The 55,533-nt window shown below is 72.2% G+C and carries 52 protein-coding genes, 1 tRNA gene and 2 pseudogenes (2 of these 55 only partly in view); 26 read left to right on the top strand and 29 right to left on the bottom strand.

Going from position 1 to position 55,533, the window contains the following annotated elements:
- Positions 1-131, bottom strand: partial view of a histidine phosphatase family protein gene (locus ACFPIH_RS39540; protein ID WP_381180331.1) — the 5' end (the start) only. The gene continues 556 nt to the left of window position 1, outside the view; the window shows 131 of its 687 coding nt (coding positions 1-131); the start codon lies at positions 129-131; its stop codon lies beyond the left edge, outside the window.
- Between the two features lie 173 nt (positions 132-304).
- Here ACFPIH_RS39540 and corA point away from each other — a divergent pair, with 173 nt between their 5' ends.
- On the top strand, positions 305-1,300 hold the full coding sequence (gene corA / locus ACFPIH_RS39535) for a magnesium/cobalt transporter CorA (RefSeq protein WP_381180329.1): 996 nt from the start codon (positions 305-307) through the stop codon (positions 1,298-1,300).
- 24 nt (positions 1,301-1,324) lie between these two features.
- On the opposite strand, the gene ACFPIH_RS39530 is transcribed toward corA, so the two are convergent.
- Together ACFPIH_RS39530 and ACFPIH_RS39525 are read right to left on the bottom strand one after the other, a co-directional pair.
- Positions 1,325-2,113 carry a ferritin-like domain-containing protein gene (locus tag ACFPIH_RS39530; protein ID WP_381180327.1) on the bottom strand — a complete coding sequence of 263 codons (789 nt, stop codon included), beginning with the start codon at positions 2,111-2,113 and terminating at the stop codon, positions 1,325-1,327.
- 204 nt (positions 2,114-2,317) lie between these two features.
- Positions 2,318-3,373: an LLM class F420-dependent oxidoreductase gene (locus tag ACFPIH_RS39525; RefSeq protein WP_381180325.1), complete on the bottom strand. Its 1,056-nt coding sequence runs from the start codon at positions 3,371-3,373 to the stop codon at positions 2,318-2,320.
- 197 nt (positions 3,374-3,570) lie between these two features.
- Between ACFPIH_RS39525 and ACFPIH_RS39520 the strand changes: the two genes are divergently transcribed.
- Both ACFPIH_RS39520 and ACFPIH_RS39515 read left to right on the top strand, forming a co-directional pair.
- The gene (locus tag ACFPIH_RS39520) at positions 3,571-4,557 is read left to right on the top strand and encodes an aldo/keto reductase (protein ID WP_381180323.1); all 987 of its coding nucleotides are present in this window, start codon (positions 3,571-3,573) and stop codon (positions 4,555-4,557) included.
- A complete protein-coding gene (locus ACFPIH_RS39515; RefSeq protein ID WP_381180321.1) occupies positions 4,554-6,800 on the top strand; it encodes a helix-hairpin-helix domain-containing protein in 2,247 nt (748 codons plus the stop codon). Before ACFPIH_RS39520 ends, ACFPIH_RS39515 begins: the two co-directional genes overlap by 4 nt.
- Before the next feature lie 70 nt (positions 6,801-6,870).
- Here the strand turns inward: ACFPIH_RS39515 and ACFPIH_RS39510 are convergent, their stop codons facing one another.
- Positions 6,871-7,620, bottom strand: a complete 750-nt coding sequence (locus ACFPIH_RS39510; protein WP_381180319.1) for a hypothetical protein — start codon at positions 7,618-7,620, stop codon at positions 6,871-6,873.
- Between the two features lie 47 nt (positions 7,621-7,667).
- Between ACFPIH_RS39510 and ACFPIH_RS39505 the strand changes: the two genes are divergently transcribed.
- Complete coding sequence (locus ACFPIH_RS39505) at positions 7,668-7,856, top strand: DUF5703 family protein (RefSeq protein ID WP_356689815.1); 189 nt, start codon at positions 7,668-7,670, stop codon at positions 7,854-7,856.
- 72 nt (positions 7,857-7,928) lie between these two features.
- On the opposite strand, the gene ACFPIH_RS39500 is transcribed toward ACFPIH_RS39505, so the two are convergent.
- The 3 genes from ACFPIH_RS39500 to ACFPIH_RS39490 form a co-directional block, all read right to left on the bottom strand.
- Complete coding sequence (locus tag ACFPIH_RS39500; RefSeq protein WP_381180317.1) at positions 7,929-8,876, bottom strand: chaplin; 948 nt, start codon at positions 8,874-8,876, stop codon at positions 7,929-7,931.
- 181 nt (positions 8,877-9,057) lie between these two features.
- Positions 9,058-9,291, bottom strand: coding sequence for a chaplin ChpH (gene chpH / locus ACFPIH_RS39495; RefSeq protein WP_381180315.1), 234 nt, complete (start codon positions 9,289-9,291; stop codon positions 9,058-9,060).
- Between the two features lie 155 nt (positions 9,292-9,446).
- Positions 9,447-10,787: a M20/M25/M40 family metallo-hydrolase gene (locus tag ACFPIH_RS39490; RefSeq protein ID WP_381180313.1), complete on the bottom strand. Its 1,341-nt coding sequence runs from the start codon at positions 10,785-10,787 to the stop codon at positions 9,447-9,449.
- Positions 10,788-10,987: 200 nt separating this feature from the next.
- Between ACFPIH_RS39490 and ACFPIH_RS39485 the strand changes: the two genes are divergently transcribed.
- From ACFPIH_RS39485 to ACFPIH_RS39470, 4 genes are all read left to right on the top strand, one after another.
- Positions 10,988-11,072: transfer RNA gene (locus ACFPIH_RS39485), tRNA-Leu, on the top strand.
- A gap of 268 nt (positions 11,073-11,340) precedes the next feature.
- Positions 11,341-15,204 (top strand): Pls/PosA family non-ribosomal peptide synthetase, encoded by a 3,864-nt coding sequence (locus ACFPIH_RS39480; RefSeq protein WP_381180311.1) that lies wholly within the window; start codon positions 11,341-11,343, stop codon positions 15,202-15,204.
- 185 nt (positions 15,205-15,389) lie between these two features.
- A complete protein-coding gene (locus tag ACFPIH_RS39475; protein WP_381180308.1) occupies positions 15,390-16,733 on the top strand; it encodes a M1 family metallopeptidase in 1,344 nt (447 codons plus the stop codon).
- A 21-nt stretch (positions 16,734-16,754) separates the two neighbouring features.
- Positions 16,755-17,129, top strand: coding sequence for a YchJ family protein (locus tag ACFPIH_RS39470; RefSeq protein ID WP_381180306.1), 375 nt, complete (start codon positions 16,755-16,757; stop codon positions 17,127-17,129).
- A gap of 1 nt (position 17,130) precedes the next feature.
- Here ACFPIH_RS39470 and ACFPIH_RS39465 read toward each other — a convergent pair whose 3' ends face one another.
- A complete protein-coding gene (locus ACFPIH_RS39465; protein ID WP_381180304.1) occupies positions 17,131-17,832 on the bottom strand; it encodes a FadR/GntR family transcriptional regulator in 702 nt (233 codons plus the stop codon).
- A 180-nt stretch (positions 17,833-18,012) separates the two neighbouring features.
- On the opposite strand from ACFPIH_RS39465, the gene ACFPIH_RS39460 reads away from it, so the two are divergent.
- Together ACFPIH_RS39460 and ACFPIH_RS39455 are read left to right on the top strand one after the other, a co-directional pair.
- Complete coding sequence (locus ACFPIH_RS39460) at positions 18,013-18,534, top strand: gluconokinase (RefSeq protein ID WP_381180302.1); 522 nt, start codon at positions 18,013-18,015, stop codon at positions 18,532-18,534.
- Between the two features lie 35 nt (positions 18,535-18,569).
- On the top strand, positions 18,570-19,967 hold the full coding sequence (locus ACFPIH_RS39455) for a GntP family permease (protein WP_381180300.1): 1,398 nt from the start codon (positions 18,570-18,572) through the stop codon (positions 19,965-19,967).
- Positions 19,968-19,971: 4 nt separating this feature from the next.
- Here the strand turns inward: ACFPIH_RS39455 and ACFPIH_RS39450 are convergent, their stop codons facing one another.
- From ACFPIH_RS39450 to ACFPIH_RS39440, 3 genes are all read right to left on the bottom strand, one after another.
- Positions 19,972-20,598 carry a cytochrome b/b6 domain-containing protein gene (locus tag ACFPIH_RS39450; RefSeq protein ID WP_381180298.1) on the bottom strand — a complete coding sequence of 209 codons (627 nt, stop codon included), beginning with the start codon at positions 20,596-20,598 and terminating at the stop codon, positions 19,972-19,974.
- On the bottom strand, positions 20,582-21,319 hold the full coding sequence (locus tag ACFPIH_RS39445; protein ID WP_381180296.1) for a molybdopterin-dependent oxidoreductase: 738 nt from the start codon (positions 21,317-21,319) through the stop codon (positions 20,582-20,584). Before ACFPIH_RS39445 ends, ACFPIH_RS39450 begins: the two co-directional genes overlap by 17 nt.
- Positions 21,320-21,403: 84 nt before the next feature.
- Positions 21,404-22,354 (bottom strand): hypothetical protein, encoded by a 951-nt coding sequence (locus ACFPIH_RS39440; RefSeq protein ID WP_381180294.1) that lies wholly within the window; start codon positions 22,352-22,354, stop codon positions 21,404-21,406.
- Positions 22,355-22,828: 474 nt separating this feature from the next.
- Here ACFPIH_RS39440 and ACFPIH_RS39435 point away from each other — a divergent pair, with 474 nt between their 5' ends.
- The 4 genes from ACFPIH_RS39435 to ACFPIH_RS39420 are packed head-to-tail and all read left to right on the top strand — an operon-like array spanning position 22,829 to position 25,006.
- On the top strand, positions 22,829-23,722 hold the full coding sequence (locus tag ACFPIH_RS39435; RefSeq protein ID WP_381180292.1) for a DMT family transporter: 894 nt from the start codon (positions 22,829-22,831) through the stop codon (positions 23,720-23,722).
- 48 nt (positions 23,723-23,770) lie between these two features.
- Positions 23,771-24,286 (top strand): NUDIX hydrolase, encoded by a 516-nt coding sequence (locus ACFPIH_RS39430; protein WP_381180290.1) that lies wholly within the window; start codon positions 23,771-23,773, stop codon positions 24,284-24,286.
- Positions 24,287-24,296: 10 nt separating this feature from the next.
- Positions 24,297-24,689, top strand: a complete 393-nt coding sequence (locus ACFPIH_RS39425; RefSeq protein WP_381180288.1) for a YidH family protein — start codon at positions 24,297-24,299, stop codon at positions 24,687-24,689.
- A complete protein-coding gene (locus ACFPIH_RS39420) occupies positions 24,686-25,006 on the top strand; it encodes a DUF202 domain-containing protein (protein ID WP_381180287.1) in 321 nt (106 codons plus the stop codon). The genes ACFPIH_RS39425 and ACFPIH_RS39420 overlap by 4 nt, the downstream gene beginning before the upstream one ends.
- A 7-nt stretch (positions 25,007-25,013) precedes the next feature.
- Here the strand turns inward: ACFPIH_RS39420 and ACFPIH_RS39415 are convergent, their stop codons facing one another.
- Positions 25,014-25,958, bottom strand: coding sequence for an NADP-dependent oxidoreductase (locus ACFPIH_RS39415; RefSeq protein WP_381180285.1), 945 nt, complete (start codon positions 25,956-25,958; stop codon positions 25,014-25,016).
- Between the two features lie 223 nt (positions 25,959-26,181).
- Here ACFPIH_RS39415 and ACFPIH_RS39410 point away from each other — a divergent pair, with 223 nt between their 5' ends.
- Entirely contained in the window at positions 26,182-27,210 is a 1,029-nt protein-coding gene (locus tag ACFPIH_RS39410; protein WP_381180282.1) for a phosphotransferase family protein, read from the top strand.
- A 6-nt stretch (positions 27,211-27,216) separates the two neighbouring features.
- Positions 27,217-28,431, top strand: a complete 1,215-nt coding sequence (locus ACFPIH_RS39405) for an acyl-CoA dehydrogenase family protein (protein WP_381180280.1) — start codon at positions 27,217-27,219, stop codon at positions 28,429-28,431.
- 6 nt (positions 28,432-28,437) lie between these two features.
- On the opposite strand, the gene ACFPIH_RS39400 is transcribed toward ACFPIH_RS39405, so the two are convergent.
- From ACFPIH_RS39400 to ACFPIH_RS39385, 4 genes and pseudogenes are all read right to left on the bottom strand, one after another.
- On the bottom strand, positions 28,438-29,031 hold the full coding sequence (locus tag ACFPIH_RS39400) for a TetR/AcrR family transcriptional regulator (protein WP_381180278.1): 594 nt from the start codon (positions 29,029-29,031) through the stop codon (positions 28,438-28,440).
- Between the two features lie 32 nt (positions 29,032-29,063).
- A pseudogene (locus tag ACFPIH_RS39395) lies at positions 29,064-29,405 on the bottom strand (AMP-binding enzyme); the annotation flags it as partial.
- Positions 29,406-29,424: 19 nt separating this feature from the next.
- A pseudogene (locus ACFPIH_RS39390) lies at positions 29,425-29,646 on the bottom strand (AMP-binding protein); the annotation flags it as partial.
- A gap of 76 nt (positions 29,647-29,722) precedes the next feature.
- On the bottom strand, positions 29,723-30,484 hold the full coding sequence (locus tag ACFPIH_RS39385) for an SDR family oxidoreductase (RefSeq protein ID WP_381180276.1): 762 nt from the start codon (positions 30,482-30,484) through the stop codon (positions 29,723-29,725).
- A gap of 170 nt (positions 30,485-30,654) precedes the next feature.
- Between ACFPIH_RS39385 and ACFPIH_RS39380 the strand changes: the two genes are divergently transcribed.
- A complete protein-coding gene (locus ACFPIH_RS39380; protein WP_381180274.1) occupies positions 30,655-31,899 on the top strand; it encodes a serine-threonine protein kinase in 1,245 nt (414 codons plus the stop codon).
- Between the two features lie 32 nt (positions 31,900-31,931).
- Here ACFPIH_RS39380 and ACFPIH_RS39375 read toward each other — a convergent pair whose 3' ends face one another.
- Positions 31,932-34,721 carry a penicillin acylase family protein gene (locus ACFPIH_RS39375; protein WP_381180271.1) on the bottom strand — a complete coding sequence of 930 codons (2,790 nt, stop codon included), beginning with the start codon at positions 34,719-34,721 and terminating at the stop codon, positions 31,932-31,934.
- A 208-nt stretch (positions 34,722-34,929) separates the two neighbouring features.
- Between ACFPIH_RS39375 and ACFPIH_RS39370 the strand changes: the two genes are divergently transcribed.
- Both ACFPIH_RS39370 and ACFPIH_RS39365 read left to right on the top strand, forming a co-directional pair.
- Positions 34,930-35,538 (top strand): hypothetical protein, encoded by a 609-nt coding sequence (locus ACFPIH_RS39370; RefSeq protein WP_381180268.1) that lies wholly within the window; start codon positions 34,930-34,932, stop codon positions 35,536-35,538.
- Between the two features lie 206 nt (positions 35,539-35,744).
- Entirely contained in the window at positions 35,745-36,812 is a 1,068-nt protein-coding gene (locus tag ACFPIH_RS39365; protein ID WP_381180266.1) for an RNA ligase (ATP), read from the top strand.
- Here the strand turns inward: ACFPIH_RS39365 and soxR are convergent, their stop codons facing one another.
- Positions 36,813-37,265: a redox-sensitive transcriptional activator SoxR gene (gene soxR, locus ACFPIH_RS39360; RefSeq protein WP_381180263.1), complete on the bottom strand. Its 453-nt coding sequence runs from the start codon at positions 37,263-37,265 to the stop codon at positions 36,813-36,815.
- A gap of 80 nt (positions 37,266-37,345) precedes the next feature.
- Between soxR and ACFPIH_RS39355 the strand changes: the two genes are divergently transcribed.
- Entirely contained in the window at positions 37,346-37,807 is a 462-nt protein-coding gene (locus tag ACFPIH_RS39355) for a MaoC family dehydratase (protein ID WP_381180260.1), read from the top strand.
- 3 nt (positions 37,808-37,810) lie between these two features.
- Here ACFPIH_RS39355 and ACFPIH_RS39350 read toward each other — a convergent pair whose 3' ends face one another.
- From ACFPIH_RS39350 to ACFPIH_RS39340, 3 genes are all read right to left on the bottom strand, one after another.
- Positions 37,811-38,437, bottom strand: a complete 627-nt coding sequence (locus ACFPIH_RS39350) for a TetR/AcrR family transcriptional regulator (protein WP_381180257.1) — start codon at positions 38,435-38,437, stop codon at positions 37,811-37,813.
- Positions 38,438-38,510: 73 nt separating this feature from the next.
- The gene (locus ACFPIH_RS39345) at positions 38,511-38,756 is read right to left on the bottom strand and encodes a YiaA/YiaB family inner membrane protein (RefSeq protein WP_381180254.1); all 246 of its coding nucleotides are present in this window, start codon (positions 38,754-38,756) and stop codon (positions 38,511-38,513) included.
- A gap of 59 nt (positions 38,757-38,815) precedes the next feature.
- Positions 38,816-39,967 (bottom strand): acyl-CoA dehydrogenase family protein, encoded by a 1,152-nt coding sequence (locus ACFPIH_RS39340; RefSeq protein WP_381180372.1) that lies wholly within the window; start codon positions 39,965-39,967, stop codon positions 38,816-38,818.
- An 85-nt stretch (positions 39,968-40,052) separates the two neighbouring features.
- Between ACFPIH_RS39340 and ACFPIH_RS39335 the strand changes: the two genes are divergently transcribed.
- From ACFPIH_RS39335 to ACFPIH_RS39325, 3 genes are all read left to right on the top strand, one after another.
- Positions 40,053-40,685 carry a TetR/AcrR family transcriptional regulator gene (locus ACFPIH_RS39335; protein ID WP_381180251.1) on the top strand — a complete coding sequence of 211 codons (633 nt, stop codon included), beginning with the start codon at positions 40,053-40,055 and terminating at the stop codon, positions 40,683-40,685.
- A gap of 45 nt (positions 40,686-40,730) precedes the next feature.
- Positions 40,731-41,723, top strand: a complete 993-nt coding sequence (locus ACFPIH_RS39330) for an ArsR/SmtB family transcription factor (RefSeq protein ID WP_381180248.1) — start codon at positions 40,731-40,733, stop codon at positions 41,721-41,723.
- A gap of 65 nt (positions 41,724-41,788) precedes the next feature.
- Positions 41,789-42,715 carry a DMT family transporter gene (locus tag ACFPIH_RS39325; RefSeq protein WP_381180370.1) on the top strand — a complete coding sequence of 309 codons (927 nt, stop codon included), beginning with the start codon at positions 41,789-41,791 and terminating at the stop codon, positions 42,713-42,715.
- On the opposite strand, the gene ACFPIH_RS39320 is transcribed toward ACFPIH_RS39325, so the two are convergent.
- From ACFPIH_RS39320 to ACFPIH_RS39285, 8 genes are all read right to left on the bottom strand, one after another.
- Complete coding sequence (locus tag ACFPIH_RS39320; RefSeq protein WP_381180245.1) at positions 42,712-43,791, bottom strand: Zn-dependent alcohol dehydrogenase; 1,080 nt, start codon at positions 43,789-43,791, stop codon at positions 42,712-42,714. The two genes, ACFPIH_RS39325 and ACFPIH_RS39320, sit on opposite strands and share 4 nt — an antisense overlap.
- 13 nt (positions 43,792-43,804) lie before the next feature.
- Positions 43,805-45,193 (bottom strand): aldehyde dehydrogenase family protein, encoded by a 1,389-nt coding sequence (locus tag ACFPIH_RS39315; protein WP_381180242.1) that lies wholly within the window; start codon positions 45,191-45,193, stop codon positions 43,805-43,807.
- Positions 45,194-45,275: 82 nt separating this feature from the next.
- Positions 45,276-46,610 carry an ABC transporter ATP-binding protein gene (locus tag ACFPIH_RS39310; protein ID WP_381180239.1) on the bottom strand — a complete coding sequence of 445 codons (1,335 nt, stop codon included), beginning with the start codon at positions 46,608-46,610 and terminating at the stop codon, positions 45,276-45,278.
- Positions 46,611-46,736: 126 nt separating this feature from the next.
- Positions 46,737-47,960, bottom strand: coding sequence for an MFS transporter (locus tag ACFPIH_RS39305; protein WP_381180368.1), 1,224 nt, complete (start codon positions 47,958-47,960; stop codon positions 46,737-46,739).
- Positions 47,961-47,979: 19 nt separating this feature from the next.
- Positions 47,980-49,374 (bottom strand): CitMHS family transporter, encoded by a 1,395-nt coding sequence (locus ACFPIH_RS39300; protein WP_381180236.1) that lies wholly within the window; start codon positions 49,372-49,374, stop codon positions 47,980-47,982.
- 124 nt (positions 49,375-49,498) lie between these two features.
- Positions 49,499-51,730: a molybdopterin oxidoreductase family protein gene (locus ACFPIH_RS39295; RefSeq protein ID WP_381180233.1), complete on the bottom strand. Its 2,232-nt coding sequence runs from the start codon at positions 51,728-51,730 to the stop codon at positions 49,499-49,501.
- 94 nt (positions 51,731-51,824) lie between these two features.
- Positions 51,825-52,442: a TetR/AcrR family transcriptional regulator gene (locus tag ACFPIH_RS39290; RefSeq protein ID WP_381180229.1), complete on the bottom strand. Its 618-nt coding sequence runs from the start codon at positions 52,440-52,442 to the stop codon at positions 51,825-51,827.
- Between the two features lie 79 nt (positions 52,443-52,521).
- The gene (locus ACFPIH_RS39285) at positions 52,522-53,028 is read right to left on the bottom strand and encodes a hypothetical protein (RefSeq protein ID WP_381180224.1); all 507 of its coding nucleotides are present in this window, start codon (positions 53,026-53,028) and stop codon (positions 52,522-52,524) included.
- A 171-nt stretch (positions 53,029-53,199) separates the two neighbouring features.
- Here ACFPIH_RS39285 and hmgA point away from each other — a divergent pair, with 171 nt between their 5' ends.
- The 3 genes in view from hmgA to ACFPIH_RS39270 are tightly spaced (at most 28 nt apart) and all read left to right on the top strand, a layout consistent with a single transcriptional unit that may run on beyond the window.
- A complete protein-coding gene (hmgA, locus tag ACFPIH_RS39280) occupies positions 53,200-54,525 on the top strand; it encodes a homogentisate 1,2-dioxygenase (RefSeq protein WP_381180221.1) in 1,326 nt (441 codons plus the stop codon).
- A 28-nt stretch (positions 54,526-54,553) separates the two neighbouring features.
- Complete coding sequence (locus tag ACFPIH_RS39275) at positions 54,554-55,303, top strand: GntR family transcriptional regulator (RefSeq protein WP_381180218.1); 750 nt, start codon at positions 54,554-54,556, stop codon at positions 55,301-55,303.
- Positions 55,304-55,315: 12 nt separating this feature from the next.
- A protein-coding gene (locus ACFPIH_RS39270) for a type ISP restriction/modification enzyme (RefSeq protein ID WP_381180215.1) crosses the window boundary here: on the top strand, positions 55,316-55,533 show its start. Its footprint extends 934 nt past the window's final position; only the first 218 of its 1,152 coding nucleotides appear in the window; it begins with the start codon at positions 55,316-55,318; its stop codon lies off the right edge, out of view.

Genomic DNA, 55,533 nt, shown 5'->3' with positions numbered 1-55,533 from the left:
AGCCTGCCGGGCAGGGTGGCGGCCTGTGCGGTCCCGCGCTCGTCGAGGGCGACGCCGGGTGTCCAGCCGGCGAGCACTGCGGAGGTGTTGGCGGTCGAACGTCCGTGCCGGACGAGGATCAGGGTGGGCATGCGGCCCAGAGTAGGCGTACGCGGCCCGCCGGAGGGGCGCGCCGGTGTCGGGAGCGCGAGCGCGCGGAGGGCCGAGGGGCTGAGCACGGTCGGGCTCCCGACACCGGCTGGAGCGCCCCGAGGGCAGAAGAGTCAGCGTGCGCTGTGGGGATCCGGAAAGGAGAATGCGCTCCGTGATCGTCGACTGCGGGATCTACCGCGACGGGCGCCGTGAGGACGGGCCGGAGGATCTCTCCGACGCCCTGGAGCAGGCACGCGCGTCGGGCGGTTTCGTCTGGATCGGGCTGTACGAGCCCACCGAGCAGGAGTTCGACCGTGTCACCCGGGAGTTCGGTCTGCACCCGCTGGCCGTGGAGGACGCCCTGAACGCCCACCAGCGGCCCAAGCTGGAGGTCTACAACGACTCGCTGTTCATGGTGTTCAAGCCGGTCGTGTACGAGGCCGAGAGCGACGCCGTCTCCTCCGGCGAGGTCATGGTCTTCCTCGGCGACGCCTTCGCGGTGACCGTCCGGCACGGCGAGGGCTCTCCGCTGGCTGCCGTACGGCGGCGGCTGGAGGACGAGCCGCAGTTGCTCGCCAAGGGGCCCACGGCGGTGCTGTACGCGATCGGCGACGCCATCGTCGACCACTACCTGGAGGTCGTGACCGAACTCGGCACCGACCTGGAGGAGCTGGAGGCGGAGGTGTTCTCGCCGTCGGGCGGCGGCTCCCGGAACACGGCCTCACGGATCTACACCTTCAAGCGGCAGATCCTGGAGTTCCGCCGGGCCACCTTCCCGCTGGCGCCGCCGCTGACCCGGCTGTCGGACAGCGGCGGGCTCGGCTCGCCCCTGCCCTTCGTGAACGAGAAGTCGCGGCCCTTCTTCCGGGACGTCAGCGACCACCTCACGCGCGTGAACGAGTCCGTCGAGGGCCTCGACCGGCTGGTCTCCGACGTGCTCTCCGCCCACCTCGCGCAGATGAGCGTCCGGCAGAACGACGACATGCGGAAGATCTCGGCGTGGGCGGCCATGGCCGCGGTCCCCACGATGATCGCGGGGGTCTACGGCATGAACTTCGACCACATGCCGGAGCTCCACTGGCTGTGGTCGTACCCGGCGGTGATCCTGGCCATGGCCGCGCTGGAGGTGCTGCTGTACCGGATGTTCAAGCGCCGCGGCTGGCTGTGAGGCAGGGGGCGGGCCGCTGTCGGCTCACGCGAACTCGTGGGCCGGGGCCGCGGGGCCGCCCAGGGCGTCACGGCGCTCGGGCATCTCCAGGGAGACCATGCGCCGCCAGCCGGCGAGGCGCTCCCAGGCGTACACGGCGTGGATGCCGGCCGCGAGGGCGGCCGACTTGGCCCTCGGCCAGCCGAGGATGCGTCCCACATGGGCCATGACGGCGAGGCTGACGTCCCGGTAGACGCGGATCTCGGCGAGCGCGCACGCGCGCAGGGTCCGCTGGATGGCGCGGCCGTGGCCGGCGTGGGCGAACCGCAGGAGTTCCTCGTGGCAGTAGGCGAGGTGGTTGTCCTCGTCGTGGGAGATCATCTTCACCGCGCGGCCGATGTCGGGGTGGTCGGCGAAGTGCCTGCACAGCAGTTCCATCTGCTCGGAGGCGCGCTGTTCGGTGACCCGGCTGTGGGCGAGGTAGACGACGATGTCCCGCACGCTCAGCGGCCGGTCGTCGTTGAGCCTGTCGTGCGCGAGGCCGATGCCGTGCCGTTCCAGGAGCATCGTGTAGTCGGTGTCGTACGGGACGGGAACGGGCTCGAGGCCGCGCTTCCTCATCAGGGCGTTGAAGATCCGGCCGTGCTTGTCCTCGTCGGCGCCGTGCCGGGTGATCTTGGGGGCCAGGTCGCGCTCCGCCGCCGGGACGAGCGCGGCGATGCGGGCGTTCTCCCAGCCGCCCTGCGACTCGCCGCCGGCGGCGATGGAGCAGAACAGCGCGAAGGACTCGTCGTTGTCGAGGATCTCCTGGAACAGACTCTTCGCCGAAAGCATGCATATGAGTCAAATGCGGCACGGCAGGCGCCGCAACAGATATGTCCGGCGGCTCCGCCAAAAGGAGGACGGCCGGAATCGCCATACGGGCGTAACCGCGCGCGTGCCGACGCGTTGTTCCCCGTGACGGCCGTGGCGGGGAAGACCCCCGAGCCCCCACCACGGCCGCTGAATCTTTCGGACGGACAGGTCCTCAAGGCCGCCCTAGGCCAGTCCGGCGAGCTCCAGGGCCTCGGCGCCGGCCCGCAGCGAGGCGAGACGCTCGTCGAGGGTGAAGCCGGCGGGGGCGAGGGTGAGCGTGGTGACACCGGCGGCGGCGTAGGCCTTCATCCGGTCGGCGATCCGCTCCACGGAGCCCAGCAGCGTGGTCCGGTCGATCAGGTCGTGCGGGATCGCCGCGGCGGCGCCCTGCTTGTCGCCCGCCAGGTACTTGTCCTGGACCTCGGCCGCCGCCTCCTCGTAGCCCATGCGCTGCGCGAGCTGGTTGTAGAAGTTCTGCTTGCGGCTGCCCATGCCGCCGACGTACAGGGCGGTGTAGGGGCGGAAGGTGTCGGCGAGCTTCTCGACGTCCTTGTCGTCGCCGACGGCGAGCGGCAGCGTCGGGCAGACGTCGAAGCCGCCGAGGGTCTTCCCGGCCTTCTCGCGGCCGGCCCGCAGGTGCTTGATCGCGGTGTCCTCGATGTGGTCGGCGGACGGGAAGATGAGCAGCGCGCCGTCGGCGATCTCGCCGGTCTGCTCCAGGTTCTTCGGCCCGATCGCGGCGATGTACAGCGGGATGTGCTCGCGCTCGGGGTGCACGGTCAGCTTGATCGGCTTGCCGGGGCCGCCGGGCAGCGGCAGCGTCCAGTGCTCGCCGTCGTACGACAGACGCTCGCGCGTCATCGCCTTCCGTACGATCTCCACGTACTCGCGGGTGCGGGACAGCGGCTTGTCGAACTTGACGCCGTACCAGCCCTCGGAGACCTGCGGTCCGGACACGCCGAGCCCGAGGCGGAAGCGCCCCCCGGAGAGCGAGTCGAGCGTTGCGGCGGTCATCGCGGTCATCGCGGGCTGCCGGGCCGGGATCTGGAAGATGGCCGAGCCGACGTCGATCCGCTCGGTCTGGGCGGCGACCCAGGTGAGCACGGTGGCGGCGTCCGACCCGTAGGCCTCGGCGGCCCAGCAGACGGCGTACCCGAGCCGGTCGGCCTCCTGGGCCACGGCCAGGTTGTCCCCGTCCATTCCGGCACCCCAGTAGCCGAGGTTGATCCCGAGCTGCATGGCCGATTCCCCTTACTGATCAGTAACGACGCTGTTCCGCAGACACTAGCGCGGGGGTGCCCGCAGAGGCAGGCCGCGGTCCCGGTGTGCGGGGCCCGTCACACCGGGGAAGGTGCCCCGAAGTCGGCGGTACCTCGGGGAATTCGGTTATCCACAGGCAACCCATTGCCCAGTTCTGGCCAGTAATCTCGGCGTTCATGGAGCAGAGGCATCTCGGCCGCACCGGCCTGCGTGTGTCCCGCATCGGGCTCGGCACCCTGACCTGGGGCCGCGACACCGACGAGCACGACGCCGCAGACCTCATGAAGACGTTCTGGGAAGCGGGCGGCACCCTCGTCGACACGGCGGACGTGTACGGCGACGGCGACGCCGAGTACCTGCTGGGGCGCCTCATAGAAGGCCTGGTGCCGCGCCGGGACCTGATCATCTCCACCAAGGCGGGCAGCGTCCCCGACCCGGACCGCCGTTTCGACGGCTCCCGGGGCCATCTCCTCGCCGCCCTGGACGCCTCCCTCGCCCGGCTCGGCACGGACTACGTCGACATCTGGCACATCCACGCCTTCGACCCGGACACCCCGCTGGAGGAGACCCTCCAGGCCCTCGACATCGCTGTCTCCAGCGGCCGGGCCCGCTACGCCGGGGTCTCCAACTTCTGCGGCTGGCAGCTCGCCAAGGCCGCCACCTGGCAGCTCGCCGCCCCCGGCACCCGCACCCGGCTGGCCAGCACGCAGATGGAGTACTCGCTGCTCCAGCGCGGTGTGGAGCGCGAGGTGCTGCCGGCCGCGCTGGACCTCGGCATCGGCCTGCTGCCCTCCTCGCCGCTCGGCCGCGGCGTCCTGACCGGCAAGTACCGGGGCGACGCCCTGCCGCCCGACTCGCGCGGCGCCTCGGACCACTTCGCGCCCTTCGTCGAGCCGTACCTCGACGACACCGCGAGCCGCATCGTCAGCGCCTTGGCGACCGCGGCGGACGGGCTCGCGGTCACCCCCCTCCAGGTCGCCCTCGCCTGGGTCCGCGACCGGCCCGGTGTGGCCGCCCCGGTGGTCGGCGCGCGCAACTCGCAGCAGCTCACGGCGGCATTGTCAGTGGAGGCCCTTAGTCTTCCTGACGAGATCTGCCGGGCCCTCGACGATGTGTCGGCGCCCGTGCACCGCTATCCCGATCACGACTGGAGCACGCTGTGAGCACGGAGCCGGAGCCCACGGAACCCTCCGGGGGCGGGGCCGAAGAGACGTCCCCCGCGGAAGCCGACGCGGGGCACGCGGCGCCGGAAACCGACGAGCACCGCCCGGCGGCGGCGGCCGAGAGCCCCGAAGGGGGTGGCAAGGCCGAGGAGGGCGGCGAAGAGGCGGCCCAGCTGTCCGAGGCGCAGGCCGAGTTGCTCGCGCAGAAGGTGGAGCGGGAGCGGATCGAGCGGCGCAGGGCGGAGAAGGCCGGGCGCGTCGACAGCGGGGCCGGGCTCAGCGGCAGGGCGGCCGATCTGCTCGCGGCCGTCCGGGCCGTGGAGAGCGGGGCCAAGCCCCCGGCTGCCGTCTTCGCGGACCCGGACCCCGCCCCGGAGCACGCCCCGCGCCGCCCCGCCCCGGAACCCGAACCGGAGGGGGAACGGGAGCGGGGCCCCCGGCCGGTGGCCGCCGCCGAGCCCGGCTCCGCTTCCCCGGCGACCGTCGAGGCCGTACGACGCGTGCTGGCCGGCGGTGGTGCCCCGGGCACACTCGCCCCGCAGGTCGCCGCGGTCCTCGGCGCGGGCGCCGAAGAGGTGCTGCGCGAGGACCCCTGGCAGCTGCTGCGGGTCCCGGGCGTACGGCCCGAGCAGGCCGACGGGTTCGCGCGGGCGCTGCTCGGCCCCGACTGCGCCCCGGACGACGAGCGGCGTGGCCGCGCGGTCACGGTGTGGCTGCTGGAGCAGGCCGCCCTGGCCGGGCACACCGCGCTGGAGCTGACGGCGCTCACCGCGGCGCTCGCCCAGCGGTCGGTGCCGGACGCCGACACCGCCGTGCAGGACACGCTGGCGGAGGGTGAGGCGCTGGTGTTCCAGGACGCGCTGGAGGAGGCCGGTGCCGGGCCCGCCGGCGGTGGTGGCGAGGAGGAAGGCGACGAGGAGGCGGCCCCGCCGGTCCGGGTCCTGGTCGGTCTGGAGCGGTACGCACTCGCGGAGGAGAGCCTCGCCGACGCCCTGGCCCGGATCGTGAACTCCCTGCCCAAGGATTCACCCGGGCCATCGCCCAGGGAAGGGTCCGGGGAGTCCGTCCCGCGGTGGGAGTCGGTGGCCGCCACCGCGTCCCGCGGCGCGGCCGAGCTGATCCGGGCCGTCGCCGGGCACGGCCTGGTGCTGCACACCGGCGGCGAGGCCGCCCGCGCCGAGTCGGCGGCCCTGCTCGTCGCGGCCCGCTCCCTGGGCCTCGGCGCGGTCGCCGCCTGCCACACCCCGGACGGCCGGCGCCGGTTCGCGACGCTGGTGGAGGCGGAGGACTCCGTCGTCACCGTGCACGGGCTTCTCTCGGGCGCCGAAGGGCCGGGCCGGGACTCCGACGGGGCCCTCGCCCTCGATCTGCTGATCCTGCCGGACGCGCCCCAACTGGACGTGGAGAGCGCCGCGATGGTGGCCGAGTCGCTGCGGGACGGTGCCCGGCTGATGCTGGGCGGGGACCCGGCGGTGCTGTGGTCGGCCGGCCCCGGGCGGGTGTTCGCCGACCTGCTCGCGGCGGGCGTGTGCCCTCGGATCGCCTCCCGCACACCGGATCCCGGGCCACTGGGCGAACTGGTCTCCGGGATCGGCATCGGTGAGCTGGGCCAGGTCGAGGCGCCCGGCAAGGAGATCGTGATCGTGCCGGTGCGGGACGCGGGCGAGGCCGTGCACCGCACCGTGCAGCTGGTCGCCGACTCCGTGCCGCGGGCCTTCGACATCGCGCCCGAGCAGACGGTGGTGATCACCCCGGGCCACGGCGGCGCGGCCGGCACCCGCGCGCTGAACGCCGCGCTCAAGGAACGCCTCAACCCCGGCCCCGGCCGCTTCGGCGGCTTCGACCCCGGTGACCTGGTGGCCTACGCCCCCGCGCCGGGCCGTACGGTGCCGGGGCGGGTGGTGAAGGCCGACGCCGACGGGCTGCACCTGTCCTGCGCGGGCGCCTCCGTGGTCGTACCGAAGGAGCGGGTGGAGCAGTCCGTGCGGCACGGGTGGGCGCTGACCGCGCACCAGGCGGTGGGCAGCCGGTGGCCGGCGGCGGTCGTGGTGCTGCCCGGGGACGCGGCGCAGGCGCTCTCCCGCCCGTGGGTCTACACGGCCTTCGGCCGGGCGGAGCGCCATCTGTCCGTGGTGCACGGCGTCGAGCAGGCCCTGCCCAGAGCCGTCGCCGAGGTCCCGGCGAAGCCGCGGACGACCCGGCTGCCGGCGCTGCTGCGCACCCAGGTCCCGGCGGCACGATGACGAACGGCGGTGGCCGTGACGGGCATCCCCGTCACGGCCACCGCCGTCTGCTGCTTCCGGGCGGGTCCGGTCAGCGATCGGCCTCCAGCCGCTCCAGATCGGCGTCCTCGATGTCGTCGAGGTCTTCGAGGTCGTCCAGCTCGTCGATCTCGTCGGCAGCGCCTTCGATGTCTTCGTCCGGGTCGTCCGAGTCATCGGGCTCGTCCGGGTCGTCGGGGTCCTCGAGCTCGTCGAAGACCGCGCTCACGTCGAACCGGCAGACCACCCGCTGCGCGTCGGCCTGGTCGAACGGCGTCTCCAGCCACTCGCCCGCCTCGGCCGGTTCGTCGGCTGCCAGCACCCACAGTGTGGAGTCGCCCTCCTCCAGGCCGAACTCCTTGTGCCTGGACGCGATCTCGTCCGCCTCGAACTCGCCGAACAGGATGCCCAGCGCGCCGTGCACCGTGCTCGCCGCGTCCACGCTGTCGCCGTCCGCCGCCTCGACCCGCTGCGCCTGCGCCAGCAGCCGCTGCGGCTCCGCCACGGCGTAGTCCCGGCGGATCAGCACGCTCAGCGCGTTCGGCTCCTCGGGGCCCGTGTACGGCGGCAGGGAGTCCTCCGCGCCGGGGATCTCGAAGGGCGTGACCTCGTCGTAGCGGTCGTAGAGCAGTTCGTCGTACACCTCGGCGGCCGCGGCCAGCTCGTTGAACGCCTCGTAGACGGCCGGGTCGTCCTCCCCCGACCTGCGTTCGACCGCGGCCAGGTGGCGGTCGAGCGCGGTCTTGACCGCCTCGGCGGCGGCGCGTACCTCGGCAGCGGTGGGCTGCGCAGCATCAGACATAGTGCAGACGCTATCCGTACCAGGCCCCAGCTTGCACAATAGATGCGATGCCGGAATACGAATTTGTCGACGTGTACGTACCGCGCGGGGTCTCCCGCAAGGAGGCGGCGCGTCTGCTGACCGACCATGCCGAGTACGGACACTGGGAGTTGGATCGCCTGAGCCTGATGCGCGACGGAAGCCGCAGGGTGCGGCTGCGTCGGCGGATCATCCGTCAGGTACGTGCCACGTGGTGAGGTGAGACGACAACAACGGAGTGGGCCCCGCCGAGGCGGGGCCCACTCCGTTGCCCGATCAGCTCCCGGCGATCACGCGGAGGGGCGGGACTTGCGGTAGAGCAGGGCGCCCGCGAGCAGCGCGCCCGCGCCGGCCGCGCCGGTGAGGCCGACCGGCAGTCCGCTGCCGGTGTGCGCGAGCTCCGCGGGACCGGCGACGGCGTGGGTGGGGGCCTGGTGGGCGCCGGTGGCGCGGGCGGGCGTCACATGAGCCGGGGTGACCGGCTTGGCCTCGGGGCTGGACGGGTTGGACTGGCCGTGCCCGGCCGGCTTGCCGGGGCCCTGGTGACCGGGCTTGCCGGGCGTCTCGTGGCCGCGGTCGGGAGGCGTGCCGTGGTCGTCGTCGCCGTAGCCGCCGGGGCCGCCGTTCTCGCAGTCGTCGCCGAACGACGGGTTGAGCAGCCCGACGACGTCGACGCTGTTGCCGCACACGTTCACCGGTACGTCGATGGGGGCCTCGACATGGTTGCCGGAGCCGACGCCCGGGGAGCCGCCGGTGTGCCCGCCGGCGTGCGCGCCCCCTGACGAGCCGGTGTGCGCGCCGGAGCCATGGTGCCCACCGCCGTGGCTGCCGGCATGCCCACCGCTCTGGCTTCCGTGGCCCCCGTGGCTGCCGGCATGCCCGCCGCCGTGGTTGCCCCCGTGACCGCTGTGGCTCCCTTGACCGCTGTGGCTCCCGTGCCCCCGGTCCTCCTCGCCGTATCCGCCCGGCGCGCGGTGACCGCCGCCTCCGCCGCCGCCCTTGTTGGCGCAGGAGTTGCCGAACGTCGGGTTGAGCGCCCCGATCACGTCGATGGTGTTGCCGCACACGTTGACCGGCACGTTCACCGGCGCCTGCACGGTGTTGCCCGAGCCGACGCCGGGCGAGTCCGTGGCGGATCCGATCGCGCCGGAGTCGGCATGGGCGTAGCCGCCGGCCGCGGCGATCACCCCCGTGGCCGCCGCCACCGTCATCAGGCTTTTGCGGGTGACCTGTCGCATTGCTGAATCCCTGCTTTCACTCTCGTCCTGGTCCCGAATTGCTCGCATCATTCCAGCTGTCCGAGCAGTTCTGGTCACCAAATGTCTTCGGCCATTCCTTCGGAAAAGACCCGTCGGCCCCGGAGCGCATGGGACGCGCTCCGGGGCCGACGGTGTGGAACGACCCCTCAGCGGGGTGACGTCACTTGTTGACGCAGTAGTTGCCGAAGGCGGGGTTCAGCAGCCCGATCACCGAGATCGTGTTGCCGCACACGTTCACCGGGACGTGCACCGGAACCTGGACCACGTTGCCGGACGCGACGCCCGGGGAGTGCACCGCGGCACCCTGGGCACCGGCGTCGGCGACGGCCAGGCCCGCGCCCGCGAGAACGAGTCCACCGGCGGCGGCGGCAGCGGCGACGACCTTCTTGATCATTATTCCTCCTAGTTGGCAAAGCGACCCCAAGCAGCGGATCGCATCACCAGTAACGAGGGGGAATTAATTGGGCTACGCGCTTATCGTCGCATTCACTCTTCCCGGTCACCTCCGTACAGGTGGGCGATATTTTCCCACGTTTTCCCCGGCCCTTTTCAGGACGCGTCAATGAACCGGTCGAGCACACGTACGCCGAACTTGAGTCCATCCACCGGCACCCGCTCGTCGACGCCGTGGAACATCCCGGCGAAGTCCAGCTCCGGGGGCAGCTTGAGCGGGGCGAAGCCGAAGCCGCGGATGCCGAGGTCGTCGAAGGACTTGGCGTCGGTGCCGCCGGAGAGCATGTAGGGGATCGCCTTGGCGGTCGGGTCCTCGGCGAGCAGCGCGGACTGCATGGCCTCGACCAGCGCCCCGTCGAAGGAGGTCTCCAGGGCCTTGTCGGAGTGCACGTCCTCACGGCGCACCTTGGGACCGAGGATCCGGTCGAGGTCGGCGAGGAACTCCTCCTCGTGCCCCGGCAGGAAGCGGCCGTCGACGTGTGCGGTGGCCTCGCCCGGGATGACGTTGACCTTGTAGCCGGCGCCGAGCTGGGTGGGGTTGGCGGTGTTGCCGAGGGTCGCGCCGATGAGCTTGGCGATGCCGCCGAGCCGGGCGAGGGTGGACTGCATGTCCTCGGGGTCCAGCTCGGTGCCGAGGGCGTCGCCGAGCTCGTCGAGGAAGGCGCGGGTGGTCTTGGTGACGCGCACCGGGAAGGTGTGCCGGCCGAGCCGGGCGACCGCCTCGGACAGTTCGGTGATCGCGTTGTCCCGGTGGATCATCGAACCGTGCCCGGCGGTGCCGGCGACGGTCAGCTTCATCCAGTGCATGCCCTTCTCGGCCGTCTGGATGAGGTAGAGCCGCCGCTCCTCGCTCACGGTGAACGAGAAGCCGCCCACCTCGCTGATCGCCTCGGTGACGCCCTCGAACAGGTCGGGGTGGTGGTCGACGAGGTGGCGGGCGCCGTACAGGCCGCCGGCCTCCTCGTCGGCGAGGAAGGCGAGGACGATGTCACGCGGCGGCCGGCGCCCGGAGCGCAGCCGGTCGCGGACGACGGCCAGCGTCATCGCGTCCATGTCCTTCATGTCGACGGCTCCGCGCCCCCACACGCACCCGTCGGTGACCTCGCCCGAGAAGGGGTGGTGGGTCCAGTCGTCGGCGTTGGCCGGTACGACGTCCAGGTGGCCGTGGATGAGCAGCGCGGGCCGGGACGGGTCCTCGCCCTCGATGCGGGCCACGGTGGAGGCCCGCCCCGGGTGCGACTCGAAGATCTTGGAGTCGAGGCCCACCTCGGCGAGCTTCTCGGCGACCCACTCCGCCGCCTTGCGCTCACCCGGGCCCGAGTGGTCGCCGTAGTTGCTGGTGTCGATGCGGATCAGGTCGCGGCAGAGGTCCACGACCTCGTCCTCGCCGGTGACGCTCCTGGCCTGGTCGCTCACGCTGCTTCCTCCCGCTGTCACTGCTGGTGGCACCTGTCTGTCTCCCCCATCCTCCCTCTCCCCGCCACCCCCGCCCAAGACCGGTCCCGGCCCGTCACACCCCGTTCACGCACCCCGCGCTCGCGCCGCTGGGCGGCCGACCGGGCGTGATCGGGCACCCCGGAAAGCCTGGTAATGTTTACGACGTCGCCGCGGGGGAACCCCGCCGCGACAGACACCTTGTCCGGGTGGCGGAATGGCAGACGCGCTAGCTTGAGGTGCTAGTGCCCTTTATCGGGCGTGGGGGTTCAAGTCCCCCCTCGGACACACAGAGCAACGAGGGCCGCGTCGGTTTGACGCGGCCCTCGTTCGTGTTGTGGCCGATCTCTCCCCGCCCAAGATCACGCAGGTCAACGCCCTCTGGCGGGTGCTCGGGTACCCCCGAACAGCCTTTCCCAGTGGCTGTCGGAAGGTGACGACCATAGCGTCGTACTAAGATTTCCGGTTTGTTACGGAGTCGGTCCGGACAACCCCAGGCAACCCTGCGGGCCCGCCGACGCCCCGGAGGCTTCCGGGATCGAGACGCGAGGACCCGATGGCAGCCATCAGCGAGAGCAGCGCTCTCGGCCTGCTCGACGAAGAAATCCGCGTACAGCTCGGTGACACGGCCCGCTTCTCCGGAGGCGCCGCCGCCTCTCCGCGCACCCTGGTGGACATCTTCGACGCGTCCGTGCGGTCGTACCCGGACGAGCTCGCCCTGGACGACGGCAGCACACCGCTGACCTACCGTGCGCTGGCCGTCGAGGTGGAGCGGGTGCGGCGCGCGCTGGCCGACGCCGGGGTGGGGCTCGGGGACCGGGTCGGGGTGCGGGTGCCGTCCGGCACCAACGACCTCTACGTGGCGATCCTGGCCGTCCTCGCCGCCGGTGCCGCCTATGTCCCGGTGGACGCCGAGGACCCCGACGAGCGGGCCGAGCTGGTGTTCGGCGAGGCGGATGTGCGCGCCGTGATCGGCGCGGAGCACCACATCGACGTACAGAGCAGGTCGGACGTGCCCGCTGGGCGCCCCGGCACCGAGCACGACGCATGGATCATCTTCACCTCCGGCTCCACCGGCAAGCCCAAGGGCGTCGCCGTCTCCCACCGCAGTGCCGCCGCCTTCGTGGACGCCGAGGCCGCGCTGTTCCTCACCGAGGAGCCCATCGGGCCCGGCGACCGGGTGATGGCCGGTCTGTCGGTGGCCTTCGACGCCTCCTGCGAGGAGATGTGGCTGGCCTGGCGCTACGGCGCCTGTCTGGTGCCCGTGCCCCGGTCGCAGGTCCGCAGCGGTGCCGATCTCGGGCCGTGGCTGGTCGAGCAGGAGATCACCGTCGTCTCGACCGTGCCGACGCTGGCCGCGCTCTGGGAGCCGGAGACCCTCAACGACGTACGCCTGCTGATCTTCGGCGGTGAGGCCTGCCCGCCCGAGCTGGTGCAGCGGCTGGTGACCGAGGGCCGGGAGGTCTGGAACACGTACGGGCCGACCGAGGCGACCGTGGTGGCCTGTGCCTCGCTGATGTCGGGTGCGGAGCCCATCCGGATCGGGCTGCCGCTGCGGGGCTGGGAGCTGGCCGTCGTGGACGACGCCGGGGAGCCGGTGCCGATGGGCGGCAGCGGTCAGCTGGTGATCGGGGGCGTGGGGCTCGCGCGCTACCTGGACGCCGAGAAGGACGCGGAGAAGTACGCGCCGCTGGAGTCGCTGGGCTGGGAGCGGGCGTACCGCAGCGGTGACCTGGTCCGCGCCGACGCCGAGGGCCTGGTGTTCCTCGGGCGGGCCGACGAGCAGATCAAGCTGGGCGGGCGGCGCATCGAGCTGGGCGAGGTGGACGCGGCGCTCCAGGCGCTGCCGGGCGTCGCGGGCGCGGCGGCGGCCGTGCGGACCGCGCGCGGCGGCAACCAGCTCCTCGTCGGGTACGTCGTGACCCAGGAGGGCTGGGACCGGGCCACGGCCGTGGAGAAGCTGCGGGCCGAGCTGCCCGCCGCGCTGGTGCCGCTGCTCGCACCCGTCGACGACCTGCCGACCCGGACCTCCGGGAAGGTCGACCGCAACGCGCTGCCCTGGCCGCTGGAGAGCGTCGAGGTGCCGGCGGGCGAGGACCTGTACGGCACCGAGGCGTGGCTGGCCGAGCAGTGGACGGAGGTGCTGGGTGTCCCGGTGACCTCGGCCGCCGACGACTTCTTCGCGATCGGCGGCGGCAGCCTGGCCGCCGCCCAGCTCACCACCCGGCTGCGCACCCGCTACCCGAGCGCGGCCGTCCTCGACATCTACCAGCAGCCGATGCTGCGCAAGCTGGCCCGCCACCTGGAGGAGTCGGCGCAGGACGACGGCGGCACCCGGACGATCGCGCCGGTGCCGAAGAAGGCCCAGCTCGTGCAGGTCCTGCTGCTCCTGCCCCTGTACACACTGCTCGGGCTGCGCTGGACGGTCGTCCTGGCCGCCGTGGGCAATCTGCTGCCCGGCTACTCCTGGCTGCCGACGGCCCCCTGGTGGCTGCTGGCCCTGGGGGCGCTGGCCCTGTTCAGCCCGCCCGGGCGGATCGCCCTCGCGGCGGGCGGCGCGCGGGCGCTGCTGCGGGGCGTGAAGCCCGGCCGGTATCCGCGCGGCGGGTCCGTGCACCTGAGACTGTGGACGGCCGAGCGGCTGGCCGAGTACAGCGGCGCGACCTCGCTCACCGGGTCCTGGCTGGAGCGGTACGCGCGCGCCCTGGGCGCCAGGATCGGCCCGGACGTCGATCTGCACTCGCTGCCGCCGGTGACCGGTCTGCTGAAGCTGGGCCGGGGCGCCGCCGTGGAGTCGGAGGTCGACCTGTCGGGGTACTGGCTGGACGGCGACCGGCTGGAGATCGGCACGGTCAGGGTGGGCGCGCACGCCGTCGTCGGCACGCGCAGCCTGCTCTTCCCCGGGGCCCGCGTCGGCAAGCGCGCCGAGGTGGCGCCGGGCTCGGCGGTCAACGGCCAGGTCCCGACCGGTCAGCGGTGGGCGGGCGCGCCCGCGGTCAAGCTCGGCAAGGCCAAGCGCAACTGGCCCAAGGACCGGCCGCAGCGCGGCACGTACTGGCGTGTGATGTACGGCGTGACGGGTGTCGCGCTGAACCTGCTGCCGGTGGTGGCTGCCGTGGTCGCGCTGCTCGTGGCCCGGGTGTTCGTCACCCCCGGCCTGGGTCTCGGCGAGGCGCTGCGCGGCGCCGCCCTGGCGCTGGTGCCGGCGACGCTGGCCTACGGCCTTGTGTACGCCCTGCTGCTCCTGGTCGCCGTACGGCTGCTGAGTCTGGGGCTGCGCGAGGGCACGCATCCGACGCACAGCCGGATCGGCTGGCAGGCCTGGACGGTCACCCAGCTGATGGACCACTCCCGCGAGACCCTGTTCCCGCTGTACGCGGGTCTGGTCACCCCGGTGTGGCTGCGGCTGCTCGGGATGCGGATCGGGCGGGGCGCCGAGGTGTCGACCGTGCTCGCGCTGCCGAGCCTGACCACGGTCGGCGAGGGCGCGTTCCTGGCCGACGACACGCTGACAGCGCCGTACGAACTGGGCGGCGGCTGGGTGCGGATCGGGCGCGCGGAGATCGGCCGGCGGGCGTTCCTCGGGAACTCCGGGATGACCGCGCCGGGCCGCAGTGTGCCGGACGGCGGTCTGGTCGGCGTGCTGTCGGCGACCCCGAAGAAGGCCAAGAAGGGCAGCTCCTATCTGGGGCTGCCGCCGATGAAGCTGCCGCGCAGTGCCGCCGGCGGCGACCAGAGCCGCACGTACGACCCGCCGGCCCGGCTGCTGTGGGCGCGCGGTCTGGTGGAGCTGTGCCGGATCGTGCCGGTGTTCTGCTCGGCGGCGCTGGCCGTGCTGACGGTGGCCGCGCTGTGTGCGCTGGGCGTCTGGGCGCCGCTGCTCGGCGGTCTGGTGCTGCTCGGCGCGGGTGCCGTGGCCTGCGCGCTGTCGATCGTGGCGAAGTGGCTGCTGGTGGGGCGGCACACGGGCGGGGAACACCCGCTGTGGAGCTCCTTCGTGTGGCGCAACGAGCTGGCGGACACCTTCGTGGAGGTCGTGGCCGTGCCGTGGCTGGCGGGTGCCGTGCCGGGTACGCCGGTGGTGACGGCGTGGCTGCGGGGGCTCGGGGCGCGGATCGGCCGGGGTGTGTGGGTGGAGAGCTACTGGCTCCCCGAGGCGGACCTCGTCACACTGGGGGACGGGGCCACGGTGGGCCGCGGATGCGTGCTGCAGACTCACCTCTTCCACGACCGGATCTTGCGGACGGATACTGTGGTCCTCCGTGAGGGTGCCACGCTGGGCCCTGGCGGGATCGTGCTGCCCGGAAGCACGATCGGGGCCCGTACGACCCTGGGTCCCGCGTCGCTCGTCATGGCCGCGGAGTCCGTCCCCGACGACACCCGTTGGCTGGGCAACCCGATCGAGGCATGGCGCTCCTGAGCGCGGGCTACTCGGGGCCGCCCGCCGAAGGGGCGCGCCGGGGTCGGGAGGGCGAACGCGCGGAGGCCCGAAGGGCCGAGCACGATCGCCCTCCCGGCGCAGGCTGTGGCGCGCCGGAGGCGAAGAGTGTGGCGGGCGGCGCATCGGTGAGTGGTTCGAGCACAGTGCAGGGAGCGAACGCGGAAGTGGCAGTGCAGCAGTCAGTCGGTCCGGACCCGTACTTCCCGGACAACGGCGATCCCCGGTACCGGGTGCATCGCTACGAACTCATGCTGGACTACCGGCCCGGGCCGAACCGGCTGTCCGGCACGGCCCGGATCAACGCCATCGCGGGCCGTGCCCAGCTGGCCGAATTCCAGCTGAATCTGGCCGACTTCAGGATCGGCCGGGTCCGGGTGGACGGGCGGCAGCCGCACTACACGCACCGGGGCGGCAAGCTGCGGGTGCGGCCCGCGAAGCCGCTGCGCGCCGGTGCCGCGTTCACCTTGGAGATCCAGTGGTCGGGGAATCCCAAGCCGGTGCCCAGCCCGTGGGGCGGGCTCGGCTGGGAGGAGCTGACGGACGGCGCGCTGGTGGCGAGCCAGCCGATCGGCGCGCCCTCCTGGTTCCCGTGCAACGACCGGCCCGCCGACAAGGCGTCGTATCTGATCTCGGTCACGACGCCGTCGGCGTACTCGGTGGTGGCGGGCGGCCGGCTGCTGACCCGGACCACGAAGGCGTCCACGACGACCTGGGTGTACGAGCAGTCGGCGCCGACGTCGAGCTATCTGGTCGGACTGGCGATCGGCAAGTACCAGACGGTGCTGCTCGGCGACCCCGGGCTCGGCGGGGTGCCGATGCACGGGCACATACCCGCACATCTGCTCCCGCAGTTCTCACGGGACTTCGCGCGCCAGCCCGGGATGATGGACCTGTTCCAACGGCTGTTCGGGCCCTACCCGTTCGACGAGTACGCGGTGGTCGTGGCCGACGAGGAGTTCGATGTCCCCGTCGAGGCACAGGGGTTGTCGCTGTTCGGCGTCAACCACGTGGACGGCGCGCGGAGTTCGGAGCGGCTGGTGGCGCACGAGCTGGCGCACCAGTGGTTCGGCAACAGCGTGTCCATCGCGGACTGGCGGCACATCTGGCTGAACGAGGGCCTCGCCAAGTACTCGGAGTGGCTGTGGTCGGAGCGGTCGGGGGGTCGTAGCGCGCAGCAACTGGCCGCCACCGCCCACCGGTTGCTCTCCGCCCGGCCGCAGGACCTGCGTATCGCCGACCCCGGCCGCAAGTCGATGTTCGACGAGCGGCTCTACGAGCGCGGCGGCCTCACCGTGCACGCGATCCGCTGCGCGCTGGGCGACGAGGCCTTCTTCCACATGCTGCGGGCCTGGGTGGGACTGCACCGGGGCAGTGCGGTGACCACGTCGATGTTCACGGCCCACGTCGCGCGCTTCGCGACGGAGCCGGTGGAGGAGCTGTTCGACGCCTGGGTCCACCGGACGCCGCTGCCACCACTGCCGATGCCGGAGGCACGGGCAGCGGTCTAGCTGTTCAGGAGAATGACGGTCATGACCACGCGTTCCTGCCCGTGCGGGCTGCCTCAGGCGTACGACGACTGCTGTGGCCGGTATCACCGGGGCCCGGCCACCGCGCCGACCGCCGAGGCGCTGATGCGCTCGCGCTACTGCGCCTTCGTGAAGGGCGATGTGGGGTATCTGCTGCGGACCTGGCACCCGCGGACCCGGCCGGGGCGGCTCGACCTCGATCCGGGGATGCGGTGGACGGGGCTGGAGATTCTGGGCACGGGTGACGGGTCCGCCTTCCACACGACCGGGACCGTGGAGTTCCGGGCGTCCTTCCGGGGCGGGTCGCTGCACGAGCGCAGCCGGTTCGAGCGGGTGGACGGGGCGTGGGTGTACGTGGACGGGGATATCGGCGCCTGAGTCAGGGCGCGAGGACGTCCAGCTCTTGGAGGGCGCCCACGGCGATCTCCCGGGTGAGCTGCTCGGCACGGTTCGCGTCTCCTTCGCGGACCGCCTCCGCGAGGTCGACGTGGAGGGTGACGGCGGCCGGGTCCGGGTCGTGGAACATGACCCGGTGCGCGGTGCGGCCGGTCAGGACCTCCGCCACGACGTCACCGAGGCGGGCGAACATCTCGTTGCCGGACGCCGCGAGGATCACCCGGTGGAAGGCGATGTCGTGGAGGAGATAGCCCTCCAGCTTGTGGCCGCGTGAGTTGGCCACCATGCCGAGCGCGCACTTGGTGAGCTCGGCGCACTGCGCCGCCGTGGCGTGCTTCGCGGCCAGTCCCGCCGCGACCGGTTCGATCGCCGAGCGCAGGACGGTGAGCGAGCGCAGCTGGTGCGGGCGGTCGGCGCCGGCCAGCCGCCAGCGGATGACCTGCGGGTCGTAGACGTTCCACTCGGCCTTGGGGCGCACGGTCACGCCCACGCGGCGCCGGGACTCGACCAGGTGCATGGATTCGAGGACCCGGACGGCCTCGCGCATCACCGAGCGGGACACGTCGAAGCGCTGGGCCAGTTCGTCGGTGCGCAGCACGCTGCCCGGCGGGTACTCCCCCGCGGTGATCGCGGGGCCGAGGGTGTCCAGTACTTGGCCGTGCAGACCCCGGCCCGGAGTGGTCATGAACTCAGCGTACGGGGTGGATCACAGACCTCGGCCACCAATAAGTCAGACTTATTTGTCACAGACTCTTGAATTCGTCGTACCTAATCGGTTTCAGTGTCTCCGGCATCAGGATCCGAACACCAGGTGTCGAGAAGACAGCGTCGAAGAAGACAGCTCGAAGAAGACAGCGAGGCAGAGATGCGTACCCCCCACGTCGTCGCGGTGATGGGCGTCGCCGGCACCGGCAAGACCACGATCGGTCCGCTGCTCGCCGCCCGGCTGGGTGTGCCGTACGCCGAGGGCGACGACTTCCACCCCCCGGCCAACATCGCCAAGATGTCGGCCGGCACCCCGCTCGACGACGCCGACCGGTGGCCGTGGCTGGACGCCATCGGCGCCTGGGCGGACGGGCGGGCGGGGCTCGGCGGAGTGGTCAGCTGCTCGGCGCTGAAGCGGTCGTACCGGGACCGGCTGCGGGCCGAGGCCCCGGGGATCGTGTTCGTGCACCTCTCGGGCGAGCGCGCGCTGATCGAGGACCGGATGTCGCACCGGCAGGGGCACTTCATGCCGACCGCGCTGCTGGACTCCCAGTTCGCCACGCTCCAGCCGCTCCAGCCGGACGAGGCCGGAGTCGTCGTGAGTGTCTCCGGCACGCCCGAGGAGATCACCGAGCGGACCGTACAGGCGCTCGCCGGGCTTTCCGACGCCCACCTCCAGTAATCCCTCCCCCACCCCCACCACTCCAAGGGACACCCGTGACCAGACTCAGCGTCGAGATGCTGGCAGCGGACGTGGTCGAGCCGATCACCTCGGCCGGCCACGCTCGGCTGGGCATCGCCGTGCTGGCGGGCATCGCCGTCATCGTGCTGCTCATCACCAGGTTCAAGCTCCATGCCTTCCTGGCCCTGACCATCGGCTCGCTCGCTCTCGGCGCGTTCGCCGGGGCGCCGCTGGACAAGGCCATCACCAGCTTCACCACCGGGCTCGGCTCCACGGTCGCCAGTGTGGGCGTGCTGATCGCGCTCGGCGCGATCCTCGGCAAGATGCTCGCGGACTCCGGCGGCGCGGACCAGATCGTCGACACCATCCTCGCGAAGGCCGGCGGCCGGTCGATGCCGTGGGCGATGGTGCTGATCGCCTCGGTGATCGGACTGCCGCTGTTCTTCGAGGTCGGCGTGGTGCTGCTGATACCCGTGGTGCTGATGGTGGCCAAGCGGGGCAACTACTCGCTCATGCGGATCGGCATCCCGGCGCTGGCCGGCCTGTCCGTGATGCACGGCCTGGTGCCGCCGCACCCCGGGCCGCTGGTCGCGATCGACGCGGTGGACGCCAACCTGGGCGTCACGCTGGCGCTGGGCGTGCTGGTGGCGATACCGACGGTCGTCATCGCGGGTCCGCTGTTCTCACGGGTCGCGGCGCGGTGGGTGGACGTTCCCGCCCCGGACCGCATGATCCCCCAGCGCCCCTCGGAGGAGCTGGAGAAGCGGCCCGGTTTCGGCGCCACGCTGGCCACCATCCTGCTGCCGGTCGTGCTGATGCTGTCCAAGGCACTGGTCGACATCCTCGTGGACGACCCCACGCACACCGTGCAGCGTGTGTTCGACGTGGCCGGTTCGCCGCTGATCGCCCTGCTCGCCGCCGTGCTGGTCGGTATGTTCACCCTGCTCAGGCCCGCCGGGTTCGCCAAGGAGCGGATCTCGCAGCTGGTCGACAAGGGCCTCGCACCCATCGCGGGCATCCTGCTGATCGTGGGCGCGGGCGGCGGCTTCAAGCAGACGCTGATCGACTCCGGAGTGGGTCGGATGGTCCTGGAGATCTCCGAGGACTGGTCGATACCGGCGCTGCTGCTGGCCTGGCTGATCGCGGTGGCGATCCGGCTCGCGACCGGTTCGGCGACGGTGGCGACGGTCTCGGCGGCCGGTCTGGTCGCCCCGCTCGCGGCCGACATGTCGACAGCCCACACGGCCCTGCTGGTCCTGGCCATCGGAGCGGGCTCGCTCTTCTTCAGCCATGTCAACGACGCCGGCTTCTGGCTGGTCAAGGAGTACTTCGGACTCAGCGTCGGGCAGAACCTGAAGACCTGGTCGGTGATGGAGACGATCATCTCGGTGGTGGCGGGCGGACTGGTGCTCCTGCTCTCCCTGATCATCTAGCGGGTCAGTCGGTGTGCCGCCAGAGTGAGTGTTCGCGTTCCGCCCACTCGGGGCTCACCGAGCCCGTGCGCATGCCGCGCCGGGCCTCCGGGTCGCCGAGGGCCATCCCGATGTGCCCGGCGAGGACGATCCCGATGGTCAGGGCCAGCCAGTCGTGGACGAAGGTCGCGCTGGTGCGCCACATGATCGGGGTGAGGTGGGTGAACCACATCAGCAGTCCGGTGCCGAGCATCACCAGCGTGGCCCCGGCGATCCAGGCCGTGTAGATCTTCTGCCCGGCGTTGAACTTGGCCGCGGGCCGGGACGATCTGCCGTGGTCCCGGCGCAGGGCGGCGCGCAGCCAGCGGCGGTCGTGCGGGCCGAAGCGGTTGAGCCGGCCGAGGTCGGCGCGGAAGGCGCGGGAGGCGAGGCCTGCCAGCACCGGGACGGGCAGGGCGAGGCCGGCCCACTCGTGGACCCTGACCACCAGTTCGCGGCGGCCGACCAGTTCCGCGAACTCGGGGACGTACAGGAAGGACGCCGTCACCACGCACACGCCCATCAGGAGGGCGGTGGTGCGGTGCACCCACCGTTCGGCGCGGGTGAAGCGGGGGATCCTGGTCACCTGGGGTGCCTCAACTCGTAGGCTCATCGTCCCGCCCGTTCGACTTGCCGACCCAGGCGTCGATGTCGTAGCCCCGATCCTCCCAGTAGCCGGGCCGCACGTCCTCGGTGACGGTGATGCCGGAGAGCCACTTGGCGGACTTGTAGAAGTACATGGGCGCCACGTAGAGGCGGACCGGGCCGCCGTGGTCGTGGCCGAGGTCCTTGTCCTGCATGCGCAGGGCGACCAGGACGTCGGCGCGGCGGGCCTGGGCGAGGGTGAGGCTCTCGGTGTAGGTGCCGTCGAAGCAGGTGAAGCGGAGGGCGCCGGCCTTCGCCTTCACTCCGGCCGCGTCGAGGAGGACGGACAGCCGTACGCCCTCGAAGGGGGTCCCGGGGACCCGCCAGCCGGTGACGCACTGGACGTCCTTGACCATCCGGGTCTGCGGCAGGGCTCTGAGGTCGGCCAGGGTGTAGGTGGCGGGGCGGTCGACCAGGCCGTCCACGGTGAGGCGGTAGTCCGTGGCGTTCTTGTGCGGGACGGAGGAGGCCACCGAGTAGTAGCGGAAGCCGCCGCCGTTGGGCAGGAGTCCGGTGAGGCCGGTGGGGTCCTTGTCGGCGGCGCTGCCGAGGAACGCCTCCAGGCCGCGCTGGAGCGGGGGCGCGGCGACGACCCCCAGGGCGCCGAGGGCGAGGGTGCCCAGGAAGACTCGGCGGCCGACGGGGGTGCCGCCGGCCTCACCGGGTTCCTCGGGCGGTTCGGGTTTCACCTTTCCATTCGAACACCCGGGAGCCCGCCGGGACCAGGTTTTCGGTCCGCCGTCAGACTTCCGTCATCTCTTCTCACCCGGTTCTCACTGACCGAGGGCGACCGCCCGGGCCGTGCCGAAGGCGGCGTACGCGTCGCGGTCCGGGTAGGACCAGGGCTGCGGGGTGGCGTGCGGGCCGATGTGCTGGAACAGCGCGGCGGCCTCGGCGACCCGGCCCTCGCAGACCTTGGCGTGGGCGAGGAAGTTCAGGTCGACCAGCCGGCGGGGGTGGCCCTCGCGCTCCCACTCCTCCCACTCCAGCCACCAGTCGAAGGCGGACTTCATCACGTCCGGGGCCCGGCCGTCCCGCCAGTGCCCGGAGGCGGCCGGGTCGGCCGGGACGAAGCCGCGGGAGGCCAGCACGCGGTAGCGCTCGGCATGCGCGACGACCGGGAGGATCGCGAGCGGGGAGTCGGCGGGCGCCTGTTCGGCGGCCCAGGCGGCGAAGTCGTAGACCTCGTGCAGCGGGTCCGGGCCGGTGTCGGCGCGGCGCTCGGCGAGCCGGGCGACCATCAGATGGTGGGCGTGGTGGTGCTCGCGGTGGCGGGCCCGGACCTCCTCGAAGATCCGTACGGTCTCGTCGCCGCCGTCGCGCTCCAGCATGAGCAGGCCGAGCCAGGGGGTGGGGTCGGCGGGTGCGAGCGCCGCGGCCTCCCGGCAGGCCTCGCGGGCCGGGGCCGGGTCCTCCTTGCCGCGCAGGGCGCGCCGGACGCGGGCGAGGGCGTGCAGGACGCGGGCGTCCGGGCAGCCGGGTGCGGCGAGCAGCCATTCATGGGCCCAGGCGGCGGCGTACGGCTCCAGGGCGAGAACGGCGATGCGGTGGGCGCGGCGGTCCCAGTCGTCGCCCGTGCGGGCGAGCAGGGAGCGGACGGCCTGCCAGCGGCCCTGGGACAACGCGGCGCGTGCGGCGCCGAGTTCGTCGTCGTCCAGGGCGGGATCGGGGGTCCGGGCGGCACGTCTGCGACTGCGCCGGAACGAGCGTGGGGGAAAGGGCACCGCGGGACTTCCTCATCCTCCTCGGTGACGGATCTGACATCGGCCCGCTATCGGCCGATCACGCACAGCAAACCCGCAGCCAACGCGTGCGTCAAGGGCCAGGGACACGTGACAGGTGTCAACTGGCCACATTGGAAAGGGACTTGAGAACGCCTCGTCGCTGGTGGGGTGCCCCGTGGAGAGGCGGATCACGGGGCGGTGTGGCGTACGCCATGGCGCGCCCCGGCCGCAGCCCACACCATGGCTGCACGGCCGGAACCACTTTCCCGGCCGTACGGTCCCCGCGCCCGCCGGCCCCGTCCGCCGGGCGCCGCGACCGAGTCAACCGCCCGGTTCCGGGTACTCCGCGTATGCCCGGAGTACTGCCCGGAAGCAGTTTTCGGGCACTCCCGGGGGCACCGAGGGCGCCGGGAGGCTACAGTCGGCCACACCGCACCCCCTCCGTGGTCCGACCGGATGATCGAGGTACACAGCGTGTCGGTTCTGGTTCTCGCACTCGCAGTCGGTGCCGCGTGCTGCCTGGGCTTCGGGTTCGTCCTCCAGCAGAGCGCCGCGCAGAAGGCGCCGCTCGGCGACTTCCTGTCGCCCCGGCTGCTGCTCGACCTGATGCGTGTACCGAGCTGGCTGGGCGGTATCGCCCTGATGGTCGCCGGCATGGTGCTGGGCGCGATCGCGCTGGGCCAGGGCGAGGTCTCGCTGGTCGAGCCGCTGCTCGCGACCAATCTGCTCTTCGCGCTCGCCCTCTCCCGGCACCGCACCAAGCAGCCGCTGGGGCGCCAGGGCTGGGCGGGGCTCGCGCTGCTCGCGGGCGGGGTGAGCACGTTCATCGTGGCGGGCGAGCCGCGCGGCGGGAACGCGGTCACCGATCCGCTCCGGCATTGGCTGATCATCGGTGTGATGATCGGTCTTGCCCTGTTGCTCACCGCATACGCCAAGCGCTCCCGGCTGAGCGCGGCCCCGGTCCTGCTGGCCCTCGCGGCCGGCCTGCTCTACGGCGTCCAGGACGCCCTGACCCGGGTCAGCGGCCAGCGTTTCGCCGCCGGCGGCCTGGGCGAGCTGCTCACCAGCTGGCAGCCGTACGCCGTGCTGGCCCTCGGCGTGACCGGCCTGGTCCTGGTCCAGAGCGCCTTCGAGACGGCTGACCTGCGGATGTCGCTGCCCGCCCTGACGGCCGCCCAGCCGCTGGCCGGCATCGTCTGCGGGGTGGGCTTCCTCGGCGACCGGCTGCGCGCCGACACCGGCGCGCTGGCCTGGGAGGCGGCGGGTCTGGCGGCGGTCGTCGCGGGCATCGTGCTTCTCGGGCTGCACCCGGCGATGCCCCGGGGCACGGCCCCTCAGGAGCGGGTGCCGAGCCTTCAGCCCCAGTGAGCCGAGAGCCCCGGTGGGCCGGGCCGAGGGCCTGCTTGGATGGGGTCCATGAGCGCTGCTGACGAGATCCTCGACATCGTCGACGAGAACGACCAGGTCATCGGCCAGTCGCCGCGTGGGCAGGCGTACGCCGAGGGCCTGCGCCACCGCTGCGTCTTCATCCGCGCCCGGAACCCCGACGGCCGGATCTTCGTCCACCGCCGCACCCCGACCAAGCTGGTCTTCCCCTCCCTCTACGACATGTTCGTCGGCGGTGTGGTCGGCGCGGGCGAGTCCTACGACGACGCGGCCCTGCGCGAGGCCGAGGAGGAGCTGGGGGTGAGCGGGCTCCCCCGCCCCGAGTTCCGCTTCAAGTTCCTCTACGACGGCGGCGCGCGCGGAAGCTGGTGGTCGGCCGTGTACGAGGTCCGCTGCGACCTCCCCGTGCGCCCCCAGGCGGAGGAGGTGGCCTGGCACGACTTCCTGCCCGAGGAGGAGATCGAACGCCGGCTCCCCGACTGGGAGTGGGTACCGGACGGGCTGGCGGCCTACCGGCGCCTCAAGGACCACGGCGCGACAGGCTAGGGTCCTGCGGGTGAGCGAGTTCGTGCGCAGCGTCCGGTTGTGGTTCCTCCCCGAGCGGGTCCGGGAGGAGGGCAGCACGCCCGACTACCGGTTCTCGCTGGCGAACGAGCGCACGTTTCTGGCCTGGCTGCGGACCGCGCTCGCGCTGATCGGCGGGGGCTTCGCGGTGGACCAGTTCCTGCCGGACCTGCGCTGGGGCTGGCGGGTCGGGCTGGCGCTCGCGCTGCTCGCGGCGGGCGTGCTGTGCTCGTTGCGTGCGGTGAACCACTGGATGCGCTGCGAGCGGGCGATGCGCCGGGGCGAGGATCTGCCCGCGTCCAGCTTCCCGGCGCTGCTGAGCCTGGTGGTCGCGCTGGTGGCCGTGGCGATGGTGGTGGTCGTGCTCGCCGGGTGGGCGGGATGAGCGAGGTGGGCGGCGCCCGGGATCCCGGGCTGCAGCCGGAGCGGACCCGGCTCGCGTGGCGGCGTACGACGTTGTCGAGCACCGTGGCCGCCGTGCTCGCCGTGAAGACCGCGCTGCACGGGGGTACCTCGGCCGTCGGGGTCGTCGCCTGCGCCCTGAGCGTCGGCCTCTGGCTCCTCTTCCTGCTTCTCGCCCACCGCCGCATCCGGGTCCTGACGCTCAGCCCGGCCCCGGCCGCGCTGGCACCCCGGCACGCCACTGTCGCGGTCCTGTGCGCGGTGGCGACGGCGGTGTGCGCGGCGGCGCTGGTGGTCTGAGGGCCGTCTAGGGGTTCTCGTCGTCCCAGGGCACCGTCACCACGATCTTGCCCCGGGTGCGGCCCTCCTGGTTCAGGCGGTGGGCGTCCGCCGCGCGGTCCAGCGGGAACGTCTCGGAGACGTGCACGGAGACCACGCCCTGTTCGGCCAGCTCGGCCAGCCGGGTGAGATCGTCGGCGTCGGGCCGTACGAAGTGGTAGCGGCCGCCGAAGTCGACGACGTCGCCGTCGGCGATCGACACCAGGCGGCCCTCCGGGGCCAGCAGGTGGGCCGAGACCTTCAGGGTCTCCCCGCCGACCGTGTCGAAGGCCGCGTCCACGCCCTCGGGCGCGAGAGCGCGTACCCGCTCCGCGAGCCCGTCGCCGTAGGTCACCGGCTCACCGCCCAGGGAGCGCACGAAGTCGTGGTTGGCCTCACTCGCCGTACCGATCACCCGGGCGCCCACATGGCGGGCGAGCTGTACGGCGATCGAGCCGACACCGCCCGCAGCGGCGTGGATCAGGACGGTCTCGCCCCGTCCGACCCGCAGGGCCTTCGTGAGCACCTGGTAGGCGGTCAGGCCGACCAGGGGCAGGCCCGCCGCCTCCTCCCAGGTGAGGTTGCGGGGTTTGCGGGCGAGGGTGCGCACGGGCGCGGCGACGTACTCGGCGAAGGTGCCGCGGGAGAGGAAGTCCTCGCGGACGTAGCCGATGACCTCGTCGCCGACCGCGAACTCCGGGACGGACGCGCCGGGGCGGACCACGACGCCCGCGACGTCCCAGCCCGGCACCACCGGGAAGACGGGGGCGAGGATCGCGTCCAGATAGCCCTCGCGGGCCTTCCAGTCGACCGGGTTGACGGCCGCCGCCCTGACCTTGACCAACACGGAGTCGGGGCCGAGCCTGGGGTCGCGGACCTCTCCGTACTCGAGGACGTCCGGGCCGCCGTAGCGGCTGTAGCTGATGGCCTTCATGGCATCGACCCTCCAGGGAATCCGGGCGCCACGCAAGCCGCATGCCGCCGGCACGACGGCTGGAAAGCGTTTGTCGGGCGGCCTCGGCGCTTCTGCGTGGGGGGCCGTCGGCCTAGGGTGGCTCCGATCACGTCGGGCGCGGCCTCTGGACTACATACCGACCGGTCGGCATCATAGGGCGGGTCCCGATCGTCCGTCCGTTCCGACCTCAGGGAGCAAGCGCATGAGCCCCGACCATCCGCCAGGACTCGACCTCGACGGGCTGCGCGCCCTTCTGGAGCGCGAGCGCCCCGGCCTGGTCCACGGCCCCCTCACCGGCCGGCTGATCGAGGGCGGACGGTCGAACCTCACGTACCGGGTGACGGACGCGGCAGCCGCCGCGAAGTGGGTCGTACGGCGGCCCCCGCTCGGCCATGTCCTGGCCACCGCGCACGACATGCGGCGCGAGCACCGGGTGATCAGCGCCCTGCACCCGACCAGCGTGCCGGTGCCGCGTCCGGTGCTGCTGTGCGAGGACGAGAAGGTGCTCGGGGCGCCGTTCTACGTCATGGAGTTCGTCGAGGGCACCCCGTACCGGACCGTCGACGATCTCGCCCCGCTCGGCCCGGAGCGCACCCGGGGCGTGATGCTGTCGCTGGTGGACACCCTGGTGGAGCTGCACGCGGTGGATCCCGCCGAGGTGGGCCTGGCCGACTTCGGGCGCCCGGAGGGCTTCCTGGACCGGCAGCTGCGGCGCTGGGGCAAGCAGCTGGACTCCTCCCGCACCCGCGACCTGGCCGGGATCGACGAACTGCACGCGGCGCTCGGCCGGGACCTGCCGGTCTCCCCCGCGCCGTCGGTCGTGCACGGCGACTACCGGCTGGACAACGTCCTGATCGGCCCCGACGACTCGATCCGCGCGATCCTCGACTGGGAGATGTCGACGCTGGGCGACCCGCTGACCGACCTGGGTCTGCTGGTGATGTACAGCGTGCCGCTGGAGCTGCCCGACTCGCCCGTCTCGACGACCGCCGCCGCGCCCGGGCACCCCTCCCCGGCGGAGCTGGTGGAGCGGTACGCGGTGCGCTCCGGGCGGGACGTGTCGGCCGTGTCCTGGTACACGGCGTTCGCCTGGTTCAAGCTCGCCGTGATCCTGGAGGGCATCCACTACCGGTACACGCTGGGCCAGACGGTCGGGCGCGGCTTCGACCGGATCGGCGATCTCGTCCCCGTCTTCATCGAGCACGGACTGACCACTCTGCAGGAAGGCTGACCGGCCATGGACTTCGCGTTCGACGCGCGCACCGAGGAACTGCGCGCCAAGCTGCTCGCCTTCATGGACGAGTACGTGTACCCGGCCGAGGCGGTGGCGGAGGAGCAGCGGGCCGCGCTGGCCTCCCCCTGGGACACCCCCGCGGTGGTGGGGGAGCTGAAGGCCGAGGCGCGCCGGCAGGGGCTGTGGAACCTCTTCCTGCCCGACACCGAGTACGGCGCCGGCCTCACCAACCTCCAGTACGCGCCGCTCGCCGAGATCACCGGGCGCTCCCCGCACCTGGCGCCGACCGCCCTGAACTGCGCGGCGCCCGACACCGGGAACATGGAGGTGCTGACGCAGTTCGGGGACGAGCAGCAGCGGAAGCAGTGGCTGGAGCCGCTGCTCGCCGGTGAGATCCGGTCGGCGTTCGCGATGACGGAGCCGGAGGTGGCGTCCTCCGACGCCACGAACATCACCACGCTCATCCGGCGCGAGGGCGACGAGTACGTCATCACGGGGCGCAAGTGGTACATCTCCGGGGCGATGAACCCGGACTGCAGGATCTTCATCGTGATGGGCAAGACGGACCCGGACGGGACCGACATCCGCCGCCAGCAGTCCATGGTGCTCGTCCCGCGCGACACACCCGGGGTCACCGTGAAGCGGGCCATGAAGGTCTTCGGGTACGAGGACCACTCCCACGGCGGCCACGCCGAGGTGGTCTTCGACCACGCGCGCGTGCCGGTGGCGAACCTGGTCGGCGAGGAGGGCGGCGGTTTCGCCATCGCGCAGGCCCGGCTGGGTCCGGGCCGGATCCACCACTGCATGCGGCTGATCGGCATGGCCGAGCGGGCCATCGAGCTGATGTGCCGGCGGGCCGTCTCGCGCACCGCGTTCGGCAAGGCGCTGGCCCAGCAGGGCGTGGTGCACAACTGGATCGCGGACGCGCGCGTGACGGTCGAGCAGCTGCGGCTGCTGGTGCTCAAGACCGCCTGGAAGATGGACACGGTCGGCAACCGGGGCGCCCACACAGAGATCCAGGCCATCAAGATCGCCACACCGCGTGCGGTCGTCGACATCATCGACCGCGCGATCCAGCTGCACGGCGCGGGCGGCGTCAGCCAGGACTTCCCGCTGGCCGACCTGTACGCCGGCGCGCGCACGCTGATGATCGCCGACGGCCCGGACGAGGTCCACCAGCGGTCGCTGGCCCGGCGGGAGCTGAAGAAGTACCTGTAGCAGCCGCTACGGCCTGAGGGCCCGCAGCAGGAGGTCCGCCAGATGGTCGGCGACCTCCTGCGGGGTCATCGGGCCGCCCGGGCGGTACCAGGTGGAGAGGTGGTGGACCGAGCCGAAGTGGTAGTCCACCACCAGGTCCGCCGGGGTCGCCGAGGAGAAGACGCCCGCCGCCTGGCCCTCTTCGATCAGGGCCCGGAAGCGTTCGTGGTAGCGGCGGCGTTCCGCGCGGACCTGTTTGTTCTTCTCGGGGCTCAGATGGTGCATCGAGCGGAAGAAGATCATCGCGTCGTCGAGGTTCTCGATGGTGGTGACGACGACGTCCGCCGCCGCACCGCGCAGCCGCTTCTCGATCGGCTCGTCGGCACCCGCGAACGCGTCGAGCCGCTCCTGCTGGACGCGCAGCACGCGCGCGTACACCTCGTGCAGCAGGTCGTCCTTGGAGCCGAAGTAGTGGTACAGCGCCCCCTTGGTGACGCCGGCCGCCTCCACGATCTCCTGCACGGAGGTGCGGTCGTAGCCCTGCTCGGCGAAGAGCCGGGTGGCGGCGGCGAGCAGCCGCTGCGGCACAGGAGCCTCCGCGCCGTCCGTCGTCCTGGGCACTGCCGCCACCTGCCTTTCACTTCGTTACGTCTCTGGCTGTCGTGCGTGCGGGAACGCAGTTCCCGACGGAGGATCTTCCCACTGGCCGTCTTGGGCAGGTCGGGCAGGATCTCCACCTGCCGCGGATACCTGTATGCCGCCGGCCTGTCCTTGCAGTAGGCGGTGAGCGTATCCGCATCCGCGTCGGCTCCGGGCCGCAGGCTGATGTACGCCTTGACCGTCTCGCCCCGGTAGCCGTCCGGCACACCGACGACGGCCGCCTCGCGCACCGCCGGGTGGGTGTACAGCACGTCCTCGACCTCGCGCGGCCACACCTTGCTCCTCCTTCTGGGGGACACGCCCAGACCCCCGGCGGACGCGTTGATCATGTCCTGCGACCCGCATCGGGTTGACGAGGACGACGATCGCGCCCGCCTTCCGGGCGCCGAGCAGGGCGAGCACGAAGGGCGGGGAGTTCTGCAGCAGGATCGCCACCCGCTCGCCGCGCTCCAGCCCGCCTGCGGCGAGATGCCCTGCGACGGAGTCGCTGAGCTCGGCCGGCTCGCGGTAGGTGAGCCGGCCGTCGAAGTAGGTGAGCGCGGTGCGGTCCGGGGCCTCGGCGACCGAGCGACGCAGGGCGCGATCGGGGCGCGCCGGCCGTCGTCCCAGACGGCCAGCCAGGGCTTGGCGGCGTACAGGGAGGCCGGGGCGGTCATTCGGCTGCCTCCCACTTGCGCTGGAGATGGTTCATGCCGCTCAGCCAGCGGTCGGGGTCGGCGGCACGCGCCTGGTAGAACTCGGCGACCTCGGGGTGCGGCAGGATCAGGAAGCGGTCCTCGGCGATGCCCTTGAACAGGGCGTCGGCGACATCCGCCGGCTCGATCGCGGTGGGCTTGAGGACCAGGTCGCCCGCGCTGCCGGTGGCGGCCAGCATGTCGGTGCGCACACCCTGCGGGCAGATCGCGTGGACCTTGATCCCGCGGTGGCGGTAGGTGAGCGACAGCCACTCGGCGAAGGCGTACGCGCCGTGCTTGGTGACGCTGTAGGGGGCGGCGCCGATCATGGTGAGCAGTCCGGCGGCGGAGACGGTGGAGACGAACCGGCCGGAGCCGCGCTCCAGCCAGTCCGGGAGCAGGGCGTGGGCCGCGCGGACATGGGCCATCACGTTCACGTCCCAGGCGAGTTGCCACACGCTCTCGTCGGCCGCCTCGGAGCCGCCGGAGGCGACCCCGGCGTTGGCGCAGTAGACGTCTACGGTGCCGAGCGCCTCCCTGGCCGGGTCCACGATCGTCGCCGCGTCGCCCGGGACCGCGATGCCGCCGATCTCCTCGGCGACGGCGCGCGCCCGGTCCGCGTCGAGGTCGTTGACCACGACCCGGGCTCCCTCGGCGGCGAAGCGGCGGGCCAGCGCGGCCCCGATGCCGCCCCCCGCTCCGGTGACGACCACTCCAGCACCCTGCACGGCTTGCATCATCGGTCTCCTTCGACGCGACGCGAATCGGCTCCGGCGCCAGACTAACCGGTCGGTATGTTCGAGGAAAGGGCGACCGGACTCCCCGGTGAGTCGTCACGTATGGCCAAGTTCGCCCGTTGGCAGGACGATGCGCCCACATCGCACGTGGCCTCGGGGGACGGGAGCCTGTCATGGCACAGCCGACGATGAGTGTGACTCCGTACTGGGAACTGACCTTCGACGCGGACGGGGACGTCGATCCGCGACAGCGGGACCGGCTGCTGGCCGGCGTGGAACAACGGAAGATCCGCGATCTGATCGTCTTCTCGCACGGCTGGAACAACGACCGCTCCGGCGCGACCCGGCTCTACAGCGGCTTCTTCGCCCCGATCCCCGGGCTCGCCCCGGCGACGGCCAGGATCGGGTACGCGGGCGTGGTGTGGCCGTCGATGCGGTTCTGCGACGAGCCGATCCCCGGCTTCCCGCACACCACGGCCGTCGCCCCGGCGCCGGGACTCGACGACGGCACCCGGCACGCGCTCCTGAAGACCTTCCCCGGCCGGGCCGCGGTGGTCGAGCGGATCGCGGGGCTCCTCGATCAACGACCGCCCGGGGAGGGCGGGTTGGAGGAGTTCGGGCGGCTGGTGCGGGAGCTGGTGGCGGACGACGTGCCGCCGTCGTGCGCGGCGGACACCCAGCCGGAGGACGAGCCGGAGATGTTCACCGGGCCGACGGCGGCGGCCTGCGAGGAGTTCGCGGCGGCCCTGGCCGGACTCGCGTCGGAGGGGTTCACGCTGCCCAACCCGTGGGACGGGGCGAAGGAACTGCTGCGGCAGGCGACGTACTACGCGATGAAGCGGCGCGCGGGGACGGTGGGCGAGCGGGGGCTCGGGCCGCTGATCGGCCGGCTGGCGGCCGTGGCGCCGGAGCTGCGGGTGCATCTGGTGGGGCACAGCTTCGGCGGGCGGCTGGTGTCGTTCGCGCTGAGCGGGCTGCCCGAGGGGGTGCGTTCGGTGAAGTCGGTGACGCTGCTCCAGGGGGCCTTCTCGCACTACGCGTTCGCCGCGCGAGGGATGCTCCAGGGGCGGCAGCAGCGTATCGACGGCCCCCTGGTGTGCTGTTACTCGCGGTTCGACCAGGCGCTGAGCACGATGTACCCGCTGGCCTCGCGGATGGCGGGCGATGCCCGGGGGCTCGTCGGGAAGGTGCTGGGCGCCAAGTGGGGTGCCATGGGGCACGACGGGGTGCAGGAGGTGCCGGGCACGCACGCGTGCGCGCTCACCGAGGCGCTGTCCGGGACCCTGCCGAGGTCGGGGTGCGTGAACGTCGACGCGGCGGAGGTCGTCAGTCGCGGCGGGGCGCCGGCCGGGGCGCACAGTGACATCGTGCACCCCGAGCTGGCGCGGCTGGTGCTGGCGGCGGGCCGGATCCGCTGAGACCACCGGAACGCGGCCCGCCGCCGTGGGAACTACCGGTGTGACGTGAACTCCACCACCTGCTGGAAGGTGGGCCGGTTCTGCCAGCTGATGTTGTAGTGCTTGATGCCGCCCAGGGTGCGCTGGACGATCGAGTCGGCGCACCACTGGTTGCCCGCGGCGCACAGGTCGTCGCCCGGGTAGACCTGGGCCGCGGTCAGGCCGGCCGCCGTCTTCAGGGTGCTGATGAGGACGTCACGGCAGCTGCTGACGGTCCCGCTGCCGCAGTACTTCTGGGGCAGCGCGCCCTGTACCGAGTCGCCGAGCACGGCCCGGATGTCCTTATCGACATAGCTCCACCAGCCGTACTGGAAGGAGCTTCCGGCGTGCGACCCGGTCGGGCCGTGGGCGGCCGACGGGGCCTCGTCGATGGGCAGGTTGGCGGTGATCGCGGTGTACAGGTCGGTTCCGAGGCCCGGTTCGAACTCCGCCTTCACCAGCAGCGGCCACCAGGCGTCCAGGATGCGGATCGCGTCGGCGTTGGCGTAGGTCTTCGAGCCCGCCGTGGTCTCCGTGCGCTGCCCGCCCGCCGTGAGCCAGGTCTGGAGCTTGCTCACCGCGGCGGCCGCGGTGGTGTCGGTGACCGTGGAACTGTTGATCACGCGCAGCAGGTCGGGCAGGACGTCCTCGGCGCGCAGGTCCGCGAGCGAGGCGTCCGCCATGGCCTTCACCAGTGCGGCACGGGTGACGCCGCCGGCCGCGACCAGCTTCTTCACCCGGCTCTCCAGCAGGTTGCCGCGGTGCACGGAGCCGTCGCCCCAGGAGGCCGTCGTGTAGTTCAGGGCCTGTTTGTTGTTCCAGGAGATGTAGTAGTCCTGGTCGACGGAGTTGGGGTGCGCCGAGGCCGGGGTGTAGTCGGCGGTGTTGGTGGCCGGCACCCAGTTCTTCCACTCGTACGCCGCCTGCGCCCACACCGGGAACTCGGCGTCCACGCCGGCCGCGCGCACCGGGTTGTCGCCGCTGTTGTAGTACGCGGTGTGGTTGGCGTCGGCGTAGAACCAGTTGAAGGTGTAGTTGATGTGCTGCACCGCGCTCTGGAAGGTCTGCGGGCTCTTGACGTAGTCCGGGTCGTTCAGCATCTGGAAGCCGATGATCGAGTCGGCCTCGTGCATGTACGAGGAGCGGAGCGTGGTGTAGGCGACCTTCTTGCCGCCGACGGTCGCCCGGTAGGCGACGGGGCCGTACTTGGTGCGCCAGACACGCATGGTGTAGGAGCCGGCGGCGGTGGCGTCGGCCGTGGTGGGCTTCCAGGAGTTCTTCAGCTCCACCTTGTCCATGGCCGTGCAGGTGCCGTGGTAGAGGTAGTGGTAGTCGTCCTGGCAGAGTTCGACGGCGTAGGTGTCGATGATGTCCTGGCCGGACGTCGTGGCGCTCCACGAGTAGTCCTGGCCGCGGCCCAGTTCGACGTACATGCTCAGGCCCGCGAAGGAGGCGCCGCGGGCGCTGATGCCCGGGCCCTGGATCTCCTGGAGCATGAGCAGCTGCGGGGCGAAGTAGCCGGTCTGCGGGCCGAAGACGGCGATCGGGTGGCCGCTCGCGGTGGCCTTGCCGCTGACCACGAGGGCGTTGGACATCCCGCGCCTGGCCGAGCTGAGCGCGCTCGCGGTGGCCGCCGCGGCGGTGGCGGAGGCGCTCTGGTCGCCGCCGGTGCCGGTGGGGTCGTAGACCAGCGGCTCGGTGCTCACCGTGCCGGCGTCGGGCAGCGCCTCGCCCTGCGCGTCGGCGGGCTTGCCGCCGTAGGGGAAGCTCTCGCCGTTGTGGACGGTGAGGACGGCCTCGGGGTCGTTGCGCTCGCGGAACGCCTCCCAGACCTTGGTGCCCTGTTCGACGCCGTACTGCTCCTGCGCGGCGAGCAGCGAGATGGCGTTGTTGACCTCGCCTCCGCCGCCCGAGCCGAAGAGGGCTCCGATGACCGAGGCCAGCGCCACCAGGTCGGTGATCTTGAAGTGGTCGATGGTGCCGGCGTTGGTGATTGAGTCCTTGTGGCCGGTCAGGACGTATTCACCGGGGAAGTAGCGGCCGCTGTCGGAGGCGTCGATGTAGGAGTTGATGCCGTCGAGGTAGGCGTTCGCGTCGGCGAGCGCCTGCTGGCCGCGGGTGCCGTTGTTGGCGGTGGCGTTGTCGATCTGGGCCTGGAGGTCTGCCTCGGTGTACGGAGCGTTGCGCCAGAACTGCTGCTCGAGGCCCTGGTTGGAGGGGTCGCCGCCCGCGAAGGCGGTGAGCTGGCCGCGGCCGACGTGCCGGAACACGTCCATGAGCCACAGCCGGTCCTGGGCGGCGGCATACCCGGCGCCGAACTCCGTGCCGTATCTGGTGGTACCGGTGATGTGCGGGACGCCCGTCTTCTTGTCACGGACGATCGTGACGTCGGTGCGGCCCGCGGGACTCAGGGTGGAGGCGACTTGATCGGAGGCGACACCGAACGACGCGTCGTTGAAGAACGTGTTGATCGTCGCGTTGGTGAGGGACGAGTAGCCCTTGGCCAGGTTGGCGTAGGGGCCGAGCTGGTCCTCGGCGTGCTCCGGCTGGGTGCCGAAGGCCTGGTTGAGGAGGATCTGCGCGAGGGTGGCGTTGCCGTTCTCGCCGGGCGGCAGGATGTCGGAACACTGGCCGCCGCAGTAGTCGTTCGCCGCCGTGACGTCGGCCGCCGCGGCGGTCGTCTGGGCAAGGGGCGACAAAAGAGCGGCAATGAGCGCGCATACGGAGGCGGTCTTCAGGAACCCGGTGAATCTGCCGGGAGTTCTCAGTCTGTCGAGAGTGGTAAGGGGGGTTCGCCGTGGCATCGGCTGCTCCTAGCGACGAGGGTCGGCGGAACGTTACCGCCGGTATCCCCGGGATTGAAGATGAACATGCGTCAAGTTTTCGGCTTACGGAGGTCATCGGAAATCGGATGGAGCCGAATCGCTTGTCGATACGTCTATTCGACGACGTCCGTACGACGACGCCGAACTGACCGAAGTACAGGTGCAGATGTGACGGAGGTGCAAGGCGATGGCCGGTTTCCGGAGTCTGGCGAGACAGGCGCGAGACACGCGATGCGATCTGGCGCTACGGCGTTACTCGCTCCGCAAGTGCCTCGAGCGGTTCGCGCCCTACGGGCACAGGGCTACCTGGGACCATCTCTGCTCCCGGGCCGGGTTCGGCCCCGAGGACCGCTCCCCCGACCCGGCGCGGCTCGTGGCCGCACTGGACGAGTTGGAGGAGGCACGGGCGGTGTGGCTGGCCTACGAGGTCGACTTCGCGGCACGCCGCAGGAAGGAGAAGCACGACGGGCTGCGCAGGCCGGGCAGTGTGGACGACTGGCACCGGCTGACCTGGGGCGGCTTCGGCGTGGCGTGGTGCGACGACCCGCGGGTCCACCCCCGTGAACCGCTGGGCGAGGTGCTGCGCCGGCTGATCGCCGCGCTGGAGCGCGAGCCGGGGGCCGGCTGCCCGGTCTGCGGCGGCGAGCAACTGCGGTGGAAGTACGACCTGGACCACGAGCCGTCGGCCGGTCCGGTCTGCGTGGACTGCGGAATACTCGTCCCGCGCCCCGTTCTCACCCCCGAGGCGCTGGCATACGCCCGGCGCGGACGCATGCTGGTGTCCGTACCGGCGTGAAGCCCCTCCGAGTCCTGACCCTTCGACCGAGGTCCCTCTGAGAGAACGGCGGGGGTGCGCTGGGGATGCCGCACCCCTGGTTGAGGTGTGACGCGGGTCCGTACGGGCGCGGTGACGGTACCAGGCGTTAATCGGGTCGCTCCAGCCCTTTCCCGCAAGGAGAGTTGGGGGTGATGAAACCGAGCTGAGTACCCGAGGAGTCACCCATGTCGACGCTGCGCGTCACTGCCGAAGTGCTGACGGTCCACGACCACCCCAACGCCGACGCGCTCGAACTGGCCCAGGTCGGGCTCTATCGGGCGGTCGTGGCCAAGGGCGCGTACCGGACCGGGGAGGCCGCGCTCTACATCCCCGAGCAGGCGGTGCTGCCGTTGGAGCTGGTGGCGGAGCTGGGGCTGACCGGGCGGCTGGCGGGGAGCAGGTCGGACCGGGTGCGGGCGGTGCGGCTGCGGGGTGAGCTGTCGCAGGGGATCGTCTGCCGGCCGGAGGCGCTGGCGGACGTCGACCTGGCGCGGTCGGCGGCGGAGGGGACGGACTTCGCGGAGCGGCTGGGCATCGTGAAGTGGGTGCCGCCGATCCCCCCGACCATGAACGGGGAGGTCGAGTCGGCGCCGGACCTGCTGCCCTGGGTCGACATCGAGAACATCCAGCGCTACCCCGGCGTCTTCGAGCCCGGCGAGCCGGTGGTCCTGACGGAGAAGCTGCACGGAACCGCCTGCCTGGTGACGTATGTCGCGCGGGAGGAGCGGGTGTACGTCTCCTCGAAGGGCTTCGGCGCCAAGTCGCTGGCCCTGCGGGAGGATCCGCGCAACCTGTACTGGCGCGCCGTACACGGCCACGGCGTCGCCGGGACGGCGGCCCGCCTCGCGGAACGGCTGGGCGCGCGGCGCGTCGGGATCTTCGGGGAGGTCTACGGCGCGGGCGTGCAGGACCTGACGTACGGCGCCGACGGCCGGCGCGAGACGCTCGGTTACGCGGTGTTCGACGTGTCCGCGGAGATCGACGGCGAGGTGCGCTGGCTGGACGCGGCGGATGTGCTGGACGGGGAACTGCCGCTGGTACCACGGCTGTTCGAGGGTCCGTACGACAGTGAGCTGGTCCTCGCGATCGCGAGCGGCCGGGAGACCGTGTCCGGCCGCGAGCTGCATCTGCGGGAGGGCGTGGTGATCCGGCCCGCCCTGGAGCGGTACAGCCCGGTGACCGGCGGACGCGCCATCGCGAAGGCGGTGAGCGGGGCCTACCTGACCCGCAAGGGCGGCACGGAGTACGAGTAGCTATGAGGGCATCAGCCTCGACCCCGTGAGGCGTTCACCGAAGACGTCGTCCGGGTTGGACAGGACGCAGGTGTCGAGGGAGAGGCAACCGCAGCCGATGCAGTCGGTGAGGTGGTCGCGGAGGCGGTTCAACTGCTGGATGCGTTCGTCGAGCTCGGCCCGCCAGGCCTCGGACAGGCGGGCCCAGTCCTCACGGGTCGGGGTGCGTTCCTCGGGGAGTTCGGCGAGGGCCTCGCGGATCGTCGCGAGGGGAATGCCGACCCGTTGGGCGGCGCGGACGAAGGCGACTCTGCGCAGGGTGTCGCGGTGGTAGCGGCGTTGGTTGCCCGAGGTGCGGCGGCTGCTGATCAGCCCCTTGGACTCGTAGAAGTGCAGGGCGGAGACGGCGGCGCCGCTGCGTGCGGCGAGCTGGCCGACCGTGAGCTCGTGGATCTTCTCGGGAATCTGGGGCACCCCGTCAAGACTAGTCAACGCCCCGCCATCCATGCTAAGCAGTCGCTTAGCATCGTGACGCGCGAGAGGGCCGGAGACACATGGCAGAGCCGAGGATCTTCACATCCGTCGAGGAACTGCGCTCGGCGGTGGGCGAACAGCTGGGGCACACCGACTGGCTGGAGATCGACCAGAAGCGGATCGATCTCTTCGCCGAGGCGACGGGCGACCATCAGTGGATCCATGTCGATCCGGAGAAGGCCGCCGCCGGGCCCTTCGGGACCACCATCGCGCACGGGTATCTCACGCTGTCCCTGCTGCCGCTCTTCGGGCCCCAGCTGATCAAGGTCGAGGGGGTGAGGATGGGCGTCAACTACGGGACGAACAAGGTGCGTTTCCCCTCCCCCGTCCCGGTCGGCTCGCGGCTGCGGGCCACCGCGAGGATCTCCGGTGTCGAGGACGTCACCGGCGGCGTCCAGGTCACCGTCGCCTTCACCGTGGAGCGCGAGGGCGGGGACAAGCCCGTCTGCGTCGCGGAGTCGGTCTCCCGGTACTACCTCTAGCGGCTACTTCGCCGCGCCCACCATCCGCAGCACGAGGTCGGCGTACAGCGCGCCGACCTCGTCGGGCGTGCGGGGGCCGTCGACGTTGAACCAGCGGGCCACGTCGATGCAGAGGGAGAGCACGGCGAGGGTGGTGCCGTGGACGTCGAGGACCTCGAACTCACCGGCCGCCACGCCGTCCTGGACGATCCCGCGCACCTCGGCGTCGACCTGCCGGCGCAGCGCGAGGATCTCGGCGCGGGCCTCGGGGCCGAGGGCGTCCAGTTCGTACTGCACGACCCTGGCCGTGGTGCGCCACCCGGCGTGCCAGCGGACGAAGGAGCTGACGGCGTCCGCGAGCCGCTCCGCCGCGCTGCCGTCGCCCTGCGCGGCCGTGCGCAGGATGTCCAGCGCGCGGTCGTGGCCGATCCGGCTGATGCGGTGGAGGAGCTCCTCCTTGGTCTTGTAGTGGATGTAGAGGGCGGCCGGGCTCATGCCCGCGCGGCCGGCGATGTCACGGGTGGTCGTCGCGTGGTAGCCGCGCTCGGCGAAGGCCTCCACGGCGGCGACGAGCAGCCGTCGGGCCGCGTCGGGCGTGACCTCGTCCCACGGCTCGGCCTCGCCACCGGTCGTCTCCTCCGCCGTACTCATCGCTCCCTGGCCCCTCTCTCCGACAGTCGCCCCACCATACCGCCGAAAGTGAGCGCTCGCTTAGCCCGGGACGTCAGAGCTTCTCGAAGGGGTTGTACGTGCGGTTCGCCGGCTCCTGGCGGTCCCGGATCACCTTGGCCAGGGTGAAGGTCGAGGTGACCAGGTACAGGACCGCGATGGCCAGGAAGGCGCGGACCCAGGCGTCGGCGTTCAGTTTGAAGATGCCGATGGCGGTGGCGGCCATGGCCACGGAGAAGGAGGCGACAGCCTGGCCGTAGAAGGCCGCCGTGTTCTGCTGCTTGCCGGTGGATTCGCTCATGGGCCCAGCTTCGGCGGACGTGGCCCGCACCACATCCGCTCGCGTACTCAGGCACCTACTCAGAACGCCGAAACCCCGGTCAGCGCACGCCCGATGACCAGTTTCTGGATCTGGCTCGTGCCCTCGTAGAGGGTCATCACCCGGGCGTCGCGCAGCAGTTTGCCCGCCGGGTACTCGTCGATGTAGCCGTAGCCGCCGAAGACCTGAAGGGCGTTGTTCGCGGCGCGGACGGCGGCCTCGGAGGCGAAGAGCTTGGCCTTGGAGGACTCGGTCGCGAAGGGCAGCCCCCGGTCGATCAGGTCGGCGACCCGCCAGGTCAGCAGCCGGGCCGCGTCGACGTCCACCGCGATGTCGCTGAGCAGTTCCTGGACCAGCTGGTGGTGGGCGATGGTCCTGCCGAACTGCTCCCGCTCCCCCGCGTACCGCACCGCCGCGTCGAGGGCCGCCTGCGCGATGCCGACGCACCCCGCCGCGACCGACATCCGGCCCTTGGCAAGGGCCGACATGGCGACCGAGAAGCCCTTGCCCTCCTCGCCGAGCAGCGCGGAGGCGGGCACCCGGACGTCCTGGAGGACCAGTTCGGCGGTGGCCTGGCCGCGCAGGCCGAGCTTGCCGTGGACGGTACGGCGGGTCAGGCCCGGGGTGTCGGTGGGGACGAGGAAGGCGGAGACCCCCTTGTGGCCGGGGGCGTCCGTGGAGCGGGCGAAGAGCAGGACGACGTCGGCCCAGGTGCCGTTGGTGATGAACATCTTGGTGCCGGTGATGCGGTATTCGTCGCCGTAGCGCACCGCGCGCGTGGTGAGTTGGCCGGCGTCCGAGCCGGTGCCGGGTTCGGTGAGGCCGAAGCAGCCGACGTACGCGCCGGAGGTGAGCCCCGGCAGCCAGCGCCGCTTCTGCTCCTCGCTGCCCCGGGCGGCGATCGTCTTGGCGACCAGGCCGAGCGACACGGACACGATGCCGCGCACGGACGAGTCGCCGCGGCCCAGCTCCTCCGTCACCAGGCAGTACGCGAGGTGGTCGCCGCCGCTGCCGCCGTACTCCTCGTCGACGGTCAGCCCGAGGAAGCCGACCTGACCGAGCTTCTTCACGATCGAGCGGTCCACCTCCTCCGCGCGGTCCCAGGCGACGACGTGCGGGGCGATCTCGCGCTCGACGAAGTCCCGGGCGAGCCGCCGGACCGCCTCCTGCTCCTCGCTGAGGCCCAGGTTCACCACGACACCACCCCTTGAAAGCCACTTGAAAGCCGCTTTAAATTAGCACTGCTAGTTTCCCTTGCGCAGCCCTACTATGTGCGCCATGGCCCGACCCCGCAAGCCCTTGCTCAGCACCGACCGGATCGTGCGGACCGCCCGGTCGCTCGTGGACGCGGAGGGCCTCGCGGCCGTCTCGACGCGCCGGCTCGCCGCCGAGCTGGGGGTCAGCGGGCCGTCGCTGTACAACCACTTCCGCACCAAGGACGAGATCCTCGAAGCCGTCGCCGACTCGGTGAGCTCGCAGGTCGACCTGTCGATGTTCGAGGACGGGCGGGGGTGGCGGACCGCGCTGCACGACTGGGCCGTGTCCTACCGGGCGGCGCTGCGCGACCATCCGAACATCGTCCCGGTCCTCGCCCGGGGCCCCGGCCGCCGGCCCGCCGGGCTGCGGCTCGCGGACGCGGTCTACGGCGCGATGGTCGCGGCCGGCTGGCCGCCCGCGCAGGCCACCTCCATCGGCGCGCTGATGCGGTACTTCGTCATGGGCTCCGCGCTCGGCTCGTTCGCCGCCGGTTTCGTCGACGACGCGAGTGCGTACGACCCCGCCGACTATCCCCACCTCGGACAGGCGCACCTGCTCGCCGAACAGCAGGAGAAGATCGACGAGCGGGCGTTCGAGACGGGGCTCACGGCGCTCCTGGACGGGCTGGAGCGGCAGTACGCCCAGCTGTCGTAGACGGTTCGGCGGGCGCCGAAGTGTCCGTGGCGCATGCTGGGGCGCATGACCTCCAAGGACGTACGGGCGTCGGGGCTGGCCGCGGTCGCCTCGCTCATGGCCGACGAGACGCGCGCCGCGTGTCTGCTGGCGCTGCTCGACGGACGGGCGTGGACCGCCGGTGAGCTGGCCCGGCACGCGGAAGTGGCCGCGTCGACGCTGAGCGAGCACCTGGGCAAGCTGGTCGGGGGCGGACTGCTGGCGGAGGAACGGCAGGGCCGGCACCGGTACGTACGGCTCGCCGACGCGCGCACGGCCCAGCTCGTGGAGGACCTCGCCGCCCAGGTCGCCCCCGGCGTCGCGCCCCGCCCCCGCACCCTGCGTGCCTCGAACGCCGGCTCGGCGATGGCCCGCGGCCGCACCTGCTACGACCACCTCGCCGGCCGTCTCGGCATCACCCTCACCGACGCACTGACCACGCGCGGGCTGCTGCGCGGGGCGGGCGAGGAGGGCGACGGAAGCGAGGGGGGCGAGGCGAGCGCGGTGCCCCGGGATCCGGGCGCGGCCGGGACGCCGGCAAACGCCGGCACACCGGGATCAGCCGGCGCGTCGGGATCAGCTGGCGCGTCGGGACCGGCCGGCACGTCGGGACCGGCCGGCGCGTCGGAACCGGCCGACACCCCGAGACCGGCCGGCGCGTCGGGATCAACCGGCACACCGGGATCAGCCGGAGTATCAGGGCCGGCCGGCGCCTCTCCGGGGCGATCGGGTGACGCGTCGGGGACCGGGTTCGGGCTGACGGACGCCGGGCTGCGGTGGTTCGCCGATGTCGGGATCCCGTTGGAGCGGGCGACGCGACGGCCCCTCGTGCGGGCCTGTCTCGACTGGACCGAGCGTCGGCCCCATCTCGCCGGCGTCGCGGGCGCGGCCCTGTGCCGGCACGCCTTCGACGCGGGGTGGTGCGTACGGATCGGGTCCGAGCGGGCCGTGAAGGTGACGGCGACGGGTGAGCGGGCACTCGGCGAGCTGCTGGGCATCGAGCCGGGGGCGCTGCGGTGAGCCGTGGTGGCCGTCCGAAATCCGCGAGCTTCCGCGGCCTGTCCTCTCCTAGCCTCGGGAGCATGATGAACAACGCCCGTCGTCCGGAACTGCTCGCCGCCGGTGCCGCCCTGGTGACGGTCGTGGCCTGGGCCTCCGCCTTCGTGTCGATCCGCAGTGCGGGTTCCTCGTACGCGCCGGGCGCGCTGGCGCTCGGGCGGCTGCTGTCCGGTGCGCTGGTGCTCGGCGTGCTGTGTGCCGTACGGCGTGAGGGATGGCCGCCACGGGCCGCCTGGCGCGGGATCGCGGTGTCGGGGGTGCTGTGGTTCGGGTTCTACATGGTGGCGCTCAACTGGGGTGAGCAGCAGGTGGACGCCGGCACCGCGGCGCTCGTCGTGAACATCGGGCCGCTGCTGATCGCCCTGCTGAGCGCGCGGCTGCTCGGGGACGGGCTGCCGCCGAGGCTGCTGGCCGGGATGGCGGTGTCGTTCGCGGGGGCGGTGGTGGTGGGCCTGTCGATGTCGGGCGGGGGCGGGTCCTCGCTGCTCGGGGTGGTGCTGTGTCTGCTGGCCGCCGTGGCGTACGCGGGCGGGGTGGTGGCGCAGAAGCCGGCGCTCGGCCACGCGAGCGCCCTGCAGGTGACGACGTTCGGGTGTCTGGTGGGCGCGGTGGTGTGTCTGCCGTTCGCCGGGCAGCTGGTCCAGGACGCGTCCGACGCCCCGCTGTCGGCCACGCTCAACATGGTCTACCTGGGGGTCGTGCCGACCGCGCTCGCCTTCACGACGTGGGCGTACGCCCTGGCCCGGACGACGGCCGGGCGGATGGGCGCGACGACGTACGCCGTGCCCGCGCTGGTCGTGCTGATGTCCTGGCTGGCGCTGGGCGAGGTGCCCGGGGTGTTCACCCTGGCGGGCGGGGCCCTGTGCCTGGCGGGCGTGGCGGTGTCCCGGTCGAGGGTGCGGCGGCCCGCCGCACCCGAGCCCCGGGCCGACGACGAGCGCGCCCTCCGCTAGAACACCACCAGTGCCCGTCCGCCCTTCCCCGCGAGCATGTTCTCGAAGGCCGCCGGGATGCCCTCCAGGGCGATGCGTTCCGTGACCAGGGCGGAGAGGTCGAGGCGGCCCGCCCGGACGTGTTCGGCGAGGACCGGGAGGTCCTTCGCCGGGTCGGAGTTGCCGTAGACACAGCCCGCGAGGGTGCGGCCCCAGTGGAAGAGTTCCAGGGCGTTGAAGGTGACCTGCTGGTCCTTGCCGCCGATGCCGACGACCGTGGTGCGCCCGCCCCGGCGGGTGGACTCCCACCCCGTGCGGATGGTGACCGCGCGGCCCACGCACTCCACGGCCACGTCGACGCCCTGCCTGCCGGTGAGGGCGCGGATCTCGCGGGCGGTGTTCTCGGAGGCGACGACGTAGTGCGTGGCGCCGGCTGCCCGGGCCAGTTCCTCCTTCTCCGGGGAGACGTCGACGGCGACGATCGTGGAGGCACCGGCGATCCGGGCCGCCTGGAGGGTGGCCAGGCCCACTCCGCCCACGCCGAGGACGGCGACCGTCTCGCCGGGAAGCACGCGCGCCGCGTTGTGGACGGCGCCGTAGCCGGTGAGGACCGCGCAGCCCAGGAGCGCGGCGTCGGTGAGCGGGATGCCGTCGGGGACGGGCAGGACACAGGAGGCGGACACGACCGTCTCCTCGGCGAACGCGGCGACGTTCAGTCCCGGGTGGAGGTCGACTCCGGCCGCGGTGCGGGCGTACACGTCGGCGGAGCCGGCCAGCGCGTTGGCGCACAGCCAGACCTCGCCCAGTCCGCAGGCGTGACAACGGCCGCAGGACGGCGCCCAGTTGAGGACGACGCCGTCGCCGGGGGCCACTCCCGTGACCCCCTCTCCCACGGATACGACCGTCCCCGCGCCCTCGTGGCCCAGCACCGCGGGGACGGGCACCCGCATGGTGCCGTCGGAGAGGGAGAGGTCGGAGTGGCAGACGCCGGCGGCGGCGAGGCGGACGCGGACCTGGCCGGGGCCGGGTTCCGGGAGGTCGATCCCGGTGATCTCCAGGGGGGCGCCCACGGCGGGGAGTACGGCGGCACGGACCATGGTGGCGACTTCCTCAGAACTGGAGGGACTTGGTCTGGAGGTACTCGGCGAGGCCGTGCGCGCCGAGCTCGCGGCCGACGCCCGACTGCTTGTAACCGCCGAAGGGGGCACGGGGGTTGAAGCGTCCCCCGTTGATGTCGACCTGCCCGGTGTCCATCCGGCGGGCGAAGGCCACCGCCTCGGTCTCGTCGCCGGCCCAGACCGCGCCGGCGAGGCCGTAGACCGTGCCGTTGGCGATGCGGAGGGCGTCGTCCTCGTCGTCGTAGCGCAGGATCGACAGGACCGGGCCGAAGATCTCCTCCTGGGCGATCGTCATCTCCGGTGTGACGTCGGCGAAGACGGTCGGCGCGATGAAGTAGCCGCGCTCGCGCGGGGATTCGGGGCCGCCGGCAATCAGGCGGGCGCCCTCGGCGATGCCCTTCTCGATGTAACTCCGTACCCGTGCCTGCTGCTTGGCGCTGACGACCGGGCCGATGCGGTCGCCGTACTTGGCGGCGGCGGTCGCGGCGAGCGCGACGGCCTCCTCGTACCGGTCGCGGTGGACCAGCATCCGGGTCCAGGCGCTGCACGTCTGGCCGGAGTTGGACATCACGTTGGCGACGCCGACGTTGACCGCCCTGGCGAGGTCGGCGCTCGGCAGGATGACGTTGGCGGACTTGCCGCCGAGTTCGAGGGCGACCTTCTTGACCGCGGCACCGGCGGTGGCGGCGATCCGGCGGCCCACGGCGGTGGAGCCGGTGAAGGAGACCAGGTCGACGCCGGGGTGTTCGGCGAGGGCCTGCCCCGCGACCGGGCCGAGGCCGGTGACGAGGTTGAAGACGCCCGCCGGGACGCCCGCCTCGTGGACCGCCTCCGCGAAGAGCTGGGCGGTGAGCGGGGTGTCCTCGGCCGGCTTGAGGACCACCGTGCAGCCCGCGGCGAGGGAGGGGGCGACCTTGGCGACGATCTGGTGCAGCGGGTAGTTCCAGGGGGTGATCGCCCCGACCACGCCGACCGGCTCCTCGTACACGGTCGAGTTGCCGACCTTCGCCTCGAAGGAGTGGGTCGCGGCGAGTTCGGCGTAGGAACCCGCGACGGCGATCGGTACGGCCGCGTGGACCGCCTGGGAGAAGGCGAGCGGGGAGCCCAGCTCGGCCGTGACGGTCTCGGCGATCTCGTCCTTGCGGGCCTCCAGGACGTCCCGGAGGGCGCCCAGCCGGGCGGCGCGCTCGGCGGGCGGGGTGGCCGCCCAGCCGGGCAGCGCGGCGCGGGCGGCCCGTACGGCGGCGTCGACGTCCTCGGCGCCGCCCGCCGGGACCCGGGCGATCACCTGTTCGTCGGCCGGGTCGACGACCTCGATCACGTCCTGGCTCGCGGCCGGGCGCCAGGCGCCGTCGAGATAGATGCCGTCGTGTGCCTTCATCGCGTTCGCGTTCCTTCCGGGCGGTCCGCACCTCGTCCCGGCCCCAAACTAGCGCCGTTAGTTTTGCAGCACCAGGGCCGTCTCACTCGTCCAGGTCCGGCAGCCGCGCCGGGGCCGGGCTGATGCGTTCGCCCTGCTGGTCGAAGGCGAAGAGATGGGCGGTGTCGACCAGGAGGGGGACCTGCATGCCGTACCGCAGGACGAAGTCGGGGGTGGTGCGGACCACCAGGTCGCCGGGGGCGCGGCCCTCGGCCGGGGCGGGCGGCTGCTCCGGTCCTGTCGGCTCGTCGAGGACGACGACCGGGCCGGCCCGCAGGCTGCCGGCGCGCTCCCGGAGCCGGCCCAGGACCCCGCCCTCGCGGCGCCGCCGGTGCGGCCGGGGCTGCGGGCGCGGCGCCTCCAGTTCGGGGACGAGGGCGGGGCTGGAGCCGGTGTTGAAGTGGACGAGGACCTCGTGGCCCTGGAACTCGACGTGTTCCACGAGCCCGGTGATGTGGGTCTCCTCGGGGCGGGCCTCGGCGGGCGTGGCGATGCGGATCGCCTCCGAGCGCAGCCCGACGATCACCTCGCGGCCCTGCTGCACACGCAGCAGCCTGTGGTCGGGGGAGAGAGGCTCGGGCAGTCGCAGGGCCTGTTTGCCGAGGCTGACCGTCATCGCGCCGTCGAGCGGGGCGCGGACCACCCCGCGCAGCAGGTTGATGCGCGGGGTGCCGATGAACGCGGCGACGAAGACGTTGCGGGGCAGCGCGTACACGGCGCGTGGGCTGTCGACCTGCTGGAGGATCCCGCCGCGCAGCACGGCGACCCGGTCGCCGAGTGACATGGCCTCGGCCTGGTCGTGGGTGACGTAGACCGTGGTGACGCCCAACTCCCGGGTGAGACGGGAGATTTCGGCGCGCAGGTGGTTGCGGAGCTTGGCGTCCAGGTTGGACAGCGGCTCGTCCATCAGGAAGGCCGAGGGGTGGCGGGCGATGGCCCGGCCCATGGCGACGCGCTGGCGTTCGCCGCCGGAGAGCTGACCGGGGTAGCGGTCGAGGAGTTCCTCGATGCCGAGCATCCGGGCGGTGGCGTCCACGCGGGGGGCCGGGTCGGCGCCGGGGGTCTCGATGCGCAGCGGGAAACCTATGTTGTCGCGGCCGGTCATGTTCGGGTAGAGAGCGAAGTTCTGGAAGACCATCGCGATGTCCCGCTCGGACGGCGCGAGGTCGTTGGCGTACGTGCCGTCGAGGTACACCTCCCCCTCCGTGACGGGCTCCAGGCCGGCGATCATGCGCAGCACGGTGGACTTCCCGCAGCCCGAGGGGCCGAGGAGGACCAGGAACTCGCCGGGGTGGATGTCCAGCGACAGCCGGTCCACCGCGCGGACGCCCTTCGCGTGGACCTTGCTGACGTCGTGCAGGGAGATGGCGCGTGTCATGGAGGCGTCCCCGGGGCTCACTCGGCTGGTGAGTCACGGAAGTTAACGGACTGTGCACGGCCGGGGGAAGAGACACGTCAGGATCGGACGTCACGGCCCTACAGGTGAGAAACCGGACGGTCTGGTTCAGTCCTTCGCCCGGCTGAGCCGCCTGGCCGGTCCCTCCGTTCTCGCCGTCTCCTCCGGCCTCGCCGGTGAGCGCAGGGCCACCCCCGAGGACAGCAGCAGCGCGCCCAGCATCACGAACGGCGCGGCCACGCCCGCGACTCCGGCGACCAGGCCCGCCGCGGCGGGGGCGGCGACCTGGCCGAGCCGGTTGCCGGTCAGCCGCAGCGCGAGGGCGGTGGACCGGGCGCCGTCGGGGGCGGCCTGGACGACCGTCGTCATGGACAGCGGCTGTCCGACCCCGAGGCAGAAGCCGAGTACGGCGAGCATGGCGCCCAGCGCCCACACCGGGACCGGCAGCGCGACCCCGGCGCACAGCAGGCCTGCCAGGAGACAGGTCACGGCGAGCAGCACGGCCCGGCCGAGCAGTCGCAGCAGCGGGGTGAGGACGAGCCGGCAGGCGATGGTGGCCGCCGCGCGGATGCTGAGCAGCACGCCGATCACCGAGGGCGCGATGCCCCGGTGTTCGCCGACGACCGGGAGGTAGGCGGTGAGGATGTCGGTCGCGGACAGCACGGCGAGGCTGACGAAGATGCCGGCGGGGACGCCCCGGGCGCGCAGGATGCGGCCGACGGGGACGCGGTCGCCGTTCTCCGTACGGGACTTGGGCGTCGTGTCGCGGTGTTCGACGCGCCACAGCGAGGTGAGGGCCATGGCACAGCCCGCGCCCGCGACGAGCAGGGCGAGCGCGCTGGTGTGCGCCATGTCGTCGCGGGCGATGAGCGCGCCGGCCGCGACGGGTCCGACCAGTTGGCCGAGGGAGGCGCCGATGGTGAAGTGGCCGAAGTTGCGGTCCTGTTCGTGCGGCGCGGACTGGCGGGCGACCAGCGACTGGGAGCCGATGACGAAGCAGAGGTGGCCGAGGCCCATCACCCCGCTCCACAGGGCCATCGTCCAGAGGGAGTTCGCGAGGCCGCTGAGCGCACAGCCGCCGGATATCAGGACGACGCCGACCGGCAGCAGCGGGGCGCAGCGGCCGTGGTCGGTGCGGCGGCCGAGCGGTACGGCGGCGAAGAGCGGGAGCAGCGCGTACACGCCCGCGATGACGCCGATCGCCCGCTCGTCGGCGCCCAGGGCGAGGGCCCGGTAGGAGACGGCGGGCCGGGCCATCGACACCGCCCCCTGCGCGAAGCCGAAGGCGATGACGAGTCGGAGCAGCCAGCCGCGGTTCCCGCCGGGCCTCACGAGTACCTCCATGACGGTTCTAGATGATGCCGAACAGCATGCCCGCCCCGAGGACCACCAGGCAGGTGAGGGCGGCCCACTTGACGACGAAGCGGGTGTGGTCGCCGAACTCGACCTTGGCCATGCCGACCAGGACGTAGACGGCCGGGACGAGCGGGCTGGACATGTGCAGCGGCTGGCCGACCAGTGAGGCGCGGGCGATCTCCAGGGAGGACACCCCGTGTGCCTGGCCGGCCTCGGCGAGGACCGGCAGGACGCCGAAGTAGAAGCCGTCGTTGGACATGAAGTAGGTGAGCGGAAGGCTCAGCAGGCCGGTGACGAAGGCCATGTGCGGGCCCATGCCGTCGGGGATGTTGTCGACCAGCCAGCGGGCCATGTGGTCGACCATGCCGGTGCCCTGGAGGACGCCGGTGAAGACGGCGGCGGCGAAGACCATGCCGGAGACGTTGAGGACGTTCTCGGCGTGCGCGCCGAGGCGGGCCTTCTGGTCGGGCATGTGCGGGAAGTTGACGGTCAGCGCCAGTGCCGCGCCGAGCAGGAACAGCACCGGGATCGGCAGCCACTCCATGATCATGGCGGTGAGCAGGACGACCGTGAGCAGCGCGTTGAACCAGTACAGCTTGGGGCGCAGGGTGTCGCGGTGCGGGTCGAGGCCCTTGAAGCCGTCGTCGTCCGGCTCCTCGGGGAGGGACGCGCCCCCGGAGCCCCCGGCGCCGCCGGTGCCCTGGGCACCGGTACCGGCGCCGACCAGCACGGTCTCGGTCTCCTTCTCCTCGACCAGCACCTCGTCCAGCGTCAGCACGCCGAGCCGCTTGCGCTCGCGGCGGCCGAGGACGTAGGAGAGCGCGATGACGAACACCAGGCCGACGGCGAGCGCCGGGATCATCGGGACGAAGATGTCGCTGGCGTCCAGCTTGAGGGCGGTGGCGGCACGGGCCGTCGGGCCGCCCCAGGGCAGCGTGTTCATCACGCCGTTGGCCATCGCGGCGACACCGGTCATCACGACCAGGCTCATCTTCAGGCGCTTGTACAGCGGGTACATCGCCGAGACGGTGATCATGAAGGTGGTGGAGCCGTCGCCGTCGAGCGAGACGATCGCGGCGAGGAGCGCGGTGCCCACGACGATGCGCAGCGGGTCGGCCTTGCAGAACTTCAGGATGGCCCGGACGATCGGGTCGAAGAGGCCGACGTCGATCATCACACCGAAGTAGACGATCGCGAACATGAGCATCGCCGCCGTGGGGGCGAGGCTGGTGACGCCGTCGATGACGTAGTCACCGAGCTTGGCGCCCTTCCCGACGAACACGCAGAACAGTGCCGGGATCAGCACGAGCGCCGCGATCGGCGACATCTTCTTCAGCATGATCAGGACCAGGAAGGTCGCGATCATGGTGAAGCCGAGGATGGTCAACATGTGTGGATACCTAACGTTCGCCCTTGAACATCCCACCTGGGGCTTGGCGGTGCGTTGACGTTAGGTCCGTTCAAACGGCGTTAACAAGACGTTGACGTGCGAGCAATAAGCGCAATATTCCAGGTCACGGCGTCGCGGCAACTTCGACCGGTACACCGTTGAGGACAGCGTTGCCCGACAGGGGGTCGAGCAGGCTGCCGTCGAGCAGCTGGTTGACGTTGACGCCGGGGTCCTTCAGGGCGTGGCTCAGCCGGCTGCCGGGCCGGTCGTGGCCCCAGCCGTGCGGCAGGCTCACCACGCCCCGGCGCACGCCGTCGGTGACCTCGGCGGGGGCGGTCACCTCTCCCCCGGCGCCCTTCACGCGCACGGCCGCCCCGTCGCGCACGCCGAGCCGTTCGGCGTCCTCGGGGTGGATGTGGAGGGTGCAGCGGTTGGTGCCACCTGTGAGGGCGGGGACGTTGTGCATCCAGCTGTTGTTGGAGCGCAGATGGCGGCGGCCGACGAGGACCAGACCGGCGGGGCGTTCGCGCAGGGCCTTGGTCAGGCGGGGCAGGTCGTCGGCGATGGGCCGCGGGAGGAGTTCGATCCGGCCGCTGCGCGTCTTCAGCGGCTGGGGCAGGCGGGGGCGCAGCGGGCCGAGGTCGAGGCCGTGCGGATGGGCGAGGAGTTTCTCCAGGCTCAGTCCGTCGGGGCGGGCGCCGAAGCCGTCGCCGTAGGGGCCGAGGCGCAGCATCAGGTCGAGCCGGCGCTCGGGGCCGGTGTCGCCGGTGAGCTGTGCGGCCAGCTCGCGCGGGTCGCGGCCGTGGACCGGCGAGTGGGCCTCCTTGACGGCCTTGCCGAGGGTCTGGCCGACGACCAGGTCGTCCACGGCGGACGGCTCGGCGCCGTGCATACCGGTGACCGCGAGGGTCAGCCGGGCGAGGATCTCGGTCTCGGCCATCCTGCCGGGCTCCAGCGGGAGCGCGGCGCGGGTGTAGCGGACCTGGTTGCGCACGGCGAGGGTGTTGAAGGCGAAGTCGTGGTGGGGGCTCTGGGAGGGCGGGGGCGGCGGCAGGACGACATCGGCGTGGCGCGCGGTCTCGTTGAGGTACGGGTCGACGCTGACCATGAAGTCCAGTGAGCCGAGCGCCTTGTCGAGCCGGTCGCCGTCGGGCGCGGAGAGCACGGGGTTGGCGGCCACCACGATCAGGGCGCGGATCGGCTCGCCCTCCTCGGTGGCGGTGTCGATCTCCTCGGCGAGCGCGGAGAGCGGCAGTTCGCCCTTGGCCTCGGGGTGCCGGCTGACCCGGGAGTGCCAGCGGCCGAGCTGGAAGCCGTGGCCGGGTCCGGCCGGGCGGGGTGTGCGGTCGGTGGCGGCCTGCGGGAAGAGGGCGCCGCCGGGCCGGTCCAGGTTGCCGGTGAGGACGTTCAGGACGTCGACCAGCCAGCTGCCGAGCGTGCCGAAGGGGACCGTGCAGCTGCCGATGCGGCCGTAGACGGCGGCGGTGGGGGCGGCGGCGAGCTCTCGGGCGAGGACGCGGATGGTGCCGGCGTCGACGTCACAGGCGGGGGCCACCGCCTCGGGGGTGAACTCCCTTACGGCTTCCCGGAGTTCGTCGACTCCCTCGACGTGCGGGGTCAACTCCCCCAGGTCCACGAGGTCTTCCTCGAAGAGGGTGTACGCCATCGCCGCGAGGAGCAGGGCGTCGGCGCCGGGCCGGATCTCGATGTGCCGGTCGGCGAGCTTGGCGGTGCGGGTGCGGCGCGGGTCGATGACCGTGAGGGTGCCGCCGCGGGCCTTGAGCGCCTTGAGCTTGCCGGGGAAGTCGGGGGCGGTGCACAGACTCCCGTTGGACTCCAGGGGGTTGGCCCCGATGAGGAGGAGGTGGTCGGTGTGGTCGAGGTCCGGCACGGGGATCGCGTTGGCGTCGCCGAAGAGCAGCCCGCTGGAGACGTGCTTGGGCATCTGGTCGACCGTGGACGCGGTGAACAGGCTGCGGGTGCCGAGCCCGCCGACCAGCACGGTCGGGTAGAGGGCGCCGGCCATGGTGTGCACGTTGGGATTGCCGAGGACGACTCCGACGGCGTGCGGGCCGTACCGCTCGACGACCGGCCGCACCCCGGCGGCCACCGCGTCGAAGGCCTCCGCCCAGGTCGCCTCGCGCAGTTCGCCGTCCCGGCGGACAAGGGGTGTCCTGAGCCGGTCGGGGTCGCCGTCGACGGCGCCGAAGGAGGCGCCCTTGGGGCAGATGAACCCCTTGCTGAAGACGTCGTCGCGGTCACCGCGGGCGCCGGTGACCTTCGCCCCCTCGATGGTCAGCGTCAGCCCACAGGTGGCCTCGCACAGGGGGCAGATTCGCAGGGCGGTGCGGGACACGGGTCCTCCCGGGGGCGGCGTTGCCTCGTCACGGGCGAGCATACCGACCGGTATGCCTCATCGCGAGGGGTACGCGGAACGGGAATCGGTCCGGTCAGTCGAGCACCCGGGCCAGATACGCCCGCAGCAGCTCCCGGGTCTCCTCGATCACCTTCGCGTCGCCCTCCGGATCCACCCGGAAGGCCAACTGGACGAGGGTGTCGGCCGTCTCGACGGCGATCAGGAAGGTGCGGCGCAGATCGTCGTCGGGGGCGCGGTCGAGATAGGCGCCGAGGAGGTCGGTGAGCCGGTCGGCGACACGGTGGTTGGGTTCGGCCTGGCGGGTGCCGACCGGGATCTGGTTGCCGAAGTCGACGAGCGAGAAGCCGGGCGCGGTGCGCTTCATGGCCAGGTACTCGTCGAGTACGGCGTCCATGGCGGCCCGCCAGTCTCCGGCCCTGGCCCCCGTCAGCCGCTCGGTGACCCGCTCCGACCAGAGCTCCAGGTTGCGCTGGGCGAGCGCGTCGGCCATCTGGCGCTTGTTGCCGAAGAAGCGGTACACCGAGCCGATGGGCACGCCGGCGCGCTGCGCGACGGCACGGGTGCTCAGGGCGTCGTAGCCGACCTCGTCCAGCAGGTCGGCACAGGCGTCGAGGATTCTGGTCAGCCGTTCGGCACTGCGCCGCTGGACCGGCGCACGGCGGAGCGATGTCGCTTGGGGCACGGGCTTCATGATGCCTTTCCGCAGGGGGCAGGGGTACCTCGCCCCCGACTACGGGGAAAGGTGTACGGCACACTCAGGGCGGGCCGGGTCACGAGGAGGTCTCCGACGCCGTGATGTCCGCCGTGCTCTGCACCGGTTTGCCGTCGACCGCCCACACCGTGCCGTCGTCCGCGTAGAGGCGGACGGTGACCTGGTGGGTGCCGTGCGGGAGGTAGCCGGCCGGGATGCGGTAGGACGGGGTACGCAGATCGGCGACGGGCTGGTCGTCGACGTAGAGCCGCGCGGTGCCGCGGCCGGGGATCGCCTTCCCCGCCGCGCCGGACGGCGAGAAGCGGAAATTGGCCGGCTTCAGCCGGACGTCCCAGCCGCCGGCCTTGTCGGGCACCACCTCGAGGCCGACCTTCGGCGCCCCGTCCTTCGCCACCTCGCGGTAGTGGCGGCCGTCGTCGTCCGTGTTGTCCAGGACCTTTCCCACCGGCGAGGGCGACACCACCGTCCCCTGCTCCCGCCCTCCGCCCGAGCCGCAGGCCGCGGTTCCGGTCAGCAGCACGGCACAGGCCGCGAGCGCGGCGACGGAGGCACGGGTCCAGGACATGTCCGGGAGGTTAGAACAACGGCCCCACACCGCAAATCCCCCTGGGGTCTGGTTCTCGCCACCGCAGATAGTCCTTCGAGAGGAGGACCCGACGGACGTCTTGCGCCTTCGAAACCCCAATCCTACGGTGATGCAGAGGAATGACCGGGAGTCGGCACCGTGGGAGTGATCATGAGCGGGGACGCGCGCAAGACCGCGGAGGGGCTGTCGTACCTCTCCGGTTTCGGCAACGAGCACAGCTCCGAGGCGGTGCCCGGCGCCCTGCCGGAGGGCCGCAACTCGCCGCAGCGGGCGCCCCTGGGGCTGTACGCGGAGCAGCTGAGCGGTACGGCGTTCACCGAGCCGCGGGCGCACAACCGGCGCTCCTGGCTGTACCGCGTCCGCCCCTCCGCCGCGCACCCCGCGTTCACCCGCACCGACGCCGGGGCGATCGGCACGGGTCCGTTCACCGAGTCGGTGCCCGACCCCAACCGGCTGCGCTGGGGCCCGCTGCCCGAGCCGCCCGCCGGGACGGACTTCCTGGCCGGTCTGTGGACCCTCGGGGGCAACGGCGACGCCACGCAGCGCACCGGCACGGCCGTGCACCTGTACCACGCCGACGCCTCCATGGACCGGGTGTTCTCCGACGCCGACGGCGAGCTGCTGATCGTGCCCGAGCGCGGCGGGCTGCTGCTGCGCACCGAGTTCGGCCTGCTGCACGCCGAGCCCGGCGAGGTCGCGCTGATCCCGCGCGGGGTGCGCTTCCGGGTCGAGCTGCTCGACGCGCCGGCCCGCGGTTACGTCTGTGAGAACTACGGCGCCCCCTTCCGGCTCCCCGACCTCGGCCCGATCGGCGCCAACGGACTCGCGAGCCCCAGGGACTTCCGGGCGCCCGTCGCCGCGTACGAGGACGTGGAGGGCCCGGTGGAGGTGGTCAACAAGTTCTGCGGCAACCTCTGGCGGGCGACCTACGGCCACTCCCCCCTCGATGTCGTCGCCTGGCACGGCAACCTCGTGCCGTACGTCTACGACCTGCGCCGTTTCAACGTCATCGGGACGATCTCGTACGACCATCCCGACCCGTCGATCTTCACGGTGCTGACGTCTCCCTCCGACACCCCGGGCCTGGCCGGTGTCGACTTCGTGGTGTTCGCGCCGCGCTGGCTGGTGGGCGAGGACACCTTCCGTCCGCCGTACTTCCACCGGAACGTGATGAGCGAGTACATGGGGCTCATCGAGGGCGCCTACGACGCGAAGACGGCCGGAAAGGGGGGCTTCGTGCCGGGCGGGGGCTCGCTGCACAACATGATGTCGGCGCACGGCCCCGACCGGGAGACGTTCGACCGGGCGAGCGCGGCCGAACTGCGGCCCCAGCGGATCGACGACGGGCTGGCGTTCATGTTCGAGACGCGCTGGCCGCTCACCCTCACCCCGCGGGCGGCACACGCCGAGCACCTCCAGGCGGGCTACGACGACGTGTGGCAGGGCCTCGAACGGCACTTCCGGCCGTTGCCCTGATCGTCGACGACCGGTACGGATAGACCCCGTGACCTCCTTCGCCCCGGACTCGATCGTCCTGAACCGCAAGCTGCCGCTCTGGTACCAGGTGTCGCAGTCGCTGCGCGCCTCGATACTCGGCCGCTCGCCCCGGGACCCCCTGCGGCTGCCCACCGAGGAGCGGCTGGCGGGGCACTACGGGGTGAGCGTGCTGACCATGCGGCAGGCGCTGAAGGAGCTGGAGGACGAGGGGCTGATCACCCGGCACCGCCGGCGCGGCACGTTCATCGAGCCGGGCGTGCGGCGGGGCGCCCCGGTGCGGCTGCTCGGCTCGGTGGACGCGATCGTGGCCCAGCAGTCCGGTATGACGACGGAGTTGCTGGAGCACGGCACGGCGGCGGTCCCCGCCGAACTCGCCGAGTACTTCCCGGACCTGGCCGAGGCGGCCATGTACCACCGGCTGCGCAGCGACGAGAAGACGGGCGAACCGACCAACCATGCCCGCAACTACCTCCTGCCCGAGATCGCCGCCCTGGTCGACCCGGACGACCTGGTGCACCAGCCGATGACCAAGGTGCTGCGGGACGTCGTGGGCGCGGACATCGGCCGGATCACGGACACGGTCGAGGCCCGGCTCGCCGACCCGGAGACCGCCCGGCTGCTGGACGTCCCGCTGCTGAGCCCGATCCTGCACTACACGGGTGTGACCTACGACAGGGACGGGCGGGTCCTCGACGCGGCCGTCATCCACTACCGCGGCGACCGGTTCTCCTTCACCGTCACGCTCGACGCGACCTGAGCACGACGTACCATGCCCACCGTGACGCACGCCGACGCTCCGACGCTGGCGGACCTCATGCCGTGGTCCGTCGCACCGCCGCGCATCGGCCGGGGGTGGCCGCTGGCTCCCGACCCGGCCGCACTCAGGGACCGCTGGGGCGCTCTGGTGAAGGCGGACGGCCCGGACCGCGAGGCCCTGTTCGAACCGACCCGCGCCCGCACCCCGCACACGGCGGTGGGGCAGTTGCC

The sequence above is a fragment of the Streptomyces vulcanius genome (assembly GCF_042653945.1).
Classification (GTDB): Bacteria; Actinomycetota; Actinomycetes; order Streptomycetales; family Streptomycetaceae; genus Streptomyces; species Streptomyces mangrovi.
The sequence above is the reverse complement of the archived record's forward strand: the minus strand, read 5'-3'. Positions and strand labels throughout refer to the sequence as shown.

Excerpts from the sequence above, each read along its gene's own strand:
- ACFPIH_RS39530 (WP_381180327.1), bottom strand. The coding sequence starts at position 2,113 with ATGCTTTCGGCGAAGAGTCTGTTCCAGGAGATCCTCGACAACGACGAG.
- ACFPIH_RS39525 (WP_381180325.1), bottom strand. The coding sequence starts at position 3,373 with ATGCAGCTCGGGATCAACCTCGGCTACTGGGGTGCCGGAATGGACGGG.
- ACFPIH_RS39520 (WP_381180323.1), top strand. The coding sequence starts at position 3,571 with ATGGAGCAGAGGCATCTCGGCCGCACCGGCCTGCGTGTGTCCCGCATC.
- ACFPIH_RS39510 (WP_381180319.1), bottom strand. The coding sequence starts at position 7,620 with ATGTCTGATGCTGCGCAGCCCACCGCTGCCGAGGTACGCGCCGCCGCC.
- ACFPIH_RS39505 (WP_356689815.1), top strand. The coding sequence starts at position 7,668 with ATGCCGGAATACGAATTTGTCGACGTGTACGTACCGCGCGGGGTCTCC.
- ACFPIH_RS39500 (WP_381180317.1), bottom strand. The coding sequence starts at position 8,876 with ATGCGACAGGTCACCCGCAAAAGCCTGATGACGGTGGCGGCGGCCACG.
- chpH (WP_381180315.1), bottom strand. The coding sequence starts at position 9,291 with ATGATCAAGAAGGTCGTCGCCGCTGCCGCCGCCGCCGGTGGACTCGTT.
- ACFPIH_RS39480 (WP_381180311.1), top strand. The coding sequence starts at position 11,341 with ATGGCAGCCATCAGCGAGAGCAGCGCTCTCGGCCTGCTCGACGAAGAA.
- ACFPIH_RS39470 (WP_381180306.1), top strand. The coding sequence starts at position 16,755 with ATGACCACGCGTTCCTGCCCGTGCGGGCTGCCTCAGGCGTACGACGAC.
- ACFPIH_RS39465 (WP_381180304.1), bottom strand. The coding sequence starts at position 17,832 with ATGACCACTCCGGGCCGGGGTCTGCACGGCCAAGTACTGGACACCCTC.
- ACFPIH_RS39460 (WP_381180302.1), top strand. The coding sequence starts at position 18,013 with ATGCGTACCCCCCACGTCGTCGCGGTGATGGGCGTCGCCGGCACCGGC.
- ACFPIH_RS39450 (WP_381180298.1), bottom strand. The coding sequence starts at position 20,598 with ATGAGCCTACGAGTTGAGGCACCCCAGGTGACCAGGATCCCCCGCTTC.
- ACFPIH_RS39430 (WP_381180290.1), top strand. The coding sequence starts at position 23,771 with ATGAGCGCTGCTGACGAGATCCTCGACATCGTCGACGAGAACGACCAG.
- ACFPIH_RS39420 (WP_381180287.1), top strand. The coding sequence starts at position 24,686 with ATGAGCGAGGTGGGCGGCGCCCGGGATCCCGGGCTGCAGCCGGAGCGG.
- ACFPIH_RS39415 (WP_381180285.1), bottom strand. The coding sequence starts at position 25,958 with ATGAAGGCCATCAGCTACAGCCGCTACGGCGGCCCGGACGTCCTCGAG.
- ACFPIH_RS39410 (WP_381180282.1), top strand. The coding sequence starts at position 26,182 with ATGAGCCCCGACCATCCGCCAGGACTCGACCTCGACGGGCTGCGCGCC.
- ACFPIH_RS39405 (WP_381180280.1), top strand. The coding sequence starts at position 27,217 with ATGGACTTCGCGTTCGACGCGCGCACCGAGGAACTGCGCGCCAAGCTG.
- ACFPIH_RS39385 (WP_381180276.1), bottom strand. The coding sequence starts at position 30,484 with ATGATGCAAGCCGTGCAGGGTGCTGGAGTGGTCGTCACCGGAGCGGGG.
- ACFPIH_RS39380 (WP_381180274.1), top strand. The coding sequence starts at position 30,655 with ATGGCACAGCCGACGATGAGTGTGACTCCGTACTGGGAACTGACCTTC.
- ACFPIH_RS39375 (WP_381180271.1), bottom strand. The coding sequence starts at position 34,721 with ATGCCACGGCGAACCCCCCTTACCACTCTCGACAGACTGAGAACTCCC.
- ACFPIH_RS39370 (WP_381180268.1), top strand. The coding sequence starts at position 34,930 with ATGGCCGGTTTCCGGAGTCTGGCGAGACAGGCGCGAGACACGCGATGC.
- ACFPIH_RS39365 (WP_381180266.1), top strand. The coding sequence starts at position 35,745 with ATGTCGACGCTGCGCGTCACTGCCGAAGTGCTGACGGTCCACGACCAC.
- ACFPIH_RS39355 (WP_381180260.1), top strand. The coding sequence starts at position 37,346 with ATGGCAGAGCCGAGGATCTTCACATCCGTCGAGGAACTGCGCTCGGCG.
- ACFPIH_RS39350 (WP_381180257.1), bottom strand. The coding sequence starts at position 38,437 with ATGAGTACGGCGGAGGAGACGACCGGTGGCGAGGCCGAGCCGTGGGAC.
- ACFPIH_RS39345 (WP_381180254.1), bottom strand. The coding sequence starts at position 38,756 with ATGAGCGAATCCACCGGCAAGCAGCAGAACACGGCGGCCTTCTACGGC.
- ACFPIH_RS39335 (WP_381180251.1), top strand. The coding sequence starts at position 40,053 with ATGGCCCGACCCCGCAAGCCCTTGCTCAGCACCGACCGGATCGTGCGG.
- ACFPIH_RS39330 (WP_381180248.1), top strand. The coding sequence starts at position 40,731 with ATGACCTCCAAGGACGTACGGGCGTCGGGGCTGGCCGCGGTCGCCTCG.
- ACFPIH_RS39325 (WP_381180370.1), top strand. The coding sequence starts at position 41,789 with ATGAACAACGCCCGTCGTCCGGAACTGCTCGCCGCCGGTGCCGCCCTG.
- ACFPIH_RS39320 (WP_381180245.1), bottom strand. The coding sequence starts at position 43,791 with ATGGTCCGTGCCGCCGTACTCCCCGCCGTGGGCGCCCCCCTGGAGATC.
- ACFPIH_RS39315 (WP_381180242.1), bottom strand. The coding sequence starts at position 45,193 with ATGAAGGCACACGACGGCATCTATCTCGACGGCGCCTGGCGCCCGGCC.
- ACFPIH_RS39310 (WP_381180239.1), bottom strand. The coding sequence starts at position 46,610 with ATGACACGCGCCATCTCCCTGCACGACGTCAGCAAGGTCCACGCGAAG.
- ACFPIH_RS39300 (WP_381180236.1), bottom strand. The coding sequence starts at position 49,374 with ATGTTGACCATCCTCGGCTTCACCATGATCGCGACCTTCCTGGTCCTG.
- ACFPIH_RS39290 (WP_381180229.1), bottom strand. The coding sequence starts at position 52,442 with ATGAAGCCCGTGCCCCAAGCGACATCGCTCCGCCGTGCGCCGGTCCAG.
- ACFPIH_RS39285 (WP_381180224.1), bottom strand. The coding sequence starts at position 53,028 with ATGTCCTGGACCCGTGCCTCCGTCGCCGCGCTCGCGGCCTGTGCCGTG.
- hmgA (WP_381180221.1), top strand. The coding sequence starts at position 53,200 with ATGAGCGGGGACGCGCGCAAGACCGCGGAGGGGCTGTCGTACCTCTCC.